Source organism: Williamsia sp. 1135, assembly GCF_002095395.1.
In the GTDB taxonomy this organism is placed as follows: domain Bacteria; phylum Actinomycetota; class Actinomycetes; order Mycobacteriales; family Mycobacteriaceae; genus Williamsia.
Genome location: NZ_MJEI01000066.1, coordinates 1 through 46,358, shown reverse-complemented (window position 1 = coordinate 46,358; position 46,358 = coordinate 1). Strand labels below are relative to the sequence as shown.

At 66.0% G+C, this 46,358-nt stretch carries 47 protein-coding genes; 11 read left to right on the top strand and 36 right to left on the bottom strand.

Annotated features, from left to right (window positions below; all coding sequences use genetic code 11):
* Positions 1 to 156: 156 nt before the first annotated feature.
* Positions 157 to 1,398 (top strand): IS701 family transposase, encoded by a 1,242-nt coding sequence (locus BFL43_RS04740; RefSeq protein ID WP_084889687.1) that lies wholly within the window; start codon positions 157 to 159, stop codon positions 1,396 to 1,398.
* Positions 1,399 to 1,424: 26 nt separating this feature from the next.
* Here BFL43_RS04740 and lysS read toward each other — a convergent pair whose 3' ends face one another.
* From lysS to hpt, 15 genes are all read right to left on the bottom strand, one after another.
* On the bottom strand, positions 1,425 to 2,882 hold the full coding sequence (gene lysS / locus BFL43_RS04735) for a lysine--tRNA ligase (protein WP_240498060.1): 1,458 nt from the start codon (positions 2,880 to 2,882) through the stop codon (positions 1,425 to 1,427).
* 164 nt (positions 2,883 to 3,046) lie between these two features.
* Positions 3,047 to 3,514, bottom strand: coding sequence for a rhodanese-like domain-containing protein (locus BFL43_RS04730; RefSeq protein ID WP_084891259.1), 468 nt, complete (start codon positions 3,512 to 3,514; stop codon positions 3,047 to 3,049).
* 153 nt (positions 3,515 to 3,667) lie between these two features.
* Positions 3,668 to 4,480: a type III pantothenate kinase gene (locus BFL43_RS04725; protein ID WP_084891257.1), complete on the bottom strand. Its 813-nt coding sequence runs from the start codon at positions 4,478 to 4,480 to the stop codon at positions 3,668 to 3,670.
* A 1-nt stretch (position 4,481) separates the two neighbouring features.
* Positions 4,482 to 4,940 carry an aspartate 1-decarboxylase gene (panD, locus tag BFL43_RS04720; RefSeq protein ID WP_084891255.1) on the bottom strand — a complete coding sequence of 153 codons (459 nt, stop codon included), beginning with the start codon at positions 4,938 to 4,940 and terminating at the stop codon, positions 4,482 to 4,484.
* Positions 4,937 to 5,854: a pantoate--beta-alanine ligase gene (gene panC / locus BFL43_RS04715; RefSeq protein ID WP_084891253.1), complete on the bottom strand. Its 918-nt coding sequence runs from the start codon at positions 5,852 to 5,854 to the stop codon at positions 4,937 to 4,939. Before panC ends, panD begins: the two co-directional genes overlap by 4 nt.
* Complete coding sequence (locus BFL43_RS04710) at positions 5,854 to 6,741, bottom strand: DUF2520 domain-containing protein (RefSeq protein WP_084891272.1); 888 nt, start codon at positions 6,739 to 6,741, stop codon at positions 5,854 to 5,856. Before BFL43_RS04710 ends, panC begins: the two co-directional genes overlap by 1 nt.
* Before the next feature lie 138 nt (positions 6,742 to 6,879).
* Positions 6,880 to 8,052 carry a DUF6779 domain-containing protein gene (locus BFL43_RS04705; protein ID WP_084891251.1) on the bottom strand — a complete coding sequence of 391 codons (1,173 nt, stop codon included), beginning with the start codon at positions 8,050 to 8,052 and terminating at the stop codon, positions 6,880 to 6,882.
* Positions 8,053 to 8,163: 111 nt separating this feature from the next.
* On the bottom strand, positions 8,164 to 8,664 hold the full coding sequence (locus BFL43_RS04700) for a DUF3180 domain-containing protein (protein WP_084891249.1): 501 nt from the start codon (positions 8,662 to 8,664) through the stop codon (positions 8,164 to 8,166).
* Positions 8,661 to 9,194: a 2-amino-4-hydroxy-6-hydroxymethyldihydropteridine diphosphokinase gene (gene folK / locus BFL43_RS04695; RefSeq protein WP_084891247.1), complete on the bottom strand. Its 534-nt coding sequence runs from the start codon at positions 9,192 to 9,194 to the stop codon at positions 8,661 to 8,663. The genes BFL43_RS04700 and folK overlap by 4 nt, the downstream gene beginning before the upstream one ends.
* Complete coding sequence (gene folB, locus BFL43_RS04690; protein ID WP_084891245.1) at positions 9,191 to 9,565, bottom strand: dihydroneopterin aldolase; 375 nt, start codon at positions 9,563 to 9,565, stop codon at positions 9,191 to 9,193. The genes folK and folB overlap by 4 nt, the downstream gene beginning before the upstream one ends.
* Positions 9,558 to 10,436, bottom strand: coding sequence for a dihydropteroate synthase (gene folP, locus BFL43_RS04685; protein ID WP_084891271.1), 879 nt, complete (start codon positions 10,434 to 10,436; stop codon positions 9,558 to 9,560). The genes folB and folP overlap by 8 nt, the downstream gene beginning before the upstream one ends.
* A gap of 40 nt (positions 10,437 to 10,476) precedes the next feature.
* On the bottom strand, positions 10,477 to 11,079 hold the full coding sequence (gene folE / locus BFL43_RS04680) for a GTP cyclohydrolase I FolE (RefSeq protein WP_084891243.1): 603 nt from the start codon (positions 11,077 to 11,079) through the stop codon (positions 10,477 to 10,479).
* Positions 11,076 to 13,490 (bottom strand): ATP-dependent zinc metalloprotease FtsH, encoded by a 2,415-nt coding sequence (gene ftsH / locus BFL43_RS04675; RefSeq protein WP_084891241.1) that lies wholly within the window; start codon positions 13,488 to 13,490, stop codon positions 11,076 to 11,078. Before ftsH ends, folE begins: the two co-directional genes overlap by 4 nt.
* A 212-nt stretch (positions 13,491 to 13,702) precedes the next feature.
* Complete coding sequence (locus tag BFL43_RS04670; protein WP_084891239.1) at positions 13,703 to 15,064, bottom strand: amidase family protein; 1,362 nt, start codon at positions 15,062 to 15,064, stop codon at positions 13,703 to 13,705.
* 12 nt (positions 15,065 to 15,076) lie between these two features.
* A complete protein-coding gene (gene hpt, locus BFL43_RS04665; RefSeq protein WP_084837317.1) occupies positions 15,077 to 15,640 on the bottom strand; it encodes a hypoxanthine phosphoribosyltransferase in 564 nt (187 codons plus the stop codon).
* Positions 15,641 to 15,925: 285 nt separating this feature from the next.
* On the opposite strand from hpt, the gene BFL43_RS04660 reads away from it, so the two are divergent.
* Positions 15,926 to 16,576 (top strand): hypothetical protein, encoded by a 651-nt coding sequence (locus tag BFL43_RS04660; RefSeq protein WP_084891237.1) that lies wholly within the window; start codon positions 15,926 to 15,928, stop codon positions 16,574 to 16,576.
* A gap of 17 nt (positions 16,577 to 16,593) precedes the next feature.
* Here BFL43_RS04660 and tilS read toward each other — a convergent pair whose 3' ends face one another.
* The 3 genes from tilS to dacB are packed head-to-tail and all read right to left on the bottom strand — an operon-like array spanning position 16,594 to position 19,927.
* Entirely contained in the window at positions 16,594 to 17,520 is a 927-nt protein-coding gene (gene tilS / locus BFL43_RS04655) for a tRNA lysidine(34) synthetase TilS (protein ID WP_240498059.1), read from the bottom strand.
* Positions 17,521 to 17,540: 20 nt separating this feature from the next.
* Positions 17,541 to 18,557, bottom strand: a complete 1,017-nt coding sequence (locus tag BFL43_RS04650; protein WP_084891269.1) for a zinc-dependent metalloprotease — start codon at positions 18,555 to 18,557, stop codon at positions 17,541 to 17,543.
* A complete protein-coding gene (gene dacB / locus BFL43_RS04645; protein WP_084891233.1) occupies positions 18,554 to 19,927 on the bottom strand; it encodes a D-alanyl-D-alanine carboxypeptidase/D-alanyl-D-alanine-endopeptidase in 1,374 nt (457 codons plus the stop codon). The genes BFL43_RS04650 and dacB overlap by 4 nt, the downstream gene beginning before the upstream one ends.
* Before the next feature lie 118 nt (positions 19,928 to 20,045).
* Between dacB and BFL43_RS04640 the strand changes: the two genes are divergently transcribed.
* Positions 20,046 to 20,558 (top strand): inorganic diphosphatase, encoded by a 513-nt coding sequence (locus BFL43_RS04640; RefSeq protein ID WP_084891231.1) that lies wholly within the window; start codon positions 20,046 to 20,048, stop codon positions 20,556 to 20,558.
* Positions 20,559 to 20,834: 276 nt separating this feature from the next.
* Here the strand turns inward: BFL43_RS04640 and BFL43_RS04635 are convergent, their stop codons facing one another.
* The gene (locus BFL43_RS04635; protein WP_084891229.1) at positions 20,835 to 22,526 is read right to left on the bottom strand and encodes an MDR family MFS transporter; all 1,692 of its coding nucleotides are present in this window, start codon (positions 22,524 to 22,526) and stop codon (positions 20,835 to 20,837) included.
* Positions 22,523 to 22,993: a MarR family transcriptional regulator gene (locus tag BFL43_RS04630; RefSeq protein ID WP_084891227.1), complete on the bottom strand. Its 471-nt coding sequence runs from the start codon at positions 22,991 to 22,993 to the stop codon at positions 22,523 to 22,525. The genes BFL43_RS04635 and BFL43_RS04630 overlap by 4 nt, the downstream gene beginning before the upstream one ends.
* A gap of 174 nt (positions 22,994 to 23,167) precedes the next feature.
* On the opposite strand from BFL43_RS04630, the gene alc reads away from it, so the two are divergent.
* On the top strand, positions 23,168 to 24,208 hold the full coding sequence (gene alc, locus BFL43_RS04625; RefSeq protein ID WP_084891224.1) for an allantoicase: 1,041 nt from the start codon (positions 23,168 to 23,170) through the stop codon (positions 24,206 to 24,208).
* An 82-nt stretch (positions 24,209 to 24,290) separates the two neighbouring features.
* Here the strand turns inward: alc and BFL43_RS04620 are convergent, their stop codons facing one another.
* The 6 genes from BFL43_RS04620 to BFL43_RS04595 form a co-directional block, all read right to left on the bottom strand.
* Positions 24,291 to 24,761 carry a hypothetical protein gene (locus tag BFL43_RS04620; RefSeq protein WP_084891222.1) on the bottom strand — a complete coding sequence of 157 codons (471 nt, stop codon included), beginning with the start codon at positions 24,759 to 24,761 and terminating at the stop codon, positions 24,291 to 24,293.
* Positions 24,758 to 25,579 carry an aminotransferase class V-fold PLP-dependent enzyme gene (locus BFL43_RS04615; protein ID WP_084891220.1) on the bottom strand — a complete coding sequence of 274 codons (822 nt, stop codon included), beginning with the start codon at positions 25,577 to 25,579 and terminating at the stop codon, positions 24,758 to 24,760. Before BFL43_RS04615 ends, BFL43_RS04620 begins: the two co-directional genes overlap by 4 nt.
* Positions 25,580 to 25,728: 149 nt before the next feature.
* Positions 25,729 to 26,352, bottom strand: coding sequence for a DedA family protein (locus tag BFL43_RS04610; protein ID WP_240498057.1), 624 nt, complete (start codon positions 26,350 to 26,352; stop codon positions 25,729 to 25,731).
* 40 nt (positions 26,353 to 26,392) lie between these two features.
* Positions 26,393 to 27,589: an O-succinylhomoserine sulfhydrylase gene (locus BFL43_RS04605; protein ID WP_084891215.1), complete on the bottom strand. Its 1,197-nt coding sequence runs from the start codon at positions 27,587 to 27,589 to the stop codon at positions 26,393 to 26,395.
* Positions 27,590 to 27,634: 45 nt separating this feature from the next.
* On the bottom strand, positions 27,635 to 28,048 hold the full coding sequence (locus BFL43_RS04600; RefSeq protein WP_084891213.1) for a rhodanese-like domain-containing protein: 414 nt from the start codon (positions 28,046 to 28,048) through the stop codon (positions 27,635 to 27,637).
* A complete protein-coding gene (locus BFL43_RS04595; RefSeq protein ID WP_143695093.1) occupies positions 28,045 to 28,515 on the bottom strand; it encodes a DUF4878 domain-containing protein in 471 nt (156 codons plus the stop codon). The genes BFL43_RS04600 and BFL43_RS04595 overlap by 4 nt, the downstream gene beginning before the upstream one ends.
* Before the next feature lie 126 nt (positions 28,516 to 28,641).
* Between BFL43_RS04595 and BFL43_RS04590 the strand changes: the two genes are divergently transcribed.
* Together BFL43_RS04590 and BFL43_RS04585 are read left to right on the top strand one after the other, a co-directional pair.
* Complete coding sequence (locus BFL43_RS04590; protein ID WP_240498056.1) at positions 28,642 to 29,661, top strand: ABC transporter substrate-binding protein; 1,020 nt, start codon at positions 28,642 to 28,644, stop codon at positions 29,659 to 29,661.
* A 186-nt stretch (positions 29,662 to 29,847) separates the two neighbouring features.
* The gene (locus BFL43_RS04585) at positions 29,848 to 31,236 is read left to right on the top strand and encodes an FAD-dependent oxidoreductase (RefSeq protein WP_084891209.1); all 1,389 of its coding nucleotides are present in this window, start codon (positions 29,848 to 29,850) and stop codon (positions 31,234 to 31,236) included.
* Positions 31,237 to 31,349: 113 nt separating this feature from the next.
* Here BFL43_RS04585 and BFL43_RS04580 read toward each other — a convergent pair whose 3' ends face one another.
* The 3 genes from BFL43_RS04580 to BFL43_RS04570 all read right to left on the bottom strand — a co-directional run bounded on the left by BFL43_RS04580 (position 31,350) and on the right by BFL43_RS04570 (position 32,695).
* Entirely contained in the window at positions 31,350 to 31,622 is a 273-nt protein-coding gene (locus BFL43_RS04580; RefSeq protein ID WP_084891206.1) for an SHOCT domain-containing protein, read from the bottom strand.
* Positions 31,623 to 31,641: 19 nt separating this feature from the next.
* Positions 31,642 to 32,085, bottom strand: coding sequence for a DUF6325 family protein (locus BFL43_RS04575; RefSeq protein WP_084891204.1), 444 nt, complete (start codon positions 32,083 to 32,085; stop codon positions 31,642 to 31,644).
* Between the two features lie 196 nt (positions 32,086 to 32,281).
* Positions 32,282 to 32,695 carry a hypothetical protein gene (locus tag BFL43_RS04570; protein ID WP_084891202.1) on the bottom strand — a complete coding sequence of 138 codons (414 nt, stop codon included), beginning with the start codon at positions 32,693 to 32,695 and terminating at the stop codon, positions 32,282 to 32,284.
* A 230-nt stretch (positions 32,696 to 32,925) separates the two neighbouring features.
* On the opposite strand from BFL43_RS04570, the gene BFL43_RS04565 reads away from it, so the two are divergent.
* The 3 genes from BFL43_RS04565 to BFL43_RS04555 are packed head-to-tail and all read left to right on the top strand — an operon-like array spanning position 32,926 to position 35,856.
* The gene (locus tag BFL43_RS04565; RefSeq protein WP_084891200.1) at positions 32,926 to 33,933 is read left to right on the top strand and encodes an iron ABC transporter permease; all 1,008 of its coding nucleotides are present in this window, start codon (positions 32,926 to 32,928) and stop codon (positions 33,931 to 33,933) included.
* Positions 33,934 to 33,946: 13 nt separating this feature from the next.
* Positions 33,947 to 35,047 carry an iron ABC transporter permease gene (locus BFL43_RS04560; RefSeq protein ID WP_084891198.1) on the top strand — a complete coding sequence of 367 codons (1,101 nt, stop codon included), beginning with the start codon at positions 33,947 to 33,949 and terminating at the stop codon, positions 35,045 to 35,047.
* The gene (locus BFL43_RS04555) at positions 35,044 to 35,856 is read left to right on the top strand and encodes an ABC transporter ATP-binding protein (protein ID WP_084891196.1); all 813 of its coding nucleotides are present in this window, start codon (positions 35,044 to 35,046) and stop codon (positions 35,854 to 35,856) included. The genes BFL43_RS04560 and BFL43_RS04555 overlap by 4 nt, the downstream gene beginning before the upstream one ends.
* Positions 35,857 to 35,864: 8 nt before the next feature.
* On the opposite strand, the gene BFL43_RS04550 is transcribed toward BFL43_RS04555, so the two are convergent.
* The 3 genes from BFL43_RS04550 to BFL43_RS04540 form a co-directional block, all read right to left on the bottom strand.
* The gene (locus tag BFL43_RS04550; protein ID WP_084891194.1) at positions 35,865 to 36,344 is read right to left on the bottom strand and encodes a DUF456 domain-containing protein; all 480 of its coding nucleotides are present in this window, start codon (positions 36,342 to 36,344) and stop codon (positions 35,865 to 35,867) included.
* A 6-nt stretch (positions 36,345 to 36,350) separates the two neighbouring features.
* Positions 36,351 to 37,844, bottom strand: coding sequence for a formate-dependent phosphoribosylglycinamide formyltransferase (gene purT, locus BFL43_RS04545; RefSeq protein WP_276206087.1), 1,494 nt, complete (start codon positions 37,842 to 37,844; stop codon positions 36,351 to 36,353).
* An 89-nt stretch (positions 37,845 to 37,933) separates the two neighbouring features.
* Complete coding sequence (locus BFL43_RS04540) at positions 37,934 to 38,272, bottom strand: UBP-type zinc finger domain-containing protein (protein ID WP_084891192.1); 339 nt, start codon at positions 38,270 to 38,272, stop codon at positions 37,934 to 37,936.
* Between the two features lie 138 nt (positions 38,273 to 38,410).
* Between BFL43_RS04540 and BFL43_RS04535 the strand changes: the two genes are divergently transcribed.
* Positions 38,411 to 40,006, top strand: coding sequence for a Na+/H+ antiporter (locus BFL43_RS04535; RefSeq protein WP_084891190.1), 1,596 nt, complete (start codon positions 38,411 to 38,413; stop codon positions 40,004 to 40,006).
* On the opposite strand, the gene BFL43_RS04530 is transcribed toward BFL43_RS04535, so the two are convergent.
* Genes BFL43_RS04530 through BFL43_RS04515 form a run of 4 tightly spaced genes read right to left on the bottom strand, consistent with a single transcriptional unit; the run spans position 40,003 to position 45,423 of the window.
* Positions 40,003 to 41,550, bottom strand: coding sequence for an adenylate/guanylate cyclase domain-containing protein (locus BFL43_RS04530; RefSeq protein ID WP_084891188.1), 1,548 nt, complete (start codon positions 41,548 to 41,550; stop codon positions 40,003 to 40,005). The genes BFL43_RS04535 and BFL43_RS04530 overlap by 4 nt on opposite strands.
* Positions 41,551 to 41,601: 51 nt before the next feature.
* Positions 41,602 to 42,267, bottom strand: a complete 666-nt coding sequence (locus BFL43_RS04525) for a response regulator (RefSeq protein WP_084891186.1) — start codon at positions 42,265 to 42,267, stop codon at positions 41,602 to 41,604.
* Entirely contained in the window at positions 42,264 to 43,952 is a 1,689-nt protein-coding gene (locus BFL43_RS04520) for a sensor histidine kinase (RefSeq protein ID WP_084891263.1), read from the bottom strand. The genes BFL43_RS04525 and BFL43_RS04520 overlap by 4 nt, the downstream gene beginning before the upstream one ends.
* A gap of 55 nt (positions 43,953 to 44,007) precedes the next feature.
* Positions 44,008 to 45,423 (bottom strand): SLC13 family permease, encoded by a 1,416-nt coding sequence (locus BFL43_RS04515; protein WP_084891184.1) that lies wholly within the window; start codon positions 45,421 to 45,423, stop codon positions 44,008 to 44,010.
* Positions 45,424 to 45,655: 232 nt separating this feature from the next.
* Here BFL43_RS04515 and BFL43_RS04510 point away from each other — a divergent pair, with 232 nt between their 5' ends.
* Entirely contained in the window at positions 45,656 to 46,132 is a 477-nt protein-coding gene (locus BFL43_RS04510) for a hypothetical protein (protein WP_084889796.1), read from the top strand.
* Positions 46,133 to 46,358: the final 226 nt, after the last annotated feature.

The following is a 46,358-nucleotide window of genomic DNA, read 5'->3' as shown; positions in this document are numbered from 1 at the left end:
TACTACAGCCGTAGATAGGTAGTTTCGGCGTGTTTGCGCTGGTAGGCGCGGTTGCCGCGGCATGATCTCGAGTTTGTGAAGACATCCAGATCAGCTGCGGCAACCGCAGCACTGAGGGTAGACCATGAGCGGTGGCATGCGGGCCTGGATGGGTTGTTGGAGTCGTTCTCGTCGCGGTTCGCGCGGGTCGAAGCACGACGCAACGCCGGTGCGCTGGTGCTGGGTTTGCTGGCCGATATAGGTTCCAAGAACTGCTGGACTATCGCCGAACTATCGGGCCATGGCACCCCTGACCGACTGCAGCACTTGCTGTCCCGCGCTAAATGGGACGCTGATCTGGTCCGCGATGACGTTCGCAGCTATGTCATCGACCACCTGGCCGACCCTGATGCGGTGCTTGTCGTTGATGAGACCGGCGACTTGAAGAAGGGCACCAACACCGTTGGGGTACAACGCCAGTACACCGGAACCGCCGGACGCACGGAGAACTGTCAGGTCGCGGTCTACCTGACCTACGCCGCCGCTCGCGGACACACCCTGATCGACCGAGCGCTGTACCTGCCGCAGCACACCTGGGCCACCGACCCGCAGCGAAGGACCAAGGCCGGGGTCCCTGACACGGTCGAGTTCGCTACCAAACCAGCCCTGGCAACCACGCTGGTCGAGGCGGCCCTCGACGCCGACGTTCCGGCCTCGTGGGTCGCTGGCGATGAAGTGTACGGCGCAGACCCGAACCTACGAAAAGCGTTGCACAACAGACAGATCGGCTACGTCCTGGCCGTCGGATGCAATCGGCAGGTCCCCACAGCCGCCGGGAAGATCCGGGTCGATGCCCTTGCTGAGAATCTACCGCCGCGGTCCTGGCACAAGATGTCTGCCGGCGCCGGTAGCAAAGGACACCGCTGGTACTCCTGGGCCTTGATCGCGACCACCGAGCGTCCCGATGTTGGCCTCTGTCACGTGTTGGTGCGGCGCAACGATAGCTCCGGCGAGCTCGCCTTCTATCGCTGCTACAGCCCGGCACCGGTGCCGCTGAACCAGTACGTCCGAGTCGCCGGGCGGCGGTGGACGGTCGAGGAATCGTTCCAGAGCGGCAAAGGCCTGACCGGTCTGGATCAGCATCAAGTGCGGACGTGGACGTCCTGGCACCGCTGGATTACCTTGGTCATGGCTGCGCACGCCTTCCTGGCCGTGCATACCGCCACTGAACGCCTGGCCCAACCCTCAGAACCTGGACTGATCCGGTTGTCGGTCAACGAGTTCCGCAAACTCTTCACGATCCTCGTCCTCACACCACTGCATGCCATCGCTGACCCCCTCCGCTGGTCACTCTGGCGACGAAAACACCAATACCGAGCCCGACAACACCACTATCAACGCAGGTCACAACAACAATGAACCCTATCTACGGCTGTAGTATTAGGTCATTGCTGCGGCTTCACAAGTGGAAAGAGGATCGTTTCCCGAATGCCGAGTCCGGTAAGCGCCATCAGTAGTCGATCAATGCCCATTCCCGTGCCGGTGGTCGGCGGCATGCCTTGCTCCATGGCGGCAAGAAAGTCCTCATCGAGCACCATTGCCTCGTCATCGCCGGCACGCGCAAGACGGGCCTGATCGACGAACCGCTCGCGTTGAATGACCGGGTCGATCAATTCTGAATATCCGGTTGCCAATTCGAAACCCCGCATATAGAGATCCCACTTCTCGGTCACACCTTCGATGGTGCGGTGCTCGCGCACCAGCGGGGAGGTCTCGATCGGGAAGTCTCGCACGAACACCGGCCCCGACAACTCGTCGCCCACCGTGTGCTCCCACAGCTCTTCGACCAGCTTGCCGTGCCCGTATCCCTTGTTCGGGGGAATCTCCAAGCCCACTCGGGCACTGATCTCGAGCAGGCGCTCCACGGACGTCTGCGGGGTGATCTCCTCGTCGATGGCCTGCGACAACGACGGATACATCTCCACCGACCGCCATTCACCGCTGAGGTCGTACGTGGTCCCGTCGGCCATCTCCGGGGTCAGCGTGCCGAGGGCACCCATCGCGACCTCCTGGATGACCTCCCGCGTCATCCGCGCAGAATCGTCGTATGTGCCATAGGCCTGATAGGTCTCGAGCATTGCGAATTCCGGAGAATGCGTCGAGTCGGCGCCCTCGTTGCGGAAGTTGCGGTTGATCTCGAACACGCGCTCGATTCCGCCGACCACGGCCCGCTTCAGGAAGAGTTCCGGCGCAATGCGCAGGTAGAGGTCGATGTCGAAGGCGTTCGAGTGGGTGACGAACGGTCGCGCCGCCGCTCCGCCGTGCAGGGTCTGGAGCATCGGCGTCTCGATCTCGAGGAAACCGCGTCGTTCCAGTGCGGCGCGCAGCTCTCGCATCACCGCGACCCTGATTCGGGCGGTTTCCCGCGCCTGCGGCCGGATGATCAGGTCGAGGTACCGCTGCCGGACCCGCGCCTCTTCGCTCATGTCCTTGTGCGCCACCGGAAGTGGCCGCAACGACTTGGACGCCATCTGCCAGGTGTCGGCGAGCACACTGAGCTCGCCGCGCCGTGAGCTGATGACCTCACCGTGGACGAAAACGAAATCGCCGAGATCGACGTCGGCCTTCCACGAGGCGAGTGCCTCTTCTCCGACTCCGCCCAGACTGATCATCGCCTGCAGTTGGGTGCCGTCACCTTCCTGCAGGGTGGCGAAACAGAGCTTGCCGGTGTTGCGGACGAAGATGACGCGCCCGGCGACCCCGACGATGTCGCCGGTCTGGGTGTCGACCTCGAGGTCGGGATATTTCGCGCGGACCTCGGCAAGTGAATGTGTTCGCGGCACCGATACCGGATACGCCTCGCCGCCCTCGGTGAGGATCTTCTCCCGCTTCGCGCGGCGGATCCGGAGCTGTTCCGGGGTCTGATCAGCGCCCTCTGATTCGGGAGTGGTGTCGACATCTGGGGTATTTCGGCCTCGGCCACGGACTTCATTCACACAGGCGACCCTATCGGCCGCGCAGAACACTGCCGAATTCATAACGCCGCCGGAGGCGCAGATCCGCTCGATCAGTGCGCGGCGTAGGTCTCCAGATCGCGGGCGGTGTGTGCGCCGAGCGGTCCACGGCCGGACGAGCGCGACAACATCTGTTGACCGCCTGCGACGAAGCGCGCGCCGGTCACACCGAGCGCCTGCAGCCGCCACGTCAGCATCTCGGCGTCGTGACCATCCCGGCCGACCAGCACCCAGCGCCGGCCGAACTCTGCGCCCGCCAGCGACACCGCGGTGCCGGGCACGAGCCGCGCGAGAATGTCATCGGCCGGAATCGCCAAGGCTCCCAACAGAATTCCGTCGCGGTCCCGATCGGACTGGCTACGGATGTCAACCGCCGTGGCACCACTATGCAGGGCTGGACCGTATTGATCAGCCGAGATGGACAACGGAGCGCAGGCGCGCGCGGTCATCGGTTCGCCGGGGCGAATCTTCACGTCGTTGCTGGTGTGGACGTCTGACAGGGGTGCGGTGAGCACTGACATCGGAAGAACTTTCAGATGTGATCGGCGGACATCAGCCGCCGAGATCGGGCACAGGGGTCATCGAGAGGCATTCAGCCCCGACAACACTCCTGACAGCTCCGGTTCATCACGCTGCAGATTGTGCCATATCCGGCCCGGCCACACCAGACCCGATCAGATCTGCGGACGCGATCGCGTGCGGGCGTCCCGCTGCCGCTCGTAGACCAGCCGCAGACCGTCGAGAGTCAGGGTCGGCTCGTGGTGCTGCAGCGTCACGCATTCGTCGAAGACAAGCGGCGCCAGGTAACCGGTCGCGATCACCGCGATGGCATCTCCGTCGAATCCGGGCACCTCGCGTCGCACTCTCGACACCAGGCCGTCGACCTGGCCCGCGAATCCGTACAAGATGCCCGATTGCAGGGCTTCGACGGTGTTCTTGCCGACCACGCTGCGCGGGGGCAGCAGTTCGACCGTGCGCAGCGTGACGGTGCGAGCGGCCAGGGCCTCCACCGCGAGGTCGATACCGGGCGCGATCGCGCCGCCCAGAAACTCCCCTTTGGCCGAGACCACGTCGACCAGGGTCGTGGTGCCGAAGTCGACCACGATGCAGCCGCGCTGGTAGGCGGTGTAGGCGGCCAGTGCATTCGCCACCCGGTCGGTACCCACCTCTTTGGGGTTGTCCACCAATAGCGGAACACCGGTTCGCACACCGGGTTCGAGCAGGACGTGGGGTCCGGCGCCGAAATACTTGCCCACCATCACGCGCATCTCCCGAAGGAGCGACGGCACCGTCGAGAGACCGACCACCGCCGTCACCTGATCGATGTCGGAGCCGAGCAGACCGCGCAGGTTCAACGCCAGTTCGTCGGCGGTCATCCGGGGTTCGGTGCGCATGCGCCAATCCCGGACGAGCCGGGCATGGTCACCCTGCCCGGCGTACACACCGAGGTGGATGTTGGTGTTGCCGACGTCCAGGGCGAGCAGCATGTCAGGCCGTACTACCCGAGAGCAGTTGCCCGGCCTCGAACTGCTCTGGATCGAGCTCCCTCGGATCCCGCAGATCGGTACCCGCGGGCGCGTGCGCGGGGTCGGCGCCGAGTTCGACGATCTTGTTCTGCTCGTCGACGAACACCACGCGGGGCCGATACTGCTTCACCTCGTCCTCGTTCAGGCCGCCGTACGCGATCAGGATCACGAGATCTCCTGGATGCACCAGATGTGCCGCAGCGCCGTTGATCCCGATGACCCCGGAGCCGCACGGGCCGGCGATCACATACGTCTCGAGGCGGGCGCCGTTCGTGATGTCGACGATCGAGACCTGCTCCCCCTCGATCAGGCCGGCCGCATCGAGCAGGTCGGTGTCGACCGTCACCGAGCCGACATAGTGCAAGTCGGCCTGTGTCACCGTCGCGCGGTGGATCTTCGATGTCATCATGGTGCGGATCATGGTGTGTTCCCTCCTCTTCCAAGAAACCCGGTGCCGATGGCGACGCCGACGTTGTCGATGAGCCGGGTGCCGCCGATTCTGGCGGCGACCAGCAACCTGCCGTCGCCCCGTTCGGGCGGAGGCTGCAAACCCGTTCCGCGCAGTTCGAGATAGTCGACCTCGACCTCCGGGTGGTGAGCCAGCACCGAACGCGCGGTGTCGAGGATTGCCGCCTCACCTCCGGCGGCTGCGTGGGCACCCGCCACCAGGGCCGCGGACAACGAGGTCGCCAGCTCACGCTGAGTGGGGTCGAGATAGCGGTTACGCGACGACATCGCAAGCCCGTCGGACTCCCGCACCGTCGGCACGCCGACGATCTGCACGTCCAGATCGAGATCACTGACCATCTGCCGGATCAGCACCAACTGCTGGTAATCCTTCTCCCCGAAGTAGGCCGCCATCGGCGCCGCGATGTTCAGCAGTTTGAGTACCACGGTGAGCATTCCAGCGAAATGTGTTGGCCGTGAACCACCTTCGAGTTCGCTCCCCAGCGGTCCGGGATGCACGGTGGTACGGGGTCCGGTGGGATACATGTCGGAGACCCCGGGGGCGAACACCAATTCGACACCGGCCCTGCGTAGCAGATCGCAGTCCTTCTTGAACGTGCGTGGGTAGGCGTCGAGGTCTTCACCGGCACCGAACTGCAGAGGATTGACGAAGATGGAGACGATGACGACCGCGTCGCCCTTCTCTTTTGCCGCCCTGACGAGTTCGAGATGCCCGTCGTGCAAGGCACCCATCGTCGGTACCAACACGACGCGCTTGCCGGTCGAACGCAGTGCCCGGCTGATCTTGTTCAGCACCGCCGGATCCCGGTGGACTGTCAGTTGTCCTGCAGTGTAAGGCTTCTCAGCGGTCACATCACTCCTGGTCATCAGTTGCCCTCGAGCAGTTCGATCATGTCGGCCGGTGGGTCGGTGTAGGAGGCCGCGCGCTTGGCCATCGCCCGGTAACCCTGCGCGATGCCCTCATCGGTGGCCGACAGGGCCGAGAGATGCCGCGCGACCGCAGCGGTGTCACCTCGCATCACCGGGCCGGTCAAGGCTTTCGGACCCGACCTCAATGTGTTGTCCAGCGCCGCGACGAGGATGGGTCCCAGCACTCGCTCGGCGCTGACGTCCTGCCCGTCGAGCACCGTTCGCAGGGCCGCCGCAGCGTCGCTGACCAGGGCGACCAGATGATTGGCGCCGTGCGCGACGGCGGCGTGGTAGAGCGTCCGGTCGCTCTCGCGGATGTGGACCGGTTCCGCCCCCATCTCCAGCACCAGGGACTGCCCGATCGCCAGCCCGATGTCGTCGGCGGCAGTGATCCCGAAACAACACGTGCGCAGGCGATCGGTGTCTTCTTCCGAGCCGATGAACGTCATCGCCGGGTGCAGCGCCAGCGGCAGCGCCCCCAGTTCGGTCAGCGGATCGAGAACGCGCACCCCGAGCGCGCCGGCGGTGTGGGCGACGATCGTGCCGGGCCGCACCGCCCCTGACTCCGCGAGGTCGGCGATCACCGTGGCCAGCCGGTCATCGGGGACGGCAAGGATCAACAGTTCACAACGCGCCGCGACCTCGGACGGGCGAAGGATCTCGGACTCGGGGAGTCGACGACGCGCCCGGTCGCGGGATTGGGCAGACCCGGCAGCGACGGCACCGACCACGTGATCGGCACGCTCGAGCGCCTGACCGATCGTGGTCCCCACTCGACCCGCGGACACGATGCCCACCGTCAGGCGCGCAGGCGCGGGCCAATTGGTAATCCCCGTCGAGGTCACCGTCGTCCTCCATTCGTTCCAGTCCCACTGATGTCTCAGTTGCGGGTACCAGACGTTCCGCAGCGAGGATAGAACCAGCACGAGCCGAACCGCCAATGCGTGTGACCGGCCTCACCCGTTGACGGGTGGTGTGATGTGTCAGTCGCGACGACGGCGACGACCACCGCTGGGGGACGAGGACTCGAATCCCGTCAGCAGTTCGGACACCGAGCGACCGGAGGCGTGGGCTCCGGGCAGTTCGGGGAAGCCGTCGGCATCGTCGGCGAGCAGCGCATCGGGTATGCCGCCGGCAGGGGGTGCGGCGACCTCCCACTCATCGGTCGGGGTCTCGTCCACGAACGCCGGTACCGGCTGGTCGTCGCCGGCAGTCTGTTCATCGGTGGGCGTCTGGGCGCGGTGACGGGTGCCACCGGCGTGCCGCCCTGCCGCAGAGCCCGCGGCGGTCTCGTCGGCATCGGCCACGGGTACTCGGAGAGGTTCGGGTTGCGCTGCGCTGTCCTCGACCAGCTCCGGGTCGAGCGGCTGCGGAACCTCGGGTTCCGAGCCATAGGCCTCGGGGTCGAAGGGCGGGTCGTACGTCACCGGGGCGGCCGGCGGATCCGCGGGCTCTGCCGGCAGCGGATCGTCATCGGTGACGACGGGGATGACCTCGGTCATCTCGTTCCGGTCACCGCGCTCGGACTGATCCGACGGCGGCGCCGTGGAGGCGAAGTCGCTTTCTGCGACCGCACCGTCGTCCGGGACCAGCGGTGCACTTCCGAACGAGGGATCGGAATACGCGAATCCGCTCGTCTGCCGATCGGATTCTCCACCACCGAAGCCGGTGTGCCGCGACCGATGCTCGAGCTCGGGCAGGCGTTCGCGTACCAGCGCGATCCGTTCGTCGGGCAGCTCACCGAGCAATTGCTCCAGACTTGCCCGCAGCGATGCGAGTTCGGACTTGAGTGCCCGCAGTTCTTCGCCGGCCTCAGCACCGACCTCCTTACGGATCTGCGATTCGACACCGAGTTCGTATTGCCTGCGAGCGGTGATCTCTCGTTCGAGTTGCAGCTCGTACACCAGCCGCAGATCGCGCGCCTTCGCGTCGGAGGAGTCGGCCTGCCTGCGGTACTTGGTCACGAGAATCGCGCCGATGACGGCCGCCCAGAGTGCGGTGATCACCGCGAGCGACCCGGCGATGCTCATCTCCGAGGTGATGATCATGAAGACACTGGAGCCCAGTGCGAACAGCAGGAGCACGCCCAGCAGCCACTGTCCGGGACCACGACGGGCTCTTCTGGCATCAGCCGATCGGCCAGCGGAGGTGGTCATTGGGCAAACATACCGTTCGAGATCGCCTCGATTCGCCAACTCACGCGGCAAGTCCCGTCACAGTCGCCCGATCCCCTGTCGTTTTGCCCGATCTCGCGTCGCTTTGGGCGGTCATGTCGCCAGGTCGTCCGACGGATCGTCGGGCGTGCGGCAGCAGTATTCGAGCCACAGCGCCGCAGCCGCCAGCAACACACCGCCGATCAAACCGATGATCGTGCCGGGACGATCGTGCTCGGCCGCGGCCAGATCGCCCTGTCTGGTCAGCAGATACACCAGCGTGCCGGCCCACACACCGGTGGCGATGGCACCGAGAATCGCCGACGCCTTGGCCAGAGCCAGTACCCGGGCGGCGGTCAACGGGTGTAGTTGGCCGTGATGGGAACCGACCTGCCTGCCTGCGACCCGAGACCGGACCACAAACGCGATGACAACCTCAAGGGCGGCAAGCACATACAGAACGATCCCGGCGAGCAGCGGGAGCGGCGGCAGGGACCCGTAACTGATCCGGACCACGAGGAAGACGACCACTGCGATCACCGCGGCCAGGATCGTCAGGTCCCGGACACGAGTGGGCCCCATCGCGTTGTCGTTCTCGGGCGGGTCGCCTCTCATCGCGGCCCGCTGCCGGTGATGACGAGCTGATCGTCGGTGCGGGTGACGCCATCGCGCTCCGACGTCGGCAGCGCAGCAAGCAACTTCGCCACCGGCACCCGGGCACCGGCGTGCCACAAGGCGGCGTCGGCGTCGGCGTCGAGCCACGGGACGAGTACGAAAGCACGGTCGGCGGCGCGCGGGTGCGGCAAGGTCAGCACCGGATCATCCGAGATGACCTCGTCGTCGTCGTGCGGCACCGAGATCACGTCCACGTCGAGAGTCCTTGGACCCCAGCGCTGCACGCGTTCCCGATCCGCCTGCTGCTCCAACTCCTGCCCGGCCTGCAGCCACTGCCCGGCATCACGCTCCGCATCGTCGACGATCAGGACGGCGTTGAGGAAGTCCTGTTGCTCCACGCCACCCCAGGGCGGGGTCGAATAGACCCCGGACGCGGCGACCACTGCGGTTCCGAGGCCGTCGCACACGGACTGCAGATGGGCGAGTCGGTCGCCGATGTTGGAGCCGATGGACAGCACCGCCCGGCTCACTGCGCCCCCTTGCGCGAGCGGCGTGCCACCACCGCCACGTCGTCGAACGCCAGATCGATTGGTGCCGAGGGCTTGTGCAGTGTCACCTCACAGGCCAAGACCTGTTCGGTCTCGAGCATCACCCGGTCCGCGATCTCGGCGGTGACCGTCTCGATGAGATTGCGCGGGGTCCCGGCGACGATGTCGTACGCCAAGTGAGCCAGAGCCCCGTAGTCGACGGTGTCGGCGAGGTCGTCGGTGGCCGCCGCCGTCCGCGAATCCACCCACAGGATGACGTCGACGATGAAGTCCTGACCGTCCTGCCGCTCGTGATCAAAGACGCCGTGGTTGCCCCGAACTTTCAACCCGCGCAATTCGATTCGATCAGCCATCATGTCCCTTCACATCTACGACCCGGTACCGTGGCCGAGTTCCGTGTGCCTGTACCGGGCGAGCGGCGCCCGCAGCCCAGGCATCGGCAACCGCCACCGCGTCCCGGCTCGCAGCGACGTCGTGCACGCGCACACCCCAGGCCCCGTTCGCGGCAGCCAACGCGCTGAGCGCCGCCGTCGCGATCTCTCGACCGTCGGGAGGGCGGGGCTCACCATCGGCATCGGCGAGAAGTGCACCGAGGAAACGCTTCCGCGAGGCGCCAACCAGCACCGGGTACCCGAGACCGACAAGAGTCGGCAGCGCGTGCAGTAGCGCCCAATTGTGTTCGGCGGTCTTGGCAAAACCCAGACCCGGATCCAGGATGAGGGCCTCCGGGTCCACCCCCGCACTGGTGGCGGCGTCGACCTGCGCCAGCAGTTCGCCGCTCACCTCCGCGACCACGTCACGGTAGCCACCCTTCTCACCGCGGTGATGGGTGAAGGAGGGATCGGACGGGCGCCAGTGCATCAGGATCCACGGGATCCGGGCATTCGCCACGACTCTTGCCATGTCCGCATCGCTGCGGCCACCCGACACGTCGTTGACGATCGCGGCGCCTGCCTCGATCGCCCGCTCGGCAACCACGGCGCGCATGGTGTCGACGGATGTCGCGATGCCACGGGCGGAGAGCCCTTCGATGACCGGCGCAACCCTGGCGATCTCGAGATCGGGGTCGACGCGCTGGGCCCCCGGTCTGGTCGACTCACCACCGACGTCGATGATGTCGGCGCCGCCGGCCGCGAGCGCGATTCCGTGAGCGATCGCCGCGTCGGCATCGAGATACCGCCCGCCGTCGGAGAACGAGTCCGCAGTCACGTTCACGACACCCATGATGACCGTGCTCATGTCGTCAGCCCCTCCCCTACGGAAATCAACTCCGTCGAGAGATCAAATCCAGGGCTTCGCCGCGCGAGACCGCGCTGGTCTTGAACTGCCCGCGAACCGCAGAGGTCGTGGTGGACGCGCCGGGCTTGCGGATACCTCGCATCGCCATGCAGAGGTGCTCCGCCTCGATCACCACGATCACGCCGCGAGGATCGAGTTTGCGGACGATCGCGTCGGCGATCTGCGTGGTGAGCCGTTCCTGGACCTGCGGACGGCGCGCGTACAGATCGACGACGCGGGCCAGCTTGGACAACCCCGTCACCTGCCCGCTGGCGCCCGGGATGTACCCGACGTGCGCGACCCCGTGGAACGAGACCAGATGGTGCTCACAGGTGGAGTACATCGGAATGTCCTTGACGAGCACCAGCTCGTCATGACCGACATCGAAGGTGGTCGCGAGGACTTCGTCCGGGTCCGAGTGCAGCCCGCCGAACATTTCCTGATACGCCCTGGCCACCCGAGCAGGGGTTTCTTTGAGCCCGTCGCGGTCAGGATCCTCCCCGACCGCGATGAGCAATTCGCGCACAGCACGCTCTGCACGATCGGCGTCGAAGGAATTGATGGCGGTCAGGTTTTCGCGAGACGTCATTGTCCGTTCTGTCCGTTCGAGGGCGGCTGGCCGTTCTGACCATCGTGACCGTCGTTGTGATGGCCATTCGTCGGTGGCTGCCCATAGGGACTGCCGGGCTGACCGTAAGGGTTCGTCGGTGGCTGTGCACTGTTCGGCGGGGCCCCGTTCTGATACCCACCGTTCTGGTAGCCGCCGCTCTGGTACCCACCGCTCTGGTACCCACCGTTCTGGGGAGCACCGTTCTGGGTAGCACCGTTCTGGGGCCCGCCATTGCTGCCGGCTCCGTTCTGCCCACCACCGGTGGGAGGCCACCCCGGCGCCGACCAGCCCGCGGGAGCGCCGTAGTCGGGTCGGGTGCCGCCCGGTGCGCCACCCTGCTGCGGTGTGCCCTGATGCTGCGGATACGGGGTCTGGGGCGGGTACTGCTGTCCCGGCAACTCGCCGGGGCCCGGTTGCGCATGCGGCCCGACCTTGGCGAGCTCCGGCGAACGCGGCGGCTCGGGTGGCCAGGGCTCGCCCCGCTCCTTCGCCAGCTCGCCCGGGGTCTTCACCGGAGGCTTGTCGCTGGGGGTGCGCTCGCCGAACTCGTTGAACGTGGTGATCCGCGGACGCTTCTCCACCTTGCCGAAGATCTTCTCGAGATCCTTACGCGTCAGGGTCTCGCGCTCGAGCAACTGGGTGGCCAGGACATCGAGGATGTCGCGGTACTCGGTCAGGATCGCCCACGCCTCGGTGTGCGCGGCCTCGATCAGTCGGCGCACCTCGTCGTCGATTTCCCCGGCGATCTCGGCCGAGTAGTCGGAGTGCGCTCCCATCGAGCGGCCGAGGAACGGGTCGCCTTGTTCCTGGCCGTAGCGAACAGCACCGAGGCGCGCGCTCATGCCGTACTCGGTGACCATCGCCCGAGCGATCTTGGTCGCCTGGTCGATGTCGGAGGAGGCGCCGGTGGTCGGCTCGTGGAAGACCAGTTCTTCGGCGGCACGTCCACCCATGGCCATCACCAGGCGAGCGATCATCTCCGAGCGGGTCATCAGGTCCTTGTCCTGCTCGGGCACTGCCAGCGCATGACCGCCGGTGCGTCCACGAGCCAAGATCGTGACCTTGTAGATGGGGTCGAGATCGGGCATCGCCCACGCGGCGAGCGTGTGCCCGCCCTCGTGATAGGCGACGATCTTCTTCTCGTGCTCGCTGATGATCCGGCTCTTGCGACGCGGACCACCCACCACGCGGTCGACGGACTCCTCGAGTAGTTCGGCGGTGATGGAGGTGCGGTTCTCACGGGCCGCGAGGAGAGCGGCCTCGTTGATGACGTTGGCCAGGTCCGCGCCGGACATACCCGGCGTGCGCTTGGCCAGACCGTCGAGGTCGGCGTCGGCGTCGATGGGCTTGCCCTGGGCGTGGACGTTCAGAATCGCCTTACGTCCTGCGATGTCGGGGTTGCCGACCGGGATCTGCCGGTCGAAACGGCCCGGGCGCAGCAGCGCTGGGTCGAGGATGTCGGGGCGGTTGGTCGCCGCGATGAGGATGACACCTGAACGCTCACCGAACCCGTCCATCTCGACGAGGAGCTGGTTGAGGGTCTGCTCACGCTCGTCGTGGCCACCGCCGAGGCCGGCGCCGCGCTGGCGTCCGACGGCGTCGATCTCGTCGACGAAGATGATGCAGGGGCTGTTCTTCTTGGCCTGCTCGAACATGTCGCGCACGCGCGAGGCACCCACACCGACGAACATCTCGACGAAATCGGAGCCGGAGATGGTGAAGAACGGCACCCCGGCCTCGCCGGCCACTGCGCGGGCGAGCAAGGTCTTACCCGTTCCGGGGGGACCGAAGAGCAGGACGCCCTTCGGGATCTTGGCACCGAGGGCCTGGTAGCGGGCGGGGTTCTGCAGGAAGTCCTTGATCTCGAAGAGTTCTTCCACGGCCTCGTCCGCGCCTGCGACATCCGCGAACGTGGTGCTCGGCATGTCCTTGTTGAGCTCTTTCGCCTTGGACTTGCCGAAGCCCATGACCCCGCCCTTGCCACCACCCTGCATCCGGCTCATCACGAAGAAGAACAGCCCGAAGAGCAGGATCAGCGGCAAGATGAAGATCAGCATCTGCATCAGGAACGACTCTTTGTTGACGTTCGTCTGATAGACGGCTCCCGAGGCGTCCACACGGTCGAAGACCTCTTCGGTGGTCTGCGCCGGGTACTTCGAGGAAATCTTCTTGTCGCCGTTGACGGCGTCTTTCAACGTCATCCGGAGCGTCTGCTCACGGTCGTCGATCTGAACCTCGTCGACGTTCTTGATGTTGAGCTGGGTCATCGCCACCGAGGTGTCGACGGCCTTGTAGTCACGGTTGCCGTCGCGGAGCACGGTCCAACCCCAGATCGCCAGCACGATTACGGCGACGATCGCCAGGTTGCGAAAGACAGTCTTGCGGTTCATTGAGGTGTGTCAGCCGATCCCGACGGCCACGTAGTGGCCCTCGCTGTGATCTCGGCGCGTCCTTCCAGTCGGGATGTCTGATTCATCAGGCTACCCGTCAACGATTCGTCGTGGTCGAGCGTTCCCTCCCGGCAGAATTTAGACTTCGCTCACTTTCCTGCGCCCCGCTCGTGGAATTTCACGAGCAAAGCGCAGTTCTGTGAGCAGGAGGCTCAGAACCCTGGCGCGACCCTTTGCCAGGGGCGGGCGATCTCGAGCTGAGCGGCGAGCTTCAACAGCAGCGCTTCCGACCCGGGCCGACCTGCGAATTGCACCGCCATCGGAGTCCGGGAGACGGGATGGACGCCGAAGGGGACCGACATCGCCGGCCAGCCGAGCAGATTGAACAGTCCGGCGTACGGGGCGTAGTTGACGTTGGCCCAGATGTTCGACGCCCAGCCCTTGGCGCTCCACTGCTGCGCCTTCAAGGGCGGGGTGGCGAGAGTCGGCGTGAGCAGCAGATCGGCCTTGTTGCGATCGAGATAGGCGAGCACCTTCTGCTCCACCCTGCTCACCTGCACGTCGTGGACCAGGTCGAATCGGCTGACGGCCCGACCCAGGGCCGTGTGGGTCTTGCTGCGTCGCTGCAGCTTGCCGAGATCACCGCCTGCCTCGGCGATGCTGTCCGCATCTGCCGCGGCGCCCGCGAACCACCGGAACAGCAACGGAGCCGGGTTGGTCGGGTACGGCAGGTCGGCGTGCGGGACGCGATGCCCCAGATCCGCCAGCACCCCGCTGCAACTGGCCTGTGCCTGGGCCCAGTGCTTGTCGGCCTTGCCCACCGCCAGCGGGAAGTTCTCTGCGACAACGATTCGCAGGTTTCCGGGATCAGCTTCGGTACCGGCGCGCGCCAGCTCCAGATCGTCGGCCATCACGCCCAGCATCAGCGCCGCGTCGGCGACTGTGGTCGCCAGCGGCCCGTTCTCGCTCATGTTGAACCAGCCGTTGCCGCCGAACTCCCGCGGCACCACGCCCAATCCGGGTTTGATCCCGAACAGACCGCAATCTGCGGCGGGGATCCGGATCGAGCCGAGACCGTCGTTCCCGTGCGCCAGCACCACCTGCCCGCTGGCGACCGCAGCAGCCGATCCACCGGACGACCCGCCAGGGGTTCGCTTGTCGTTCCAGGGGTTTCGCGTGGTGATCGCCGGGTTGTCCGTCGTACCCCACATACACAGCTCTGGGACCGCGGTCAGGCCGACCACCACCGCCCCGGCGGCGCGCAGTCGGCGAACAACGGTGTGATCGGTGAGCTGGGGCGCCCGCGAGGTCGCCTCGGAACCGATCGTCATCGGTTCGCCGGCGACGGGGACGTTGTCCTTGATGGCGACCGGCACCCCGGCCAGCGGCAGCTTCGCCAGATCCGGGTGGGCGGTGAGGAGCTCCGCCTCGGCAATCGCCTTGTCCGCCCGCACCTTCACGAAGGCCCCGATCGCACCGTCACGCTGTGCGATCCGCTCCAGCGATTCCCTGGTCACCGCCACCGGATCCACTTGCCCGGCGCGTACTCTCGCGGCGATCTCAACAGCAGTCACGGTGGGGTCGCCTCAGTCCGTGTAGACCTGCGGGTGCAGCCGGCCGACGTACGGCAGGTCGCGATACCGCTCCGCGTAGTCGAGGCCGTATCCCACGACGAACTCGTTGGGGATGTCGAAGCCGACGTCCTTCACCTGAACATCGACGCGGATCGCGTCCGGTTTGCGCAACAGGGTGCACACCTCGAGCGACCGCGGATGCCGAGTCCGCAGGTTCTTGATCAACCAGGACAAGGTGAGACCCGAGTCGATGATGTCTTCGACGATGACGACGTCGCGGTCGTGGATGTCGCGGTCGAGGTCCTTGAGGATCCGGACCACACCCGATGAGGACGTCGACGATCCGTACGAGCTCACCGCCATGAATTCCAGCTGCGACGGGATGGGCAGCGCCCGCGCGAAGTCCGTCATGAACATCACCGCACCCTTGAGAACCCCGATCAGCACCAGATCGTCGGGAGCGTCGCGATATCGCTCCCCCACGGTCTGCGCGAGTTCAGCGATCCGTGCCGAGATCTGCTCCTCGGTGACCACAATCGCTTCGATGTCGTTGCCATATGGGTCGCGCTGCTGCATCACGTACCTCATCATGCCTCAACCCCATCGAAGGGCACCGCGTGGATACGCCGTCTGATCCTTCGACCGAATGAAGTTATTCGAAAAGTATGAGCTTGAAGGTCAATTCTGTTTTACTGATCTGGCTTGAGACGCAGGCAGCGAACGCACAGTTCCACGGGCCGAATCCAGACGCAGTTCGGGGTGATCGACCACCGGGTCGAACGAGGCGGAGAGATCGGATCAGGGCGCGTGGGGGGAAGACACGAACCGGGTAGATCAGCGCCCATGAACTCAGGGATACGAATGAAAATCAGAACCGGATTGATCGCGATCTTCGCCACCGCGGCGACGGTCGCAGGCCTGGTAACCGCGGCACCGGCGAATGCTGCGCCACCATCGGCCGATATCGGATACACCGCGGACGTCGTGGGAGACCACGTCGTGTTCGAAACCGACATCGGATCCCTCCGCAAGTCGGGCAACCAGTTCGAGATCGTCGATGCCGCGGGCAACGTCGCTGCCTCGATCCCGCTGGTCTACAACCTCGACGACCAGCAGTTCCCAATCATCGCCGACATCACCGGCAACACCGCGACCCTGACCCCGGTTCGCGACGCGGCCAGCGCGACCAAGGTCGACGTCAGCGACAACATCCGCAAGCAGGTCGCGGACGGTCCCCGGACGCGTGAGGAGCGGGACCTGCAGGCCCTGCAGACTCTCGGAACCTACGTGAGCGTGGCTGTCACCGTGGGAACTCTCATCGGAACCATCCTCGGTGCCGGCATCGGCTGCGTCGTCAGTCTTCCCGCGGGGTGCATCCCGGGTCTGGTGACCGGCGCAGGCATCGGCGGGGTCGTCGGAACCATCGTGGCCGGCGGACCGACCCTGATAGGTGCTGCGATTCAGTACTTCAACACGATCAACTCGCCGTTCGTTCCCCCGAAGGCAAGCTGAGGCAGACTGACACGACGTCAGCGGACGCGGCGTTCGACCACGAGTCGGGCGTCGCGTCTCGCTATCTCCAGCCGGTGATCGTGGGCGCCGCCGACGGCGACCGGCCCCTGCCCGCGCCACCCGGTCACCAACGCCCCGACCGCTCTCACGACCGTCTCCGTCGGCTCGGTCGCTCCCTGCCGGAGCAGCCACCGCCGCAGCAGACGCGAGCGGATCGCCGGCGCCAGCATCTCGAAGTCGGCGCAGGCGACGATGTCGCCTGCGATCAACGCGCTGTGCTGGTCGGCGACGTTCTCGACGACGTCGAGGTCATCACGTAGTTGTTCGGCCGTACGCGCCAGCGCCTGCGCGACTCCCCCCTGCAGGACATCTTCGAGCAGCGGCAGTACCTCGGCACGTAGCCGCACCCGGGTGAACCGTGGATCGGTGTTGTGCGGGTCGTCATACGGCGAGAGCCCGAGGTCGGAGCACGCGGTGCGGGTGGCTGCCCGCCTGATCGTCAGCAACGGTCGGCCCAGCGGCGCCGTCCACGGCTGCATCCCGGCGACGGAACGGGCGCCTGATCCGCGCGCCAATCCGAGGAGGACCGTCTCGGCCTGATCGTCGAGCGTGTGTCCGAGTAGCACCGGCAAGCCGTCTCGAGCCTCGTCCAGAGCCTGATAGCGCGCTGTCCGGGCCGCTGCCTCGGGCCCCCCGCTGCGACCCACCTCGACCCGCAGCACTCGTGGGTGTGCGCCGAGTCCGCTCGCGGCGAGAGCCGCGCGTTCGGCCACCTCCGCGGAACCGGGTTGCAGCCCGTGATCGACGATCAACGCCCGGACACCGAGACCCGCGCGGATGGCCGCAGCGGTCAGGGCCAGCGAGTCGGCACCTCCGGACAGCGCGACACAGACGTCGGTGCTCGCGAGATGTCGTTCGGCAAAATCGGCCACGACGCCGGTGATACCGGCGACCGCAGCAGAGTTCACAGCACCCGGTCGATCCACAATCGTGGCTGCTCGATCTCGGCAGGTAGCGGCATCGTCTCGGGGCCGGTCCAGATGGCGTTGAACCGGGCCATGCCCACGGTCCCCACCACTTCGTCCACGAAGGCCTTGCCCCGAATATATTGCGCGAGTTTGGCATCCATACCGAGCAGAGCGCGCAGCAGGCGTTGCACCGGATTCTGCGGCCGGGTGCGGCGTTTGTCGAAGGCGCTTCGGATCCGGTCGACGGTGGGGACCTTCGCCGGTCCCACCGCATCCATGACGTGGTCGGCGTGCCCTTCGAGGAGGGTTCCGAGCATCATCATCCGGCTGAAGGCCTCGTATTGTTCGGGCGACTGCAGCAGCTGCATCGCGCCGACGATCCCCTTCTCGCGCTGCTCCCCACTTCTGAGTGCAGCACTCACGCGGCTGACCATCTCGCCGCCCGACTCGCTGTTCTCCGCGGTGAGCGACTCGACGTTCGACGACATGTAGTCGCGCAACCAGGGATTGGCCGAGAATTGCACCCGGTGGGTCACCTCGTGCAGACACACCCATAACCGGAAGTCGCTGGGCACCACGCGCAACGCACGTTCGACGGCAATGATGTTGGGAGTGACCAACATCAGCACACCGTCGTTGCCGGACTCGGGATCCGGCGTGAACGGGTCGTACTGGCCGAGAATCGCCCCGGAGAGCAAGGCCAGCAATCCGCCCGCCTGGACACCGGCAAGACGTCCGCTGATCCCGGGCTTCGAGTTCTCGTCATCGGCATCGAGCATCGCCGACATCGATCGAGTCGCCGCCTCTATCCAGCCGCCGCGGTCCAGGATCCGCGCCGTCGGGACCGGCAGACCATCCGCCAGGCCGGTGACATCGCGGACCGGCGCTTCCGCAGCCACCGCGGAGGACGCCAGCTCTTCGCGGGCTGCAGTCAGCGTGTATCCGGTGGTGACCGGTCCGGGGCGGGCGACCTTCTTGCCGATCGTCGCCGCAAGCTGCCAGTCGATACTCATCGGCACCCACAATCCCGCAGCGCCACCGCGATCGTGTCGAGCGCAGGTCTCGCGACATCCGGCGACGTCCCGTTGGACATCAGGGCAAAACTCAGCACGCGACCTTCTCTCGTCTGCACAACGCCGACCAGCGCGCTTGCGCCCGTGAGGGTTCCGGTCTTGGCCCGGACCCAGCCTGCTCCAGCCTGGTTTTCGGTCGCGAACCGTTCCGCGAGAGTGCCCGTCGCTCCGGCCACCGGCAGCATGTCCAACAGTGGCCGGAGTTTCGGCTGCGCCGTTCCCGCGCCTGCGTTGACCACCTTGTCGAGCAGGCCCGCGGAGACCCGATTGTCTTCCGACAGTCCGCTGACGTCGGCGATCACCGTTCCGTTCATGTTGAACCCATAGTCGCTCAACGCTTTCCGCACCGCATCGATTCCGCCTGCCATGGTGGGCCTGCCACCGGTGGCCATGGCGATCTCGATGGACACGGTTTCGGCGAGGACGTTGTCACTCGCCCTCATCATGTCGCCGAGCCGGGTGACCAGCGGCGCGGACTCCACCTGCGCGATCACCTGCGCCCCGGCAGGCGCCGTCGCCTGCGCCACCGCGGCATCGACCCCGAGCTCGGACGCCAGCGCAGCCCCGGCCGTGACCGCGGGGGTGGCGGTACGGGGCGAGTCGATCTCGAGGGGCTCGACCCTGCCCGAGTCGGCGATCAGCGACTCGATCGGCGTGATGTTTCCCCCGGCGATGTCTGCCGGATCCCAGCTCTCCGTCATGGTCGGGCCGCTGAAACCGCTGGTGTCGACGGCCACGGACGTGACGTTGATCCCGGCCTTCTTGATCTGCGCTGCGAGGTCGCTGATGCGCGGGGCATCGGTGAAGAAGGTTTCCTCGCCCGCGGGCTGCACCGACAGCGTGGGATCGCCGGCGCCGACCAGGATCACCTGACCACCCTTGCCCGCGACCACCGTCGTCGTGATGCGCTTGTCGTGCGGCAAGGACACGAGCGCGGCAGAGGCGGTGAGGATCTTGATCGTCGACGCGGGCACCATCGGCTGGTTGGGGGTGGCAGACCACAGGGTCTGGCCGCTGGCGGCGTCGGAGATCTCTCCGGAGAGTTGCCCGAGATCGGGGTTGGCCAGGGCCTGCGTCAGATCGGCACGGACGCCATCGGGGGTCGGCGACGGGGCATCGGCAGCCACCGGGTTGATCCGCGGGGTCAGGGAAGCGGGTGAGGGCTGCGGAACAGCACCCTCGGGCAGGGCATCTGAGTCCTGATCGACACGAAGTGCGATCACCAGCACGATTGCGGCCACCACGATCAGAACCACCACCGGAACCAGCGTCCACAGCAGTCCCTTGCGGCTGCGCGCACTGCCTGCCACTTATTACCTCCGGTCAGAGTTTCACTCCTTGGTCCCGCCGAGCGCGACGGTCCCAGGTCTCCACAGTATCGTTGAGTCGATTTTGGGACCGGCTACGCACAACGCACCAGGAGGCACCGTGGACTTCGACGTCACCATCGAGATCCCCAAGGGACAGCGCAACAAGTACGAGGTCGACCATGAATCCGGAAAGGTGTACCTCGACCGCTATTTGTACACCGCGATGGGCTATCCGGCCGACTACGGATTCATCGACGGGACCCTGGGCGAGGATGGCGACCCCCTGGATGCGATGGTCCTACTGCCCGAGTCCGTTTTCCCGGGCGTGATCGTCCGCGCCCGGATCGTCGGCATGTTCCGGATGACCGACGAGGCCGGCGGCGACGATAAGTTGCTGGCCGTGCCCGCCAAGGACGTCCGCTGGGACCACATCCAGGACATCGGTGACGTGCCGGAGTTCGAACTCAAGGCAATCGCCCACTTCTTCGAGCACTACAAGGACCTCGAGCCGGGCAAAGAGGTCTTCCCCGGTGGCTGGGCAGGTAAAGCCGACGCCGAGAAGATCGCCCAGGAGGCCATCGACCGCCTCGCCGAGCACCCGCACGAGGCGAACGAGCCTTCCCGCGGCTGACCGCACTCATCGGCAGAGAGGCCCGACCCCCCACCGGGGGTCGGGCCTTTTGTCGCGTGGGGTTGGCTTTGCTGTGAGGGGTTTCGTGTTCGTCTCACCAGCTGTGTTTTTTCGCTCCGCTTCGCTACGCGGGGCAGGCGGCCGCCATCGCGTCGTCTTCCTTCCTCCTCGCATCGCTTCGCTCGCTCGTCGTCTGTCCAGACGACGCGGGCCGCCTGCCGGGCGGGGCGAGTTCGCCTTGCTCACCGCCCAGCGTCGCGTCGGTACTCAGCGGGGTTACGGCTCTACAGCCTCAGGTTTGTCCCGGGCAGCTTGCATGCCGGATTGGGTGCGCAGGGGCACCTCTTTCCAGAACAGCACCAAGACCAGCGCGATCAACGACACGATCGAGACGCTCAGGAACACCTTGTCCATCGCGTCGGCGAAGCCGACCTTGATCGGCCGTGAGATCGGTTCGGGCAGTTTGGCTATGACAGACGTGTCGTCCATGACACTGCCGGCCTGCCCGCCTCCGGCCCCCGGATTCTGGGCGGCAGCGGCCAGTCCCTTGCCGAACGCCGAGACCTGGGCGTCCGGACTCTGGGCGGCCTGCGCCACGGCCTGGCGGAATTGCGGCGAGCTCGCCTCGTCCCTCAGACCGTCGGTGATGTTCGGGCCCATCAGGCTGAACAGCACGGAGAAGAAGACCGCAACACCGAGAGTGCCACCGATCTGACGGAAGAACGTCGCGGACGCCGTCGAGACCCCCATGTCTTTGGGCGGCAACACATTCTGCAAGGCCAGGGTCAACGGTTGCAGCATGTTTCCGAGGCCGAATCCCAAGAAGAACGCCATGGTCATCACCACGGCAACCGGCGTGTCGACGCTCATCAGATGCAGCAGGAACGTGGAGACGGTGAGCAGCACAGAACCCACGACGGGGTAGATGCGGTAGTGACCCGTCCGGGAGATGAGCTGGCCGGAGATGATGGATGCGCTCATCAGACCGAGCACCATGGGCAGCATCTGCAGGCCGGCCATCGTCGGGCTCGATCCGCGGATGACCTGGAAGTACTGCGGCAGCATGGAGATTCCGCCGAACATGACCATTCCGACGACCACGGAGATAACGATGCCCTGCGCGAAGATCCGGTTCTGGAAGATCCGCAGCGGGATGATCGCCGCCTCTCCCATCTTGTGTTCGACCCAGACGAACGCCGCGATACCGACGACTCCGGTGATGTAGCAGGTCAGCGCCCAGCCACTGCCCCATCCCCAGATCCGGCCCTGCTCGGCCACGATCAGCAACGGCACCACGCCGAGCGCCAACAGCCCGGCGCCCCACCAGTCCACCCGCTGACGCACGTTGCGGATCTGGTCGTAGTCGAGAACCCGGAAGACGACGATGAGCGCCACGAGTCCGATCGGGACGTTGACGAGGAACACCCAGCGCCAACCCGAGACCCAGAGGATCGAGTCCTGGCCGGCGAGCAGTCCGCCGAGCACGGGACCGATGACACTCGAGGTCCCGAAGACCGCGAGGAAGTAACCCTGATACTTGGCGCGCTCGCGAGGCGGCACGATGTCGCCCACGATCGTCAGCGCCAGCGACATCAGGCCACCTGCACCGAGGCCTTGCAGGGCGCGGTACCCGGCGAGTTGGTACATCGACGTCGCGGTACTGCACAGCAGCGACCCCACAATGAAGATCGAGATCGCCGTCATGAACAGCGCCTTGCGCCCGTACATGTCCGACAATTTGCCGTAGAGCGGCGTGACGATGGTGGCGGTCACCAGGTACGCAGTGGTGACCCATGCCTGGAGGGAGTACCCCTGGAGGTCGTCGGCAATGGTCCGGATGGCGGTCGAGACGATGGTCTGATCCAGGGCGGCGAGGAACATTCCCAGCATGAGTCCGCCGAGGATCGTCAGGATCTTGCGGTGCGAGAGCTCACCACCGGCGACGGCAGGCTCGGTCTTGTCCGTCAACTCTGGCCTTCCTCGGTCGTCGCACACGCCAGAGTGGCCTCTGCGCCCTCGACGAATCGGCCCATCAAAGTGGTCAGGGCACTGACGTCGTCTTCTGACCAGTCGTTCATCATCACCCGCAGTTGCTCGCCGCGACGGGTACGCAATTCGGCAACCCGTTCGCGCCCGGTGTCGGTGGCGACCAGGATCGTCGCCCGCCCGTCGTTCGGATCGGCCTCCCGACGCACATACCCGAGTCGGACGAGGTGCGCGACGTGCCTGCTGATGGTGGAAGGGTCGGCGAACATCGCTTCCGCCAGCTCACCCGAGCGGGCGGGGGCGTCAGCGAGGCGGAACAGGCAGTTGTAGGCGGCGGTCTCGACGATCCCGTCCGGCGTCCGCAGTCGCATCGCTGCGAGTCGCTCGCGAATCTGCGCGTACCGGGCGAGGACCTCTATGAGATCGTCTACCTGATCAACCCGTGTCATCGCGCTCACGACCCCTTTCGGCTCCGGCCGGCTGTCCTTTCGGCAATCAACGAGTTTCGCCCCACAACTAATTGGCCGCCGCAAGTATGCGCGTAACCAGATCTGGACTGCAACACCCTCGGCCGGACCAGCTCGGTTCGACCGCCACGGTCGCGCGCACTAATCTGACAAGTCGTGACCCCATCGCCTCCAGCCTCGCGTCCGCACTTCACCTCGATGCCGGATCTGGCGTTACGAACCCTCGGGGGCGCGGTCATCTGGACCAACGACGACCTGTTCGCGGAGGCGCAGAACCTCATCAAGACCCCGTCAGCGGAATATCAGCCGGCCACCTTCGGCCACAAGGGTCAGGTCTATGACGGCTGGGAGACAAGACGGCGTCGAGAAGAAGGCGTGGACCAGGCGATCATCCGACTCGGAGTGCCCGGGATCATCTACGGCGTCGTCGTCGACACCTCGTGGTTCGTGGGCAACTACCCCCCGTACGTGTCCGTCGAAGCCGCTGCACTAGAGGGCATTCCGACCACCACTCAGTTGGTCGACGAGACCGAGTGGAAGACGATCGTCGACCGGGTCGAGGTCAACGGCGACACCCGGAATCCGTTTCGTGTCGACTCCATGGAGCGGTTCACCCACGTCCGTCTGTCGATCTATCCCGACGGTGGTGTCGCCCGGTTCCGCGTCCATGGACGGGGAACGCCTGATCCGAAGTTCCTGTCGTATGGGCACTTCGACCTCGCGGCCTTGGAGAACGGCGGCATGATCACGGCGTGCTCCAACATGTTCTACGGCTCGCCGAACAACCTGTTGATGCCGGGCCGGGCCCGGACGATGGGAGAGGGCTGGGAGACATCCCGTCGCCGCGACTCCGGAAACGACTGGGTCCAGATCAAGCTGGCAGGTGAGTCCACCGTCGGCCTCGCCGAACTCGACACCAGCTACTTTCTGGGCAACGCACCCGGCTCGGCCATGATCCGCGGACGCGATGGCGAGAACGGCGAGTGGTTCGAATTGCTGCCGCGCAGCGCCCTGCAGCCCGATACCCGCCACCGGTTCCTCGTCGACGTCGACCGGCCGCTCACCGAAGCTCGAATGGACATCTTTCCCGACGGCGGCATGGCGCGCTTACGCCTCTACGGCCAGCTCACCGACAACGCGCGCGCCGAGATCGTCGACCGCTGGGACCACGGCGAACGCGCCGAGCCCACGGCCTGACGACAAAAGCACACCGTTCAGTCATAGGCACACGTTGCGACGTGTGGTTATGACTGAACGGTGCGCTTTTGGGTGGGACGGGTCAGGCTGCCGTGGCGCGCTCGCGCAGGCGCGGCAGCACCTGCTCGGCGATGAGCTCGGCCGACCCGGACACTGCTGCGCCATCGAGCGGCCGCAGAATGACCGCGTCCGCGACCTCCGCGGTGTAGACGTCCAGGATCAGGGTCAGCAGGCCCGCCGCGGTGCCGACGTAACGCACGGTGTCGCCGAAACGCGACTCCCCCAGACGCAACAGTTCCGCTCGGGCGGTGGCCGCGTCGTCTGCGATCAGCACGTCGATCTCGAGGGCCACAACGAGGTCTGCGGGGTTGTCCCCGAGGTGCTGCCAGCTCGCCCGCAGTTGCGCACGCTCCTTGATCCCGCCGCGCAATTCTGGCTGGCGGATTCGGCGGACCACAGATGCCCGGGCATCGGCCGGACGCGGCCCACTCCAGGCGATCGGGGTCTCCCCGTCGATCGCGACCAGCAATTCCGGTCGGGTCCGACCTGTCATGACGCCTCCTGCTCGAAAACAACGTTTGCCAAAGTGTTCAACTGCCGTGAGAGCTCGGCGTGGCCCGTACCGAGGCCCCACCTGATCGGCACTGTTTCGAAGCGGCCGGCCACCGCGATCTCGGCCAGGCCGACGCGATCGCGGGCGTCGGGCCACAACCTCAACCTGCGCGCACCGGGCAGAGCGCGCACGGCGTCGTCGACCACCGCGGACAGCGATTCTTCGTGCAGACCTATCCAGTCGAAACCGAGATCTGCGATGGCGAGCGCCGCCTGCGCGAACCCGTGGGCCACCGGAGTGTTGACGTGAGCGGAATCGGCCAGTGGCAGCTGGTCGCCGCGTCCGATGACCGCGGCAGGCCCGAACCCGGCAATGATCGCGCCGGAGAGCACGACGTAATCGATGCCATGGCTGGTGAGGTTGATGACACGACGCGTCGCGAGTTGGCCGGCATCGACCAGCATCCGGGCGCCGTGCCGGTGGGCGATCGCGGCCAGCCTCGGCAGCGGCAGCACCTCACCCGTGGCGTCGACGACTCCGGGAACGATCAGGAGTTCGGCATCGCGTGCAACGAACTCGGCCTCCACAGCGGCGAGTGTGTGCGCGAGATCGACCTGCGCGGCGACCACCCGGTAGCCGGGTGAGGTAGTGGAGGTCTCCAGGTCGGCGCGTACGTCGAGGAGCACGACGTCGCCAGAGACATGAGCTGCGACCAGGGCGATCGCCTCGTCGACGTCGTCCGCGAAAAGAACCCGGTCGTCGACGCGGGCGCGCACGAAACCGGCGAGTACATCTTTGGGATCCGGCACTGGGACCATCGCCTCAGACGTTCCTTTCGCATTGCGTTTCAAGGTCGGACCGAATTCCCACCGGTCGGATCAGGTCTTTCTTGAACAACAACTTAGCTGCGGCGAACTATTTCCCGGCGGCTAAAAGTCGTCGTGATTGTTAGTCGACGGGCGAGCACTCACTCCGCAGGCGGTCCGACCTCTACCGCGGACCGCCGGCGCCACAACCGCCGAATGCCGAAGTAAGCGACCACCACCAGCGCGGCACCGACCGCGAAGTACAGCAACAGGCTGGCCCCGAGCGTCTGCCCGAGCGCGTATCCGACCACGCAGACCACCACCACCCAGAGCACCCCGCCGACCACATTCGCGATCAGGTACTGCCTTGTCGGCATGTGACTCATACCCGCGACGAACGGGGTCACGGTGCGGACGTATCCGATCCACCGAGCGCTGACGACCGTGACGACGCCGCCGTCCCGGATCAGCGTCTCGGCGCGGGCCCACCGCTCTTCGCCGATCCAGCCACCGAAACGGGAGTGGGTGATCCTCTCACCCGAACGTCTGCCGATCAGGTAACCGGTCCAATCACCGAGCACCGCGGCCACGCTCGCCGCGACGATCAGCCACGCGATGTTGGCACTGCCGATCGCCGCAGCAACGGCGCCCGCCAGCAGCACGGTCTCGCCGGGTAACACCAGGCCGAGCAAGGCTGCGGCTTCACCGAACACGACGCCGCACACGATGAGATACACCGCCCAGGGCGGCGTTGACTGAACAACCGACACGATCCAGTCGGCCACCGAGTGCAGGATGACCCACCGTCCCCTCTGTGCCGCCTACTTACAGCGCTTGATCGATGTCGCCCAGCAGATCGTCGATGCCTTCGAGGCCTACAGACAAACGTACGACAGAGTCCGACAGCCCGATCGCGGCGCGGCCCTCCGGCCCCATCGCACGGTGCGTGGTGGTGGCCGGGTGCGTGATGAGTGACTTCGAGTCCCCGAGATTGTTCGAGATGTCGACGATCTTCAGCGCATCGAGCACCTCGAACGCTCTCGCCTTACCTGAGGCCCCGGCCGAATCGGCGAGTTCGAACGTCACCACGGTGCCACCACCCGACATCTGCCTGACCGCCAGATGGTGTTGCGGATGTGATTGCAGGAATGGATATTTCACCCACGCAACCCGTGGATCCGCCTCGAGGAACTCAGCGATCCGCAGTGCCGAACTCGTGGAGTGATCCACGCGCAGACGCAGCGTCTCGAGACCCTTGAGCAAGGTCCAGGCGTTGAACGGGCTCAATGCCGGACCGGTGTGCCGCATCAGCGTCTGCACCGGGCCGTCGATGTACTCGGCCGAACCGAGCACGGCCCCACCCATCACCCGGCCCTGCCCGTCGATGTGTTTTGTTCCGGAGTAGACGATGACGTCGGCGCCGAGATCGAGGCCGCGTTGCAGCAACGGAGTCGCGAAGACGTTGTCGAGTACCACCTGTGCGCCTGCCGCATGCGCGAGCCCACACACCTTCTCGACGTCGACAAGTGTCTGCATCGGGTTCGAGGGCGTCTCGAAGAAGACGGCCGTGGTCGGCACCGACAGCGCCTGCTCCCACTGCTCGAGGTCTTCGCCGTCGACGAACACCGTCTCCACGCCCCATCGCGGCAGGATCTCGTTACACACGACGAAGCAGGAACCGAACAGGCTGCGCGCGGCGACGAGGCGATCACCTGCCTTGAGCAGGGCGCCCAGCGCGACGAACACCGCAGCCATACCGCTCGCGGTGGCGAAACAGGCTTCGGCACCGTCGAGCAGGCGAAGTCGCTCTTGGAACATCGCGACGGTCGGATTTCCGTAGCGGGAGTACACGAATCGCTCATCTTCACCGGTGAAGGCACGTTCGGCGGCGGCCGCGGAGGAGTAGACATACCCGGAGGTGAGATACAGCGCCTCGGAGGTCTCTTCGAAGTTCGAGCGGGCCAAACCGCCACGAACCGCCAGCGTGTCCGGCGAGACGCCGTCGGGCAGTGGACTATTCACTGTCGTCCTCCGTGTGTGGTGATGCCGCGGATTGGTGGTGGGGTCCTACGACTGGCGCCACGGGAGTCCCAGGGCCTTCCAGCCGACCGCGCCGCGGTGACCCTCCGCATCGGTGGCCCCCTCGAAGCCGTCGAGCACGTTGTAGGCCTTGGCGACGCCGTCGGCCGTCGCGGCCTGCGCGGCTCCGATCGAACGCTGGCCCGAGCGGCACAGGAAGACCACCTGCTGGTCGTCGGTGACCCCCGCGGCGCGCAGTTGACCGACGAAGTCGGAGTTCTTTGCGCCGTCCGGGAAGCTCACCCACTCGATGAACACCGTCTCTTTTCCGGCCTCGGTGAGATCGGGTACTCCGACGTAGGTCCATTCGGCCCTGGTGCGGCAGTCGACCAGCACCGCGGTCGGATCCTCGGTGATGATCTTCCATGCTTCTTGCGGGGTCAGGTCACCTGCGTAACTCATGCACACACCTTCCAGGAGTCGCTTTCCTTGACCAGTGTGACCGGAGTGATCTGGGTCTGCGTCTTCTGCTTGCGGAACGAATGCACATTCGCAGTCGCCCGATCGCCGTTGACCACGGTCTCCGAGATGTTGCTGATCTCGATCTGGCCGTCGGCCTCGCGGGCTTCGGTCTGCTCGGTGGAGAAGGCGCCCTCGGTCGGGAAGTCAGCCGAGTCGCGCTGCGCGGAGCAGGTCAGGGCCCGGAAGTTGCTGTAGTTGAGCGCGTTCTGCGCCGTGTAGTAGTCGTTGATCGTCCGGGAGACCTTCGACTCCTCAGTGAGCCGGTCCTCGGCGGGTCGCACGACATGCATCACGCCGATCGCACCGAGCACCAGCACCACGATCGCCACTGCGATGAGGAACGGCCACGGCGTCCGTCGCTCGTCATCTTCCAGCGGTGGTACCGCATTCTTGTCGGTTGATGCCATGGTCGCGAGCTTATAACCCGTATTTGCCCGGGCCACCACCGCCGTGAGACGCTGGCCCATGACATTGGTGAGCCAACCCTAATTTTCGACGTCACAGGGTTGTTCCAGGACTGTGAGGAAGAGACCGTGCGAATCAAGAACCCCAGGCGAGCGACTGCCCGCGCAGCGATCGTGACCGCGACTGTTGCCGCTCTGATCGGGATCACGGCTTGTTCGGCCCCCGACGAGGACAGCGCCGGCGCATCGGTCACCGCCGAAGAAGGTGCCCTGCCGGTCACCGTCACCCACAACTTCGGCGAGACGGAGATCAAGACCGAGCCGGCCCGGGTCGCAACACTCGGCCCCGGTGACGCCGACATCCTCATGGCGCTGGGCATCACACCGACCACGATCGTCCCGTTCAACGATCCGACGGGCAAGAACGTGGTCGAACCCTGGAACGAGAAGTACATCGCGGAGAACACCCCCGTCGCGCTCGGCCAGGCCACCCAGAATCTGGGCGCCGACATCCCGAAGGCACTGGCGACCAATCCGGACTTCATCGTTGCGGTCAACAACGCGGTCACCCGGGAGCAGTACGACAACCTGACCAAGGTCGCCCCGACCATCGTTCGCGAATCCCAGTACCAGGACTGGCTGATCCCGTGGGCCGCATCGACCGCCGAGATCGGCAAGGCGGTCGGCATGCCGGAGAAGACCCAGCAGCTGATCGACCAGACGAACGCCAAGTTCGACGAGGCGAAGGCGCAGTACCCGAACATGGTCGGCAAGAAGTCGGCCGTCATCATCTCCGGCGCCGACGGGTCGATCTCCATCTATGGCCCCGGTGACGGACGCGGCCAGATGCTCGTCAACCTCGGCCAGATCTTCCCGGCAGAGCTCGAGCCTCTGGTGACCAGTGGCTTCTACGGCACCATCTCGAACGAGAATCTGAACCTGCTCAACAACCTCGACCAGGTCGTCGCGATCGACTGGGAGGGTTCGAACGAAAAGCTCAAGAACAACCCGATCTTCAACAACCTCGACATCGCCAAGCGTGGTGGAGTGATCTACCTGGACCAGCAGATCGGCAGCGCGATGTCGGTGCCGACCGTCCTGACCATCCCGTGGGCAGTCGACCAGATTGCACCCAAACTGGGCGCCTGACCCGCTACCCCAGAGCGCCGGGTTTGGCGGGAACCAGAATCGGCAGCGGTCGAGTTCGACTCGAGACCGTCTGCCGATTTTGGTTCCCGCCAGGTCCAACGCTTACCGTGGGGTGTTGAGCCCCGTCCGGGCGCCCGCATCGGTGAGCGCCGGAACTCCTACTCGCACGAGAAAGCACTCCGACTCATGAGCGATCAGAACCGTCCTCTTCGCGTGGCCATCGTTGGCGCAGGCCCTGCCGGGATCTATGCCGCCGATGCCCTGATGAAGTCGGACAAGGCCAAAGACCGTGGTGTCTCGATCGACTTGTTCGAGCGGATGCCTGCTCCGTTCGGGCTGATCCGTTACGGCGTGGCGCCTGATCACCCCCGCATCAAGGGCATCATCAACGCCCTGCACAAAGTCCTCGACAAGCCGCAGATCCGGCTGATCGGCAACGTCGACTACGGCACCGACATCGCGCTGGAAGACCTGCAGTCGATGTACGACGCCGTCATCTTCTCCACCGGCGCCACCGACGACCGCATCATGGACCTGCCCGGCATCGACCTCGACGGCAGCTACGGCGCCGCGCAGTTCGTGGCCTGGTACGACGGGCACCCCGACTTCCCCCGCACCTGGCCCCTGGACGCCGAAAAGGTCGCCGTCATCGGCGTCGGCAACGTCGCCCTCGATGTGGCGCGCGTACTGGCCAAGACCGGCGACGAACTGCTGCCGACCGAGATCCCCGCCAACGTCTACGACGGACTCAAGAACAACAAGGCCGTCGAGGTGCACGTCTTCGGACGCCGCGGACCGGCCCAGGCCAAGTTCACCCCGCTCGAGCTCAAAGAACTCGACCACTCACCGACCATCGATGTGATCGTCAACCCCGAGGACATCGACTACGACGAAGGGTCCACCGTGGCCCGTCGTTCGTCGAAGATCACCGACCAGGTCGCCACCATCATCGAGCAGTACGCGATCCGCGACCCCAAAGGCCGCCCGCACAAACTGTTCCTGCACTTCTTCGAGAGCCCGACCGAAATCCTGGGCGAGGACGGGAAAGTCATCGGCCTGCGCACCGAACGCACCGAACTCGACGGCACCGGCAACGTCCGCGGCACCGGCAAGACCACCGACTGGGACCTCGGCGCGGTCTACCGCGCCGTCGGGTACCTCTCGGACAACCTGCCGCAGATCCCGTTCGACGATCAGGCCGGGGTCATCCCCAACGAAGCCGGGCGCATCTTCGACCAGGGCACCCACATGACGGGCATGTACACCACCGGCTGGATCAAGCGCGGACCCGTCGGACTCATCGGCCACACCAAGGGTGACGCCAACGAGACCGTCGACTGCCTGCTCGACGATGCCCTCGCCGGCAAGGTCCTGACGCCGGCCACCCCCGGCGAAGACGCCATCATCGACTACCTCGAAAACAAGAACGTCGCCTTCACCACCTGGGACGGCTGGTACCGCCTCGACGAACACGAACGCAAACTCGGCGCCGCCGAAGGCCGCGAACGCGTCAAGGTCGTCGAACGCGAAGACATGCTCGCCGCAAGCGAGCCGGACAAGGTGAACCGCGGCTGAGGCCCTCTTCGCAATCCGCTCCACTTACTACAATTCGCTCCACTTCCAGTGCGCTGGAAGTGGAGCGAATTGCTGTAAGTGGAGCGGATGACTTTTCACCCACGAGGGAAGGTTCAGGATGCGAGGATCTTGGCCTTCTCGGCGGCGAACTCTGCTTCGGTCAGCACGCCCTGGGTGCGTAGTTCGCCGAGTTCGCGAAGGGCGGTGAGCCGATCGACGCCGGGTGCAGGTGCAGCGACGGGCGCCGGCGCCGCCTGTTGCGGAGCCTGCTGTTGCGACTGCTGCGCCCATCGATTGCCTTGACGGCGTGAGACACGGTTGGACACCGACGTCGCGGTGCCGGCGATGACGGCGGTGCGGGCTACGCCGCGTAAGAGACCAGGCATGACGTTTCCTTCGCTGAGTTCAGACGCCGAGCGCGTCTAGGGAGTCGAGCAGGTCTTGGGTGGCCACGCGTCCGGAGGCGACCAACTGCGCACCGTTGCGCCGCAGGGCCGACGCGAACGGTGCGGCCCAATGGTTTTCGTAGATCAGAATCGCGCCTGAACAACCGGGTTCGAGCGCGGAAGCCGCCTCGTCGAGATCCTCGCGAGCGATCAGGCCAGACGCTGCGCCGGCAAAGAGCGACACGTCGAAGTCACCGGAGAGGTCGAAATCCTCGACTGCGACCGCAAAGATCGATCCGTCGAGCTCTTTACGAACGAAGACGAGGTCGAGGAGTTTGATGATCCCGCGATCCACCAGGTCGGCCAACAGCGGCAATGCCGAACCATCGGGGGTGCGGTCGGCGGGAAACTCGATCACCAGGTAGTCGATGGGACCGACCTCGGCCGCCTCGGGTTCCGTCATGGGTGTCTCCTTCTTGAAAGATGAGGTCAGATCAGTCTTCGAAGTGAAAGCCTGCAGACGAGTCTGGTCCCTGCGGTCCCCGATGCCCTCATCCCTTCCGGATGAATCCGCAGACAAAACGATCCCTCCCCCTGACGAGGCGGATGTGCGGGCGCTCTACGTCAGGGAGAGGGATCGTTGTCGGCGTGTGAGAGAGCTAGTTGTCGATCCGCTGGACGTTGGCCCAGAAGCCGATGTTGTTCTGCAGCGGATCGATGTCGCTGGAGATGGTGTATCCGGAGATGGAGCTCGGGAAGCAACCGAACCACTTCGTCTCGATGCGCAGCTTCTGGCCCTCCTTGAGGTTCGGGGAGAACTTCTCGGCTCCACCGAACTCGTGCAAGGTCACGTTCGGCCAGTTGCGGCCGTGAGCGGTGACCTCCATCCACCGGACCATGTACCAGGCGTTCTGCCAGGGGTCGCCGGGCTTGCCGAATGAGCAGTAAACCCCACCGGTGAGAGCCAGATCAGGCGCTGCCGCCTGAGCCGGAGCTGCAGCCACGACACTCCCCGCCGCAATCCCGACCGCCGCCGCTGCGGCGACCGCAGCGCGAACCATTTTCTGCTTCATCTTCACTCCTTTTTCGTGAATGCCACCGACACAGCGGCCTTGCACGTGAATCGGTCAAGTACAGGCTGAGTGTTAGCCAAGAAACAGATAAGAAACTCCATGTCTTCGTTTCGTTAGCTTTCCGTTATCGAAGCGGTTCGCCAGAGCGCCGATTTCGCGATCGATAGGCAAGTTAGGCTAACCTCTCCAGGGTGGATCACTAGTCGAGCGCGAAGAGGCAGGACCCGGTCTTGGGCAAGAAGTCGCTGCGCCTACCGGGCGCAATACTGTTGCTGACGCTGCTGATCGTTGCGTGCGCAGCGTCGATTGCGATCGGATCCCGCGTCATCCCCCTCTCAGAGGTCTGGGATGCGCTCTGGGCAGACAACGTGCCCGGCGCCCCCGACGCGGTCGGCATCGTCCAGACCCTGCGGATACCCCGCACCGTGCTCGGATTGATCGTCGGCCTGGCGATCGGTGCGGCCGGGGCGCTCACCCAGGGTCACACCCGCAACCCACTGGCGGACCCCGGCATCCTGGGCGTCAACGCGGGCGCGGCCTGCGCCGTCGTCGCGGGCGTCTACCTGCTCGGTATCACCACCCCCATCCAGTACATGGGCTTCGGTCTGATCGGCGCCCTGCTGGCGGCGAGCCTGGTCTTCTTTCTCGCGTCTGTCGGCAAAGGTGCCAGTCCACTGACCCTCATCCTCGCCGGCACCGGCCTGTCCGCGATGCTGATCGCGGTCACCTCGGCCATCGTGCTCATCGACACCGCTTCGCTCGAGGCGTGGCGCTTCTGGCAGGTCGGTTCCATCGCGGGCCGCGGCTGGGACGTCATCACCGCGACGCTCCCGTTCGTCATCCCGGGTCTGATCTTGGCTGTGGCCAGCGGGTTCTTCCTCAACATCCTCTCGCTCGGCGACGACATGACGAAAGCCCTGGGGTCCCGCATCCTGCAGGTTCGCATCGTCGGAATCGTTGCGATCACCCTGCTCGTCGGCGCCGCCACCGCCGCGTGTGGGCCCATCGTGTTCCTCGGCCTCGTCGCGCCACACGTGGCCCGCTTCTTCACCGGGCCCGACTATCGATGGGTGGTCCCCTACTCCGCATTGATCGGGGCCGTGGCACTGGTCTCCTGCGACGTCCTCGGCCGGATGATCGCCCGGCCCGGTGAGATCCAGGCCGGGATCGTCCTGGCGGCGGTCGGTGCGCCGTTCTTCATCGCTTTGGTCCGAGCCAAGAAGTTGGTCGCAGTATGAAGTTGGTCGCAGTATGACGACATTCGCCGAGCCCCCGGAGACCGCACAGGCTCCGCTTCCCGCACACCACCTGCGCCGCACGGTCGTTCGAATCGGTGTCGGCACCTTCGTGATCCGGCCCTGGGCCACCGGGGTGGGTCTGGTGCTGGCCGCGGCGGCCCTGCTCCTGTTCGCGGTGAGTATCGGCACCAGCGACTTCCCGATGAGCCCCATCGACGTCGGCCGGATCCTGCTCGGCGGCGGAACTCGCGCCGAGAACGTGGTCGTCTTCGACACCCAGCTCCCCATCGGCCTGGTGAGCCTGCTCGTCGGTTTCGGTCTCGGGATGTCCGGCGCGCTGACCCAGGTGATCGCCCGCAACCCGCTCGCCACCCCCGACATGCTGGGGATCACCTCCGGCGCCAGCGCCGCCGCCGTCGCGGTGATCGCATTCGGATCGACCTGGGCATCGTGGCTCGCCGATCTCGGACTCGCGGTCGCGGCGCTCCTCGGCGGTCTGCTGACCGCTCTCGCGATGTACCTGCTGACCTGGCGCAGAGGCATCGACCCCATCCGCCTCGTGCTCGTCGGCGTCGCCCTGACCTGGGGACTCCAAGCCCTGATCGCCTACCTGCTGACCCGCGCGAACGTCGACGAAGTCCAGCGGGCGCAGCTCTGGATCGTGGGGTCGGTGTCGAGTGCGGGCTGGAAGGCCGTGTGGCCGCCACTGATCGTGCTGATCCCCGCGATCATCTTCGTCACGATCCAGTCCCGCAACCTCGCGATTCTCAGCCTCGGAGAAGACGTGTGCCGTGGGCTGGGAGTGCGGGCCAACGCGGTGTCGGCGACGATCCTCATCGCAGCCGTCGTCGTCGCCGCGGTCGCCGTGTCCTCGGCAGGCCCCATCGCCTTCGTCGCGCTGCTCGCCCCGCAGATCGCGATGCGCCTCGCACGCGCCGAGATCCCCGGTCCCATCACCTCAGGCCTGATGGGTGCCTGCCTGGTCATCGGCGGAGACCTACTGTGCCGCACCGTATTGCCGGCCGGCATCCCCGTCGGCGTGGTGACCGCGGGTATCGGCGGGCCCGCCCTGATCTACCTCATGATCCAGATCAACCGGAAGGCTTCGGTATGAGTGCCGCGTTCTCGGAGAAGGCGACGTCACGGGTCGCAGCGACGGATCTGCAGGTCGGTTACGGCGAACGCACCGTCATCGACGGTCTCGATGTCACCATCCCCGACGGCAAGATCACCACCATCGTCGGCCCGAACGGTTGCGGGAAGTCGACGCTGCTGCGTTCGCTGGTGCGGCTGCTCAAACCGACCGGCGGTCAGGTGCTCCTCGACGGCAGCGACATCGCGACCCTGCGCACCAAGGATGTCGCACGGATCCTCGGTCTGCTTCCCCAGAACCCCGTCGCCCCTGAGGGTTTGACCGTCGTCGATCTGGTCTCCCGCGGCCGTCACCCGCACCAGGCGTGGTACCGGCAGTGGTCGCACGAAGACGAGGTCGCCGTCGCCACCGCCCTCGAGCAGACCAACTGCACCGAGCTGGCAGAGCGGACCATCGACGCACTCTCCGGAGGACAGCGCCAGCGGGTCTGGATCGCCCTGACCCTGGCGCAGCAGACCGATGTGGTGATGCTCGACGAACCCACCACCTACCTCGATCTGTCCCACTCCATCGACGTGCTCGACCTCGTCGACGACCTGTGCAGCAAGCACGGCAAGACGATCGTCATGGTGCTGCACGACCTCAATCTCGCCATCCGCTACAGCGATTGGCTGGTCGTGATGCGCGAGGGCGCCATCATTCGCGAAGGTGTGCCCGGTGACGTCATCACGACCGAGCTGCTGCAGGAGGCATTCGGGCTGCGGTCTCAGGTGATGACCGATCCGATCTCCGGTGGTCCGATGATCGTCCCGATCGGGCGCAAGAAGTAAGCGGGCGGCTAGTAGACGAACGCCGCGCCCAGCCAGATCGACGCCGCGAACAGGGCGCCGGCCAGCTCGATGATCATCGCAATGCCTGCTGCCTTGGTGGCGGCAACCGCTCCGCGCCAGCCGGCTTCGATGCTCTTGTTCCGATACCACTCGGCGAGAAAAGCACCCAGCACGAACCCGATGATCAGTCCGATCACCGGGATCACGAAGAAGCCGACGATCCCGAGCAGGCCACCGGCGATGACCGTGCGTCCGGGGACCCCCGAGTTCTTCATCGACTTGTTCGCGACGAGATATTTGACCAATGCGGCCGCGCCCAGAAATCCTGCGGCGACTGCGAAGACCAGCCACGCCCAGCCGCCGACCACGAACGCCCACACCCCGATTGCGGCCAGGATGAGGATCAAACCCGGCAATACGGGCAACACCACGCCGCAGAGACCGATGAAGATCACCACGGCGACCACGATCTCGCCGACAAAGGACATTCGCGCCTACCGGGGGTCTTCGCCGGAGCGGATCGGCTTCTGAAGCCGAACGTCCGGACGCGGCGCCTGCTGTGGTGGCCGCCCGGCATTCGGGGGTGGCCCAGCAGATGGGGGTGGCCCAGCAGGCGACGGCGGCCTGCGAGTCATGCGGGTCTGCGCCAGATCCTCCGGCGCAGCAGCCGGTTGTGGTTCCGGTTCTCTGCTCGCCGTCGCCACGGCAGCGGTGTCGGCCTGCGGCGACGTGCTGATCGGGCGAACCAGGCGAGCGGCGTCGCCCGCCCGTTGCCGGGCAGTGCCCACGTCGTCGGCCGTCGCGATGACCACGCCCATGCGGCGGCGCGCGAAACTCTCGGGCTTGCCGAACAGCCGGATGTCGGTCTCCGGGATGGCCAGGGCGGCAGCCACATTCCCGAAGGCTATCGCCGGCTCATCGAGACCGCCGTAGATCACTGCAGAGGCTCCGGGTGAGGCGAGCGTGACGTCGACGGGGAGGCCGAGGATCGCCCTGGCATGCATCTCGAACTCCGAAAGGCGTTGAGTGCCAAGCGTCACCAGACCCGTGTCGTGCGGCCTCGGGCTGACCTCCGAGAAATAGACATCGTCTTCCTTGACGAACATCTCGACCCCGAAGATGCCGCGGCCACCGAGGTGGCCATCGCCGAGAGCCGCTGCAATACGCGCGGCCACCGACGTCGCACCACCGAGCGCGATCTCACTCATCGGCTGGGGCTGCCACGATTCGACGTAATCACCGTGCTGCTGGCGATGGCCGATGGGTGCGCAAAAATAGGTCGCCAGTCGCCCGGTCGCAGGGTCGATCGCCCGCACGGTGAGCAAGGTGATCTCGTAGTCGAAGTCGACGAAACCCTCGACGATCACCCGGCCGCCTTTGACGCGCCCGCCTGCGACCGCGTAGTCCCAGGCGGCGTCGATCTCGTCCGGACCGCGGACCACGCTCTGGCCCTTGCCCGACGACGACATCACGGGCTTGATCACGCACGGGTATCCGACGCGGGCCGTGGCCGCGCGGATCTCGTCGGCGGAGTCCGCGAACGCGTACGGCGACGTCGGCAGACCCAGCCGTTCGTCCGCGAGTCGGCGGATGCCCTCACGGTTCATCGTCAGCGCGGTCGCGCGGGCAGTCGGGATGACCTCGGTGAAACCCTCTTCGTGGATGTCGACGAGCACCTCGGTGGCGATCGCCTCGATCTCCGGGACCACATAATCGGGCTGCTCCGCCTCGATCACGGCACGGAGCGCCACCGGGTCGGTCATGTCGACCACATGCGAACGATGTGCGACCTGATGGCCGGGGGCATTGGGGTAGCGGTCGACGGCAATCACCTCGACGCCCAACCGTTGGAAGGCGATCACCACTTCTTTGCCGAGCTCTCCGGCGCCGAGGAGCATCACCTTGGTGGCGCCCGGTGTCAGTGGGGTGCCGATACGGTCGGGCACTGCGTTGATGACAACGCCGCTCCCCGAGGTATTCGTAGTCACCTTTGTAAGGCTAGCTGCAAACAAGGCGGCTTTCGTACGGGTAGACCCCCGCGGCGTAAGACATCGGATTCTGACGAACGAGGGGCCGATCAGTCCATCCGCGCGTGGACGTAGCACCAACGCCACGTCTCGCCGGGCTCAGCCGACTGCATCACGGGGTGTCCGGTGGCCTTGAAGTGGGCGGTTGCATGCTTACGCGGGCTCGAATCGCAGCAGGCGACGTGCCCGCAGGCGAGGCAACGCCGCAGGTGCGCCCAGTGATCGACACCCTCGGCGGCGCAGTCCTGGCAGACCCCGACAGCGTCGGCCGCGGCGGTTTCGACGGGTATCGCTGCCGCGTCGCGCAGTTCGACGCACAGGTCGTCGTCCGCCTTCACATCGGAGGCCTTGATGTTTCGGTGCATCACCGATCGCCGTGGCAGTCGCATACAGTCCAATCTGGTCGAGCTCCGCCTCTGGAGTTTGCCAGTGGTCTCTTTGAGCTCTTTCCGCCGGCTTCGTCTCCGGCAATTCTCCCGTATCTTTGCCTGGTTCGGCCAGAAGTCAGCTCAGGGAGGAATTCGCAGGTGAACGAAGGGCTCCTCATAGTCGCGGTGGTCGCGGTGATCGTCTCCGCGCTGTGTCGTCGATACGGATTGTCCGGCCCGCTGGTACTGGTCGTGGTGGGTCTCGGTGTCGGCTGGATTCCCGGACTCCCCGACCTCACGCTCGAACCCGAACTCGTGTTGTTCGCCATCCTCCCGCCGTTGCTCTACTCCGCGGCGCAGGACAGCTCCTACGTTGCGCTTCGGAAGAACATCCGCGCTGTGGGCCTGCTCGCGGTCGGGCTGCCGTTGGCCACGGCCGCAGGAGTCGGTGTGGTCGCCTACTACGCGGTTCCCGACCTGCCCTGGGCGGCCGCGTTCGTGCTGGGGGCCATCGTCGCTCCGCCGGACGCCGTGTCCGCGCAGGCCGTCGGACGCCGCCTCGGCCTGCCACGTCGCGTGATGACCCTGCTCGGCGGCGAGAGCCTGCTGAACGACGCCACCGCCTTGACCGCCTACCGACTCGCACTCGCCGCCGCCATCGGCGCCACCACCACGGTGTGGGATGGCATCCTGGCCTTTCTCGAGGCCGCGATCGGCGGCGTGGTCATCGGTATGGCAGCCGGCATCGCGGTGGCCTTCGCCCGGCACTTTCTCGACGACCCACCGATGGAGACGGCGCTCGGGATCCTCGCCCCGTTCGTCATCTACTTCGTCGCCGAAGAGATCCACGCGTCCGGGGTGATCGCCGTGGTGGTGGCCGGCCTATATCTCGGCCAGCGATCAGTCCGCGAAGGTTACGCGACCCGACTGCAGGACAACGCGGTGTGGAAGTCGATCGACGCGATCCTCGAATCGTTTGTGTTCCTGCTCATCGGACTGCAACTGCCGCAGGTCATCGAGGGTCTCGACGGGCGGTCGATCAACGGCATCTGCTGGGCCGCGGCGGCAGTCTTCCTCGCCACCGTGCTGATCCGGATCGTCTGGGTGTACGCCGCGACGTACGGTGCCCGGCTGTTCCCGCGGATCCGCGAACGCGAGGTCGCTCCGTCGGCAGGCGCCGTCTTCGTCTTGTCGTGGGCCGGTATGCGAGGCGTGGTGAGCCTGGCCGCGGCCTTCGCCATCCCGCTGACCGTCGACGACGGTTCGGAGTTCCCGGCCCGGGACGCGATCCTGTTCCTCACGTTCGTGGTCGTGGTCGGCTCGCTGCTGTTGCAGGGCACCACTCTGCCGTTGATCATCAAGTGGCTGGGCGTCCAGGGCGACGACCATCAGGCCGATCTGGTGTCGCTCGCCCGGGCTCAAGACCGTGCGGGGCGCGCTGCGATCACGCGACTCGACGAGATCGCCGCGAAGATCCCGGCAGGCGATGCCCGCAGCGAGCAGGTCGAGATCCTGCGCCACTGGATCAGGACCAGAAAGAATCTGGCCTGGGAGGGGCTCGGCCGGGATTCCGACGAACTCGGCGAGAGCCCGACGGAGGCGTACAACCGGATTCGCAACGAGCTCATCCAGATTCAGCGCGAAGTGTTCATCGACGAACGGGATCGTGGACGTATCGACGACGAGGTGCTGCGAAGTGCGTTGCGGCAACTCGACCTCGCGGAAGGCCTGGGCGACAGCCGTAAGCGACTCTAGGCAGTCGGCGGATGCTGCGCCGCGTGCACCTCGGTCACCTCGGAGCGGCCGCGCAATTCCGTCTTCTCCTGCCACTGCCAGTGCGCCGCTTCGGCTTCCGTGGCCGCCGACACCGCCCGCCCCGACGACAGTGGGCGGGTCGGGTCTTTCTTCGCCAGTTCGCTCAGGCGGGCCGCCTCGTTCACGGCATCGCCGATGACGGTGTACTCGAAGCGCTGGATGGCGCCGACGTTGCCCGCGACGACGGGACCGTGCGACACCCCGATACCCGCCGCCAGTTCGGGGACGTCGGCGGCGAGGTTCACCGAGATCTCCCGGGCGGCGGCGAGCGCTTCGGTTGCGGTGTCGTCCAATTCCAGTGGCGCCCCGAACACCGCGAGCACCGCATCGCCTTCGAACTTGTTGACCAGCCCGTCGTGTCTCTCGACGGCGGTGACCACGACTGCGAAGAAACGGTTGAGGAGTTCGACGACCTCGTTCGGGGGCCGGCTCGCGGCGAGCGTGGTGGAACCGATGACGTCGATGAACACCACCGCGACCACGCGCTCCGCGCCTCCGAGTTCGGGGTTCTGGGCCAGCGCCGCCTCGGCGACCTCACGGCCGACGTGTCGTCCGAACAGGTCGCGCATCCGCTCGCGTTCTCCGAGACCTTCGACCATGAGGTTGAATCCGCGTTGCAGATCACCGATCTCGGTGCCGTCGTAGACAACGACCCTCACCTCGGTGTCCCCGCCCTCGACCCTGGTCATGGCCTGCCGGACCGACCCGACCGGGGCCTTGATGGCGTCGATGCTCAGGTAGTTCAGGAGCAGACCGGTGAACAGAGCCGTCGCGCCCAGGACCATGATCGCAATGAACACGTCGGTCTTGGTGGTGTCGTCGCGGAAGACGGCGAACAGCACCACCAGCATCATCCCGACGATCGGGATCCCCGACCCCAGGACCCAGCTGAGCATGCCGCGGGTCCGCAACCGGCTGCGGCGGGTGATGCCGGTCTCGAGCGCCTGCGCAGCGACGGGTCGCAGCGAGAACTCGGTCAGCAGATAGGAAATGGCGCAGACGACCGACCCCGACAGCCCGATCACCAGCACGACCTTCGGGATCAGTTCCGGGTCCTGGATGCCGTAACAGAGCGTGAACAGCACGTCGGCAACCAGCCACAGCCCGAGTTGCAGTCGCGTCAGCACCCACGGTGCGCGTAGCGCCGCACGTGCCTGCTTCGGGGTGGGTCTCTCGTCGCGCAGCGCCCACCGCAACCGCCGCAGCACCCGCGTCGTGCCGACCACCCAGCCGAATCCGAACGCGATCCCGACGTACACCGGGACGACGATGAAGTTGACCCACCAGAACTGGGCCTCGAGCACACTGGGTTCCGGGATCCCGACCACCACCAACAGGATCGCCATACCCGCGCCGATCGCGTTGGCGGTCAGTAGCGACACCGTGATCAGTAGTTGGATCCGGATCCGCTGGCGCCGAACGGTGTCGGTGGCCGAACCGAGCAACACCGAACCGAAGTCCGACTCTTGACCCGGAAACTTCATCCACTCCCCCACCCGTACCGCCGTGTGACCTCAGGGCAATCTACCCGTGGACTACGGACGCCGGTACTCCTGCTTCGGCCGCCCGGTCGCGCCGTAACGCAACTTCATGGTCAGTTTTCCCGACGAGACCAGATTTGCCAGATGCCTGCGCGCGGTCGGCGGTGAGATCCCGACGACGGCCGAGACCTCGTCGGCGAACATGACGTGGTCGGATCCGTCGAACGCTGTCAGGATGAGCTCCTCCGTCTGAGAACCGGTGTCCGATGCCTCGCGAAGTGCACGTCCGGTCCGTAGTGCGCCGAGCGCGGCGTCGACGGCGCTCTGCTCGGTGGTGGGAGTGGCCAGGATGCGGCGGTACTGCGCATACGCCGAGAGCCTCCTCGCCAGCTCCGTGTTCTCGAACGGCTTGATCAGGTAGGTCAGCGCACCGCCGCGCAGGGCTTTGCGTACCGCCGCGCTGTCGGTCTCTGCGCTGATCACGAAGGCGTCGCAGTTCAGGCGGGGCAACAGGTCGAGCCCGGGGCCGTCGGGCAGGTGGACATCGATGAGGGCGAGGGTGATCTCGGGATGCTCGGCCAGGGCGGCGACCGCCGCCTCGCGGGTGCCGGCCTGCGCCAGGACCGAGAATCCCGACACCGCGTTCACGATCGACGCGTGCAGGCCGGCGACCCGGAAGTCGTCGTCGACGATCAGGACCCCGAAGTCCTCGGCGCTCATGCCGGATGTCCTGTCGCGACGATGCCGGGCAACCGGGCCACGAAGACGGCGCCGCCGAGGGTGTTGTCGGCAGCTGCGGTCTCCCCGCCCGGGTCCCCGACGATGAGGTCGCCACCGGTGCGGCGGGCCAGCTGCCGGGCCAGTGCCAACCCCATTCCCCGCCCACCGGGAACAGCCGGGTCGTCGTGGCTGGTCACCCCCTCTACGAAGACCGAGTCGGGATCTGTGAAGGCGATGCCCGGCCCGGAGTCTGCGACCGTGACCAGCAACGTGGCGTCGTCGGCGATCAGTTCTACTTCCACGAGTGCCTCAGCCCGGCCGGAGGCCGCCTCAAGTGCCCGGCCGGAGGCCGCCTCTATCGCCCGGCCGGAGGCCGCCTCGATTGCATTGTCGATGAGGTTGCCGACGACGGTGGTCACGACGACGGGGTCGCGCAGGCTGCCATCGAGGAAGGTCTGGTCGCCGAGGGTGAGCGTGACGCCGCGTTCCCTGGCCGCAGCGGCCTTGGCCTCGAGGAAAGCTCGAAGGTGGGGTTCGGTGAGGTTTTCCAGGCCGGGCAGTTCGGTGCCGTACGGACCGGTGCCCATCACCTCGTCCAGATAGTCGAGGCCGGCGACGGCGTTGCCTTGGCGGAGAAGTCCCGCGACGACATGCATCCGATTGGCGGATTCGTGCCGTTGCGCCCGCAAGGCGTCGGTCATCGACCGGATCGAATCGACCTGGCGGGTCAGGTCTTCCACGTCTGTGCGGTCGAGGATCGAGAGCACCATGCCGAGATCCTTCCCGTCGCGTGAGACACGCCGCGAACTCACCAGCACCACCCGGTCGTCGACGGTCGCCGACCGTGGGACGTCCACCGGCGTGCGGGCGACCTCCAGCACCCGTGGGGTGAGCCCGATGGCATCGATCGGGCTACCGGTCTGGGCGGTGACCCCCAGCAAGATCCGGGCTTTGTCGTTGATCACGCGCACCACACCGTTCGGGTCGATCGCGACCACACCCTCGCCCATCGAATGGAGCACCGCCTCCTGCTCGCGAACCAATTCGGCCAGCTGATCGGGTTCCAGCCCCAGTGTCAACCGGCGCCAGCGACGAGCCAGCAAAGCCGAGCCCACCACTCCGACCAGCAACGCGGACAACGCGATCAGGACCAGCGTGCGAATGTCTCCGCGCAGATCGTCGGCTATTTCTTCGGTGGAGATCCCGACGCTCACCAGTCCCACCACCTCGGTCCCGCCGGGCGCGTAGATCGGCACCTTGGCCCGCACCGATTGTCCGAGGGTGCCGCGGTCGGTGGCCAGGTCTTCCTGGCCGGCGAGCGCACGGGTGGGATCGGTGCTCAGCGGCAGGGCCAGTTCCGCGGGGTCCGGATGCGCGAGCCTGATGCCCCGATCATTGGCGATCACCACGAACAGCGCGTCGGTTCGCTCGGCCACGGCGAGCGCTTGCAGTTGCAGTGGGCGTGCCCGCAGTTCGCCGGGATCCAGGGACGTCCCGCCCGAACTGGCCACGGCCTCGCGAACGTCGGTGTCGGTGGCGACCGTTCGTGCGATCGCGAGAGCACGTTGTCCGTACTCGTCGCGGAACCGGTCGTCGCTGGTGGAGATCACCACCCCGAAGCCCGCCGCGAGACTGACCACGATCACCACCACCTGCAAGAGCAAGACCTGGTTACGCAGCCGCATCACAACAGCGTAGGCACCCGCGATCACGCGGGTGCCTACCTTCATGTGCTGCGTGTCAGAACGGAATGGAGCCGACGAGTACTCCGACGACCAGCATCGCCAGCGAGACCACCACCGCCCGCCACAGCACCTTCTTGTGATGATCGGCCAGGGAGACGCCTGCCAGGGAGACCAGCAGCAGGATCGCGGGCACCAGCGGACTCTGCATGTGCACCGTCTGCCCCGTGATCGAGGCGCGTGCCATCTCCACCGGAGCGATCCCGTAGGTGGTGGCGGTCTCGGACAACACCGGCAGGATGCCGAAGTAGAAGGCGTCGTTGCTCATCAGGAACGTGAACGGGATGGAGAGCACTCCGGCGACCACGGCCAGGTGCGGTCCCATCGCATCGGGGAGGATCGACGTCAACCATTCGGCGATGGCCTCGACCATGCCGCTTCCGGCGAACACCCCGGTGAGGACGGCTGCTGCCAGCACCATCGCGACCACCGAGACGATGCTCGACGAATGCCGCGTGATGGCCGACTGCTGGTCTTTGACGTGCGGGAAGTTGATGACCAGCGCGATACCTGCCGCGACCATGAACAGCACGGGGATCGCGATGACGTCCATGCCGAGAACGGCGAGCAGCGCGATCGTCAGCGCGGCGTTGACCCAGAACAGTTTCGGCCGCAGAGTGGTGCGGTTCGGGTCGAGGGCGTTGGCGGTGAATCCGCCGCCGGACGAATCGTCGCTCTCCCCTGCTGCGTCGTCGCCACCTGTCGTGCCACCGCTGCGACCCGAGCCACCCGTGCCACCACCGGTGCCCACCAGCACGGCCTCGTTCTCCCGGGAGAGGACCGATTCCCGGATGACGATCTTGCCGATCCGGCGGCGCTCCATGACGCCGAGGTGGTACGAGAACAGCAACACGATGACGAGGCCGGCGACCAGCGACGGGATCATCGGGATGAAGACGTCGGACGGCGAGATACCCAGTGCGGCAGCGGCTCGAGCGGTCGGGCCGCCCCAGGGCAGGATGTTCAGGGTGCCGTTGGCCAGGCCCGCGGTGACGGTCAGGACCACCGGGCTGACACCGAGCTTGAGGTACAGCGGCAACAACGCCGAGGTGACGATGATGAACGTCGTGGAACCGTCCCCGTCGAGCGAGACGATCATGGCCAGCAGTGCCGTACCCACCACGAGTCTGGCGGGGTCGGCGCGGACGGCTTTGACGACGCCGCGCACGATCGGGTCGAAGAGTCCGACGTCGATCATGATGCCGAAGTAGATGATCGCGAAGAACAGCATCGCGGCCGTCGGCGCGAGATCCTTGATGCCGTCGGTGATCATGTCGCTGATCCCCATGCCCGCGCCGGCGAAGAGGCCGAATGCGACGGGCACGAGGATCAGGGCCACCACCGGGGTGGCGCGTTTGGTGATGATCAGGAACATGAATGTGGCCACCATCGCAAGGCCCAGTGCTACCAACATGACGACGTCGCTCTCGTTTGCGGACTGCGGGACCGGAGTGATCCGCGCTACAAAAAAGAGTCTGGGGGTGCCCCAGATCACAGTCACGCTTGAGCGCATTAGTAGCCTTTTGCGCGTTTTGCTCGCTCCACACAAACCCACTCGTTCTAGGCAAAACCAGATGCTGCGCCCTCCCTGCCACCCTGGTTGTAAGACAGCAGGAGTGGTAGGGGTGGTGGGGATGGAGTGTGACATGGATTTGTTGAGTACCCCGATCGATATCCCGATTGGACGGTCAGCGAAAGGGCGCCGTTCGTTCCCGATTGCGTTCCGGATTGCGTTCTTGCAGCGCTGGGATCTTGCGGTGCAGCGCGGCGCGAAAACCCAGTTGATGCGCGAGTACAACTTGACCAGGGCGACCGTGCGAGAGTGGTTAGAGGCCCGCGAGTCCGGTGCGTTCAGTGACTCGATGGTCGCTGCCGCCGCCAAGACGAGGGACCGCATGGACAGTCAAGACCGCGCTGAGCTGGCCCGGTTGCGCGCCAAAGTCGCCCGGTTGGAGAAGAAGAACGACCAGTCCGAGGCGGCGTTGGAGATCATGGGAAAAGCCTTCGAGCTCTTGGACGGGATCACCAAGAGCTCGACCCAGGACGAGGGTCCGCAGATCCCACCAGCTTTGATGAGCGCCGAGCAGTACCAGGCCTGGCTCAAGCGACATCATCTGTCCTGATCGAGCTGGTCACCGCACTGACCGCCCATACCTGGATTGGGGTCACAGCGGCGTGTGATCTGACCGGCGTGGCCCGCTCGACCTACTACCGGATCACCCGGGGATACAAGCACTACACGCCCGTTGAAGACCCGACCCCGCAGTCTCAGAGGTTTCAGCCGGCGGCGTTGGCCACCGAGGAACAAGAGGCCGTTCTGGAGATTTTGAATCGGGAGGATTACTCGGA

Excerpts from the sequence above, each read along its gene's own strand:
- BFL43_RS04730 (WP_084891259.1), bottom strand. The coding sequence starts at position 3,514 with ATGTCAGTGCTCACCGCACCCCTGTCAGACGTCCACACCAGCAACGAC.
- BFL43_RS04725 (WP_084891257.1), bottom strand. The coding sequence starts at position 4,480 with ATGCTGCTCGCCCTGGACGTCGGCAACACCAACATCCACCTCGGTGTG.
- panD (WP_084891255.1), bottom strand. The coding sequence starts at position 4,940 with ATGATCCGCACCATGATGACATCGAAGATCCACCGCGCGACGGTGACA.
- panC (WP_084891253.1), bottom strand. The coding sequence starts at position 5,854 with ATGACCAGGAGTGATGTGACCGCTGAGAAGCCTTACACTGCAGGACAA.
- BFL43_RS04705 (WP_084891251.1), bottom strand. The coding sequence starts at position 8,052 with ATGACCACCTCCGCTGGCCGATCGGCTGATGCCAGAAGAGCCCGTCGT.
- BFL43_RS04700 (WP_084891249.1), bottom strand. The coding sequence starts at position 8,664 with ATGAGAGGCGACCCGCCCGAGAACGACAACGCGATGGGGCCCACTCGT.
- folB (WP_084891245.1), bottom strand. The coding sequence starts at position 9,565 with ATGGCTGATCGAATCGAATTGCGCGGGTTGAAAGTTCGGGGCAACCAC.
- folP (WP_084891271.1), bottom strand. The coding sequence starts at position 10,436 with ATGGGTGTCGTGAACGTGACTGCGGACTCGTTCTCCGACGGCGGGCGG.
- folE (WP_084891243.1), bottom strand. The coding sequence starts at position 11,079 with ATGACGTCTCGCGAAAACCTGACCGCCATCAATTCCTTCGACGCCGAT.
- ftsH (WP_084891241.1), bottom strand. The coding sequence starts at position 13,490 with ATGAACCGCAAGACTGTCTTTCGCAACCTGGCGATCGTCGCCGTAATC.
- hpt (WP_084837317.1), bottom strand. The coding sequence starts at position 15,640 with ATGCAGCAGCGCGACCCATATGGCAACGACATCGAAGCGATTGTGGTC.
- BFL43_RS04660 (WP_084891237.1), top strand. The coding sequence starts at position 15,926 with ATGAAAATCAGAACCGGATTGATCGCGATCTTCGCCACCGCGGCGACG.
- BFL43_RS04650 (WP_084891269.1), bottom strand. The coding sequence starts at position 18,557 with ATGAGTATCGACTGGCAGCTTGCGGCGACGATCGGCAAGAAGGTCGCC.
- BFL43_RS04630 (WP_084891227.1), bottom strand. The coding sequence starts at position 22,993 with ATGACACGGGTTGATCAGGTAGACGATCTCATAGAGGTCCTCGCCCGG.
- BFL43_RS04620 (WP_084891222.1), bottom strand. The coding sequence starts at position 24,761 with ATGACAGGTCGGACCCGACCGGAATTGCTGGTCGCGATCGACGGGGAG.
- BFL43_RS04615 (WP_084891220.1), bottom strand. The coding sequence starts at position 25,579 with ATGGTCCCAGTGCCGGATCCCAAAGATGTACTCGCCGGTTTCGTGCGC.
- BFL43_RS04600 (WP_084891213.1), bottom strand. The coding sequence starts at position 28,048 with ATGAGTTACGCAGGTGACCTGACCCCGCAAGAAGCATGGAAGATCATC.
- BFL43_RS04595 (WP_143695093.1), bottom strand. The coding sequence starts at position 28,515 with ATGGCATCAACCGACAAGAATGCGGTACCACCGCTGGAAGATGACGAG.
- BFL43_RS04585 (WP_084891209.1), top strand. The coding sequence starts at position 29,848 with ATGAGCGATCAGAACCGTCCTCTTCGCGTGGCCATCGTTGGCGCAGGC.
- BFL43_RS04580 (WP_084891206.1), bottom strand. The coding sequence starts at position 31,622 with ATGCCTGGTCTCTTACGCGGCGTAGCCCGCACCGCCGTCATCGCCGGC.
- BFL43_RS04575 (WP_084891204.1), bottom strand. The coding sequence starts at position 32,085 with ATGACGGAACCCGAGGCGGCCGAGGTCGGTCCCATCGACTACCTGGTG.
- BFL43_RS04570 (WP_084891202.1), bottom strand. The coding sequence starts at position 32,695 with ATGAAGCAGAAAATGGTTCGCGCTGCGGTCGCCGCAGCGGCGGCGGTC.
- BFL43_RS04560 (WP_084891198.1), top strand. The coding sequence starts at position 33,947 with ATGACGACATTCGCCGAGCCCCCGGAGACCGCACAGGCTCCGCTTCCC.
- BFL43_RS04555 (WP_084891196.1), top strand. The coding sequence starts at position 35,044 with ATGAGTGCCGCGTTCTCGGAGAAGGCGACGTCACGGGTCGCAGCGACG.
- BFL43_RS04550 (WP_084891194.1), bottom strand. The coding sequence starts at position 36,344 with ATGTCCTTTGTCGGCGAGATCGTGGTCGCCGTGGTGATCTTCATCGGT.
- BFL43_RS04540 (WP_084891192.1), bottom strand. The coding sequence starts at position 38,272 with ATGCGACTGCCACGGCGATCGGTGATGCACCGAAACATCAAGGCCTCC.
- BFL43_RS04530 (WP_084891188.1), bottom strand. The coding sequence starts at position 41,550 with ATGAAGTTTCCGGGTCAAGAGTCGGACTTCGGTTCGGTGTTGCTCGGT.
- BFL43_RS04525 (WP_084891186.1), bottom strand. The coding sequence starts at position 42,267 with ATGAGCGCCGAGGACTTCGGGGTCCTGATCGTCGACGACGACTTCCGG.
- BFL43_RS04520 (WP_084891263.1), bottom strand. The coding sequence starts at position 43,952 with ATGCGGCTGCGTAACCAGGTCTTGCTCTTGCAGGTGGTGGTGATCGTG.
- BFL43_RS04515 (WP_084891184.1), bottom strand. The coding sequence starts at position 45,423 with ATGTTGGTAGCACTGGGCCTTGCGATGGTGGCCACATTCATGTTCCTG.
- BFL43_RS04510 (WP_084889796.1), top strand. The coding sequence starts at position 45,656 with ATGGATTTGTTGAGTACCCCGATCGATATCCCGATTGGACGGTCAGCG.